At 66.1% G+C, this 57,671-nt stretch carries 45 protein-coding genes and 1 pseudogene (1 of these 46 running past the window's edge); 22 read left to right on the forward strand and 24 right to left on the reverse strand.

The window, feature by feature from the left end; translation table 11 throughout:
- Nucleotides 1–127: 127 nt before the first annotated feature.
- Both ON32_RS05140 and ON32_RS05145 read right to left on the reverse strand, forming a co-directional pair.
- Nucleotides 128–901: an enoyl-CoA hydratase/isomerase family protein gene (locus ON32_RS05140; protein WP_245550810.1), complete on the reverse strand. Its 774-nt coding sequence runs from the start codon at nucleotides 899–901 to the stop codon at nucleotides 128–130.
- Nucleotides 902–924: 23 nt separating this feature from the next.
- On the reverse strand, nucleotides 925–2,331 hold the full coding sequence (locus ON32_RS05145; RefSeq protein WP_040789096.1) for an acyl-CoA synthetase: 1,407 nt from the start codon (nucleotides 2,329–2,331) through the stop codon (nucleotides 925–927).
- Nucleotides 2,332–2,411: 80 nt separating this feature from the next.
- Between ON32_RS05145 and ON32_RS05150 the strand changes: the two genes are divergently transcribed.
- Both ON32_RS05150 and ON32_RS05155 read left to right on the forward strand, forming a co-directional pair.
- The gene (locus ON32_RS05150) at nucleotides 2,412–3,188 is read left to right on the forward strand and encodes an IclR family transcriptional regulator (protein WP_245550811.1); all 777 of its coding nucleotides are present in this window, start codon (nucleotides 2,412–2,414) and stop codon (nucleotides 3,186–3,188) included.
- A 174-nt stretch (nucleotides 3,189–3,362) separates the two neighbouring features.
- Nucleotides 3,363–4,220, forward strand: a complete 858-nt coding sequence (locus ON32_RS05155) for a MaoC/PaaZ C-terminal domain-containing protein (protein ID WP_040789098.1) — start codon at nucleotides 3,363–3,365, stop codon at nucleotides 4,218–4,220.
- Here the strand turns inward: ON32_RS05155 and ON32_RS05160 are convergent, their stop codons facing one another.
- The 3 genes from ON32_RS05160 to ON32_RS05170 are packed head-to-tail and all read right to left on the reverse strand — an operon-like array spanning nucleotide 4,221 to nucleotide 13,473.
- A complete protein-coding gene (locus tag ON32_RS05160; protein ID WP_040789100.1) occupies nucleotides 4,221–5,057 on the reverse strand; it encodes an alpha/beta fold hydrolase in 837 nt (278 codons plus the stop codon).
- A 5-nt stretch (nucleotides 5,058–5,062) separates the two neighbouring features.
- Nucleotides 5,063–12,490 carry a type I polyketide synthase gene (locus tag ON32_RS05165; protein ID WP_040789102.1) on the reverse strand — a complete coding sequence of 2,476 codons (7,428 nt, stop codon included), beginning with the start codon at nucleotides 12,488–12,490 and terminating at the stop codon, nucleotides 5,063–5,065.
- Entirely contained in the window at nucleotides 12,487–13,473 is a 987-nt protein-coding gene (locus ON32_RS05170) for a prenyltransferase/squalene oxidase repeat-containing protein (RefSeq protein ID WP_083874080.1), read from the reverse strand. The genes ON32_RS05165 and ON32_RS05170 overlap by 4 nt, the downstream gene beginning before the upstream one ends.
- Nucleotides 13,474–13,727: 254 nt before the next feature.
- On the opposite strand from ON32_RS05170, the gene ON32_RS05175 reads away from it, so the two are divergent.
- From ON32_RS05175 to ON32_RS05185, 3 genes are all read left to right on the forward strand, one after another.
- Nucleotides 13,728–15,368 (forward strand): class I adenylate-forming enzyme family protein, encoded by a 1,641-nt coding sequence (locus ON32_RS05175; protein WP_051132878.1) that lies wholly within the window; start codon nucleotides 13,728–13,730, stop codon nucleotides 15,366–15,368.
- Nucleotides 15,365–16,636, forward strand: coding sequence for a cytochrome P450 (locus tag ON32_RS05180; RefSeq protein ID WP_040789106.1), 1,272 nt, complete (start codon nucleotides 15,365–15,367; stop codon nucleotides 16,634–16,636). Before ON32_RS05175 ends, ON32_RS05180 begins: the two co-directional genes overlap by 4 nt.
- Before the next feature lie 271 nt (nucleotides 16,637–16,907).
- The gene (locus ON32_RS05185) at nucleotides 16,908–17,090 is read left to right on the forward strand and encodes a DUF6011 domain-containing protein (protein ID WP_040789108.1); all 183 of its coding nucleotides are present in this window, start codon (nucleotides 16,908–16,910) and stop codon (nucleotides 17,088–17,090) included.
- Nucleotides 17,091–17,319: 229 nt separating this feature from the next.
- Here the strand turns inward: ON32_RS05185 and ON32_RS05190 are convergent, their stop codons facing one another.
- The 5 genes from ON32_RS05190 to ON32_RS05210 form a co-directional block, all read right to left on the reverse strand.
- On the reverse strand, nucleotides 17,320–18,294 hold the full coding sequence (locus ON32_RS05190; protein ID WP_040789110.1) for a GlxA family transcriptional regulator: 975 nt from the start codon (nucleotides 18,292–18,294) through the stop codon (nucleotides 17,320–17,322).
- 558 nt (nucleotides 18,295–18,852) lie between these two features.
- Nucleotides 18,853–20,079, reverse strand: coding sequence for a cytochrome P450 (locus ON32_RS05195; RefSeq protein ID WP_083874060.1), 1,227 nt, complete (start codon nucleotides 20,077–20,079; stop codon nucleotides 18,853–18,855).
- Nucleotides 20,080–20,099: 20 nt separating this feature from the next.
- Nucleotides 20,100–21,158, reverse strand: a complete 1,059-nt coding sequence (locus ON32_RS05200; RefSeq protein WP_051132880.1) for a radical SAM protein — start codon at nucleotides 21,156–21,158, stop codon at nucleotides 20,100–20,102.
- Between the two features lie 465 nt (nucleotides 21,159–21,623).
- Nucleotides 21,624–22,886: a cytochrome P450 gene (locus ON32_RS05205; RefSeq protein ID WP_051132893.1), complete on the reverse strand. Its 1,263-nt coding sequence runs from the start codon at nucleotides 22,884–22,886 to the stop codon at nucleotides 21,624–21,626.
- A gap of 481 nt (nucleotides 22,887–23,367) precedes the next feature.
- Nucleotides 23,368–23,559: a hypothetical protein gene (locus tag ON32_RS05210; RefSeq protein ID WP_040789114.1), complete on the reverse strand. Its 192-nt coding sequence runs from the start codon at nucleotides 23,557–23,559 to the stop codon at nucleotides 23,368–23,370.
- A gap of 131 nt (nucleotides 23,560–23,690) precedes the next feature.
- On the opposite strand from ON32_RS05210, the pseudogene ON32_RS05215 reads away from it, so the two are divergent.
- Nucleotides 23,691–24,241: pseudogene (locus tag ON32_RS05215) on the forward strand (dihydrofolate reductase family protein); the annotation flags it as partial.
- 198 nt (nucleotides 24,242–24,439) lie between these two features.
- The gene (locus tag ON32_RS05220) at nucleotides 24,440–25,048 is read left to right on the forward strand and encodes a DUF8020 domain-containing protein (protein ID WP_040789116.1); all 609 of its coding nucleotides are present in this window, start codon (nucleotides 24,440–24,442) and stop codon (nucleotides 25,046–25,048) included.
- An 873-nt stretch (nucleotides 25,049–25,921) separates the two neighbouring features.
- On the opposite strand, the gene ON32_RS26845 is transcribed toward ON32_RS05220, so the two are convergent.
- From ON32_RS26845 to ON32_RS05265, 8 genes are all read right to left on the reverse strand, one after another.
- Nucleotides 25,922–26,923, reverse strand: a complete 1,002-nt coding sequence (locus tag ON32_RS26845; protein ID WP_157224079.1) for an AraC family transcriptional regulator — start codon at nucleotides 26,921–26,923, stop codon at nucleotides 25,922–25,924.
- Between the two features lie 97 nt (nucleotides 26,924–27,020).
- Complete coding sequence (locus ON32_RS05235) at nucleotides 27,021–28,121, reverse strand: LLM class flavin-dependent oxidoreductase (RefSeq protein ID WP_040789119.1); 1,101 nt, start codon at nucleotides 28,119–28,121, stop codon at nucleotides 27,021–27,023.
- Between the two features lie 32 nt (nucleotides 28,122–28,153).
- A complete protein-coding gene (locus ON32_RS05240) occupies nucleotides 28,154–28,678 on the reverse strand; it encodes a flavin reductase family protein (protein ID WP_051132882.1) in 525 nt (174 codons plus the stop codon).
- Between the two features lie 33 nt (nucleotides 28,679–28,711).
- The gene (locus ON32_RS05245) at nucleotides 28,712–30,301 is read right to left on the reverse strand and encodes an indolepyruvate oxidoreductase subunit beta family protein (protein ID WP_040789121.1); all 1,590 of its coding nucleotides are present in this window, start codon (nucleotides 30,299–30,301) and stop codon (nucleotides 28,712–28,714) included.
- Entirely contained in the window at nucleotides 30,301–32,463 is a 2,163-nt protein-coding gene (locus ON32_RS05250; protein WP_040789123.1) for a thiamine pyrophosphate-dependent enzyme, read from the reverse strand. Before ON32_RS05250 ends, ON32_RS05245 begins: the two co-directional genes overlap by 1 nt.
- Before the next feature lie 21 nt (nucleotides 32,464–32,484).
- Nucleotides 32,485–33,243, reverse strand: a complete 759-nt coding sequence (locus tag ON32_RS05255; protein ID WP_040789124.1) for a cyclase family protein — start codon at nucleotides 33,241–33,243, stop codon at nucleotides 32,485–32,487.
- Nucleotides 33,244–33,342: 99 nt separating this feature from the next.
- Nucleotides 33,343–33,780: a cupin domain-containing protein gene (locus ON32_RS05260; RefSeq protein WP_040789126.1), complete on the reverse strand. Its 438-nt coding sequence runs from the start codon at nucleotides 33,778–33,780 to the stop codon at nucleotides 33,343–33,345.
- 20 nt (nucleotides 33,781–33,800) lie between these two features.
- A complete protein-coding gene (locus ON32_RS05265) occupies nucleotides 33,801–34,652 on the reverse strand; it encodes a fumarylacetoacetate hydrolase family protein (protein WP_040789127.1) in 852 nt (283 codons plus the stop codon).
- A 259-nt stretch (nucleotides 34,653–34,911) separates the two neighbouring features.
- Here ON32_RS05265 and ON32_RS05270 point away from each other — a divergent pair, with 259 nt between their 5' ends.
- The 6 genes from ON32_RS05270 to ON32_RS05295 all read left to right on the forward strand — a co-directional run bounded on the left by ON32_RS05270 (nucleotide 34,912) and on the right by ON32_RS05295 (nucleotide 41,499).
- Nucleotides 34,912–35,319, forward strand: a complete 408-nt coding sequence (locus tag ON32_RS05270; protein WP_040789129.1) for a RidA family protein — start codon at nucleotides 34,912–34,914, stop codon at nucleotides 35,317–35,319.
- Nucleotides 35,316–35,774 (forward strand): acyl-CoA thioesterase, encoded by a 459-nt coding sequence (locus ON32_RS05275; RefSeq protein WP_040789131.1) that lies wholly within the window; start codon nucleotides 35,316–35,318, stop codon nucleotides 35,772–35,774. The genes ON32_RS05270 and ON32_RS05275 overlap by 4 nt, the downstream gene beginning before the upstream one ends.
- A 7-nt stretch (nucleotides 35,775–35,781) precedes the next feature.
- Nucleotides 35,782–38,160 carry a bifunctional salicylyl-CoA 5-hydroxylase/oxidoreductase gene (locus ON32_RS05280; protein WP_040789133.1) on the forward strand — a complete coding sequence of 793 codons (2,379 nt, stop codon included), beginning with the start codon at nucleotides 35,782–35,784 and terminating at the stop codon, nucleotides 38,158–38,160.
- A gap of 51 nt (nucleotides 38,161–38,211) precedes the next feature.
- Entirely contained in the window at nucleotides 38,212–39,126 is a 915-nt protein-coding gene (locus ON32_RS05285; RefSeq protein ID WP_245550812.1) for an acyl-CoA thioesterase, read from the forward strand.
- 67 nt (nucleotides 39,127–39,193) lie between these two features.
- Nucleotides 39,194–40,090 carry a PaaX family transcriptional regulator gene (locus ON32_RS05290; protein WP_051132883.1) on the forward strand — a complete coding sequence of 299 codons (897 nt, stop codon included), beginning with the start codon at nucleotides 39,194–39,196 and terminating at the stop codon, nucleotides 40,088–40,090.
- Between the two features lie 392 nt (nucleotides 40,091–40,482).
- On the forward strand, nucleotides 40,483–41,499 hold the full coding sequence (locus ON32_RS05295) for an alpha/beta hydrolase (RefSeq protein WP_040789135.1): 1,017 nt from the start codon (nucleotides 40,483–40,485) through the stop codon (nucleotides 41,497–41,499).
- Between the two features lie 434 nt (nucleotides 41,500–41,933).
- Here ON32_RS05295 and ON32_RS05300 read toward each other — a convergent pair whose 3' ends face one another.
- A complete protein-coding gene (locus ON32_RS05300; protein ID WP_157224080.1) occupies nucleotides 41,934–42,152 on the reverse strand; it encodes a hypothetical protein in 219 nt (72 codons plus the stop codon).
- 153 nt (nucleotides 42,153–42,305) lie between these two features.
- Between ON32_RS05300 and ON32_RS05305 the strand changes: the two genes are divergently transcribed.
- Nucleotides 42,306–42,479, forward strand: a complete 174-nt coding sequence (locus tag ON32_RS05305; protein WP_040789139.1) for a CsbD family protein — start codon at nucleotides 42,306–42,308, stop codon at nucleotides 42,477–42,479.
- A gap of 296 nt (nucleotides 42,480–42,775) precedes the next feature.
- Here the strand turns inward: ON32_RS05305 and ON32_RS28705 are convergent, their stop codons facing one another.
- Entirely contained in the window at nucleotides 42,776–43,456 is a 681-nt protein-coding gene (locus ON32_RS28705) for a hypothetical protein (RefSeq protein WP_051132884.1), read from the reverse strand.
- A 302-nt stretch (nucleotides 43,457–43,758) separates the two neighbouring features.
- On the opposite strand from ON32_RS28705, the gene ON32_RS26855 reads away from it, so the two are divergent.
- The gene (locus tag ON32_RS26855) at nucleotides 43,759–44,196 is read left to right on the forward strand and encodes a hypothetical protein (RefSeq protein ID WP_157224081.1); all 438 of its coding nucleotides are present in this window, start codon (nucleotides 43,759–43,761) and stop codon (nucleotides 44,194–44,196) included.
- Nucleotides 44,197–44,219: 23 nt separating this feature from the next.
- Here ON32_RS26855 and ON32_RS05320 read toward each other — a convergent pair whose 3' ends face one another.
- Nucleotides 44,220–44,612, reverse strand: coding sequence for an Rv0313 family protein (locus tag ON32_RS05320; protein ID WP_040789141.1), 393 nt, complete (start codon nucleotides 44,610–44,612; stop codon nucleotides 44,220–44,222).
- A gap of 173 nt (nucleotides 44,613–44,785) precedes the next feature.
- Here ON32_RS05320 and hrpB point away from each other — a divergent pair, with 173 nt between their 5' ends.
- The 3 genes from hrpB (at nucleotide 44,786) to ON32_RS05335 (ending at nucleotide 49,201) form a co-directional block, all read left to right on the forward strand.
- On the forward strand, nucleotides 44,786–47,290 hold the full coding sequence (hrpB, locus tag ON32_RS05325) for an ATP-dependent helicase HrpB (protein ID WP_217998023.1): 2,505 nt from the start codon (nucleotides 44,786–44,788) through the stop codon (nucleotides 47,288–47,290).
- A gap of 201 nt (nucleotides 47,291–47,491) precedes the next feature.
- Nucleotides 47,492–48,451, forward strand: coding sequence for a hypothetical protein (locus tag ON32_RS05330; RefSeq protein WP_040789143.1), 960 nt, complete (start codon nucleotides 47,492–47,494; stop codon nucleotides 48,449–48,451).
- Nucleotides 48,452–48,577: 126 nt separating this feature from the next.
- Nucleotides 48,578–49,201 (forward strand): hypothetical protein, encoded by a 624-nt coding sequence (locus ON32_RS05335; RefSeq protein WP_040789145.1) that lies wholly within the window; start codon nucleotides 48,578–48,580, stop codon nucleotides 49,199–49,201.
- A gap of 63 nt (nucleotides 49,202–49,264) precedes the next feature.
- On the opposite strand, the gene ON32_RS05340 is transcribed toward ON32_RS05335, so the two are convergent.
- Nucleotides 49,265–50,131: a class II glutamine amidotransferase gene (locus ON32_RS05340; RefSeq protein WP_040789147.1), complete on the reverse strand. Its 867-nt coding sequence runs from the start codon at nucleotides 50,129–50,131 to the stop codon at nucleotides 49,265–49,267.
- A 196-nt stretch (nucleotides 50,132–50,327) separates the two neighbouring features.
- Here ON32_RS05340 and ON32_RS05345 point away from each other — a divergent pair, with 196 nt between their 5' ends.
- Entirely contained in the window at nucleotides 50,328–51,812 is a 1,485-nt protein-coding gene (locus ON32_RS05345; RefSeq protein ID WP_051132886.1) for a DUF2867 domain-containing protein, read from the forward strand.
- Nucleotides 51,813–51,919: 107 nt separating this feature from the next.
- Here ON32_RS05345 and ON32_RS05350 read toward each other — a convergent pair whose 3' ends face one another.
- Nucleotides 51,920–53,080 carry a lipase family protein gene (locus ON32_RS05350; protein WP_051132895.1) on the reverse strand — a complete coding sequence of 387 codons (1,161 nt, stop codon included), beginning with the start codon at nucleotides 53,078–53,080 and terminating at the stop codon, nucleotides 51,920–51,922.
- A gap of 412 nt (nucleotides 53,081–53,492) precedes the next feature.
- Here ON32_RS05350 and ON32_RS05355 point away from each other — a divergent pair, with 412 nt between their 5' ends.
- The 3 genes from ON32_RS05355 (at nucleotide 53,493) to ON32_RS05365 (ending at nucleotide 56,704) form a co-directional block, all read left to right on the forward strand.
- The gene (locus tag ON32_RS05355; RefSeq protein ID WP_040789149.1) at nucleotides 53,493–54,416 is read left to right on the forward strand and encodes a crotonase/enoyl-CoA hydratase family protein; all 924 of its coding nucleotides are present in this window, start codon (nucleotides 53,493–53,495) and stop codon (nucleotides 54,414–54,416) included.
- Complete coding sequence (locus ON32_RS05360; protein WP_040789151.1) at nucleotides 54,413–56,020, forward strand: AMP-binding protein; 1,608 nt, start codon at nucleotides 54,413–54,415, stop codon at nucleotides 56,018–56,020. The genes ON32_RS05355 and ON32_RS05360 overlap by 4 nt, the downstream gene beginning before the upstream one ends.
- Before the next feature lie 93 nt (nucleotides 56,021–56,113).
- Nucleotides 56,114–56,704: a TetR/AcrR family transcriptional regulator gene (locus ON32_RS05365; RefSeq protein WP_051132887.1), complete on the forward strand. Its 591-nt coding sequence runs from the start codon at nucleotides 56,114–56,116 to the stop codon at nucleotides 56,702–56,704.
- Nucleotides 56,705–56,781: 77 nt separating this feature from the next.
- On the opposite strand, the gene ON32_RS05370 is transcribed toward ON32_RS05365, so the two are convergent.
- Nucleotides 56,782–57,671: the 3' portion of a cytochrome P450 family protein gene (locus ON32_RS05370; RefSeq protein ID WP_373284275.1), read on the reverse strand. The gene runs 352 nt beyond the window's last position; 890 of the gene's 1,242 nt are visible here — the last part of the coding sequence; its start codon lies beyond the right edge, outside the window — the gene reads right to left on this strand; its stop codon occupies nucleotides 56,782–56,784.

Consider the following 57,671-nt stretch of genomic DNA (forward strand, 5'->3'; position numbering starts at 1 on the left):
TACCGGAGACCTCGCTTGCCTCGGGCCATCGACACACCAACGCGGGCAATGGTTCTCAACACACGAGTGGGGGATCGCCGCATGGCGGCGATCCCCCACTACCCACCACTTCGAGACACTGCCTAGATCACCCCGGTCGAGCACCGAACCGGGGCATACGACCGGTCAGGAAGGCATCGATGCCCTCCAATGCGTCCGCGTCGAGAAGGCCATCCCGATACCTGCTCCCGGCGTCATCGATATCACCCACACCGGTATCGATCATCTCCTTGGCGGCGGCCACGGAGACCGACGATCGGGAACAGACCAGCTCGGCCAGTTCCACGGCCCGTGGGACAGGGTCGGCGGAGGCGGTGATCTCGCCGACCAGACCGATGCGCAGCGCGGTATCGGCATCGATCAGTTCCGCGGTGAAGATCAGCCGTTTGGCGGTGGCCGGACCGAGAATCCGCGTCAGGCGGGCCACCGTGGCGGATGGATACACGATCCCGAGCTTTGCCGGTGTCACACCGAAGCGGGCCGCCCGACCGGCCACCCGAAGGTCACAGGCCATCGCCAGTTGAGCACCACCACCGACGCAGTACCCCTCGATCGCCGCGATGACCGCCTTCGGAAAAGCGGCCAACCGCTCCTCGGCCGCGGTCATCCGATGCTCGAGCGCGATACCGCGCACACGAGCCGAACGCAACTCGTCGATATCCATACCGGAGCTGAAATCTCCTGCCGCGCCGTTCAATACAACAGCCCGTATCGATCGATCATTCCGCAGACGGGCCAGTACGGTGTCGAGTTCGTCGAGCATGTCGACGGTCAAGGCATTGCGCTTGGCGGGGTTCCGAATCGTCACGAACGCAACGGGCTCGGCCCTGCGCAACAGGATGGCGGGCCGATCCGCGGTCACATCCACCTCCGCGACCGGGCCCCTCACAACTCACCCGCCAGCAACGCCTTCTTCTGCACTTTGCCCATCGCGTTGCGGGGCAGCGTCTCGATGACACGAACCTCACGCGGCCGCTTGTGCACCGACAGCGAAGTCGCGACGAAATCGATCAGCGCCGCACCATCGGTCACGTCTGCGACCACATAGGCCACAATGCGCTGCCCCAGGTCGGCATCGGGCGCACCGATCACCGCCGCCTCTCGAACGCCGGGATGGGCGAGCAAGGCCTGCTCCACTTCCCCGGCCCCGATCCGGTATCCACCGGACTTGATCATGTCCACCGACTCCCGACCCACGATCCGGTGGAAACCTTCCGGGTCGATCACGGCGATATCCCCGGTCATGAACCAGCCGTCCTCGGTCATGGTAGCGGCGGTCTTGGCCCGGTCGTTCAGATAGCCGTCGAAGAGAGTCGGCCCCGCGACCTCCAATCGCCCCAGCGATTCACCGTCGTGCGGCACCTCGCTCCCCGATTCGGTCCGCAGTCGTGTGCGCACCCCCTCGATGGGCCGTCCCACCCAACCGGGCCTGCGTTCACCGTCGAACCCGGTACTGACGGTGATCATCGTTTCGCTCATACCGTAGCGCTCGACCGGTCCGGAACCGGTGAGGGCGGCGAGTCGCTCGAACACCGGCACCGGCAGTGGGGCGCTACCCGATACGAGTAATCGCGCCCCGGCTAGCGCCCGCGCGGCCGTCGGGTCCGCACTCACTCGTGACCACACCGTCGGAACTCCGAAATACAACGAGCCGCCCGCCGCCGCGTACGCCGCGGCCGTCGGTCGTACCGTGTGCACGAGCGGAGACCCGACCCGCAACGCGCCGAGCACACCCAGCACGAGCCCGTGCACATGGAACAGCGGCAAGCCATGGACCAGCACGTCCTCGGGTGACCACTGCCATGCCTGCGCCACACCGTCCAGGCCGGCGGCAATGGCTCGACGCGAAAGGATCACCCCTTTGGGGGCCCCGGTCGTTCCGGAGGTGTACACGATCAACGCCGGCGCGTCGTCCGGAGGTTCGGGCAGACCGCTCGTGCCTCGCGCCCGCAGGTCGACCGGCACCCATGGTAGTGCCGAGTCCGGCCGCGACGTGCCCAACCAGAGTTCGGCCCCGGAATCGGCGAGTATATGACGCAATTCACGGTCACCGGAGTCCGGCGGGACCGGAACCGCCGCTACGCCGGCGATCAGGCATCCCACGACGGCGACAACGGTACTCATATCCGCCCGCGCATCGATCGCCACTCGCCGGGCACCACCGATCTCGGCGGCGACCGCGCAGGCGGCGCCGATCAGTTCCGCACGCGACAGTGATCGGTCGCCGATCGTGACCACGGGGGCGGTGTCCCCGCCTGCCTCGAACAGTGCGGTCAGCAGTGGTGGCACCATTTTCCCCTTCCTGAATCGGTCCACATTATGGACCGATGTGCTACTATGTGGTCCGTTGTACAGTACAAGTCCCATATGGCGTGGCGCAAGGAAACGCCGCCCCACCCGACGGAAAGGACGTCGTGAACAGCGTGCTCACCGCACTGCGGGTTTTCGAAGCGGTTGCCGAGAGCCAGCCGGTCGGGCTCAGCGATCTGGCCCGACACCTCGATGTCCCGAAGAGCACCGTGCAGCGCTGTTTGAAAACCCTGCAGCAAGCGGGATGGGTGCGATTGAGCCGCGAAGGGGGACGATGGTCGATCACCGGACGCGCGTTCACCATCGGCAGCGCGGTTGCGGCAGGCGATCACCTCCGAGAGGTCGCTCTGCCCGAACTCAGTGCCCTACAGGCCACGGTCGGCGAGACGATCCACCTGGCCGTCCCGGACGGAAACGAGCTCGTTCTCGTCGAGCGACTCGACAGCCCACATCAATTGCGCGCGTTTCTCGCACTCGGGACCCGTTTGCCGTTGCACGCGGCCGCCACCGGAAAGGCGTACCTGGCCTGCCTTCCGGATGAACAGATCACCGCCTATCTGAACACGGCACCGATGAAGGTCACCGAACGGACCGAAACCGACCCCACCCGGTTGTGGAACGAGATCCGCCTGACTCGCCGACGCGGCTACGCCTGCACCGAACAGGAACTACACGAGGGGATTTCGGCCGTTGCCGTAGCCATTCGCGACCGAACGGGGACCGCGCGGGCCTGCTTCAGCATCTCGGGTCCCTCCGCTCGGCTCACACCCGACCTCTTCGAGGACTACGGCGCCGCGGCGCTACGTACTCGCGACGCCGTCGAACGTCTGTTGCCATAGCATCCGTCCCACGACTCGCCGCCCGGAAGAGGCACCATTTCGTCGAGGCCATACGGACGAAGAAGCGGGCACACCGACCGCCTGCACTCCGAACGATCGGTGCCCGACCACGCATATTCGGGGGTAGATTGACCCACGCACCCCAGCCCGGCCGGATCGACAGGAGAACACCATATGCCTATCCATCGGCAGATGGCGGTCGGACTCCGAATCCCCGAACAGGATTTCCACTGGAATGAATCGGATATGGTCCGATACCGCCTCGCCGTCGGCCAATCGGTGGCCCAGCGGGAGGTACTGCCGACATTCGCCATGACGGCACCCGGAGCCTTCGGCGTGGTCTCCCCGGATTTCTATCATCCCGAGCCGCCCGAGATCCGGTTTCCCGGTATTCGGCTGAACCTGGCCACTCTCCTGCAGTTGGAACAGCAACTGGAAGTGCACCACCCGCTCCCTCACACGGGGTCCGCCCGGTGTCGCGGCGAGGTCGTCGCGGTGGAGGAACACGGCGACGCGGCGGTCCTGGTGCAGCGCACCGATCTGCTTGGCACCGACGGGACCGTTCTGGTCTCCGGCACCTCTCGTGTCCACGCGCGCGGCGAGGGCAACGGCGAGGCCGGCGACCGGCCGCAACCCGATCGGACGCCCATCCCGGACCGCGCACCGGACGCCGAGGTCCTGACGCCGACGCTGCGTTATCAGGCGCTGTGGTATCAGCGCTGCGGGCGCGGGAATTCGATGCTGGGCAATGTGCACACCGATCCCGCCTTCGCTCGTGCAGCCGGGCTGCCCGACCCGATCATGCAGGGCGTGTGCACCTATGCCATGGTCTGCGCCGTCATCGTCGACACCGTCCTGGAGGGACAGGCATCCCGGGTGCGGCGATACACGGCGCGCTTTCGCGGCATCGTCTTCCCCGGCGAGACACTGCGCACCCGGATCTGGAGCGACGAGGATCGCCACGTCTTCGCGACATCGATCCCGGCCCGGGCGGACAAATGCGTCTTGACCGGTGTGCTGCGCACCCGGTGATCAGCCGGCCTCCAGGAAGCCGGCCACCACCTCCGCAACCGCTTCGACATTCTCCATGTGCAGATGGTGTCCGCCGGGAAGGGTGACCTCGCGCAATTTCGGGACGGTGTCGATCCGCGTGGGATAGTAGGACTCGACCAGCGCAGTCCGCTCGGCCCGCACCAGGAGGGTCGGGGCGGTGATATTGCGTAGGAAGGCGAGCACCTGCTCCTCCCCCATGGACGGAGTCATCCCTCGGCTGAGCCGCACATCGTGCCGCCACGAATAGCCGTCGGCGACCTCGACCAGGTCACGTTCCACCAGCGTCTCGGCCGTTTCGAGCAGGATATCGGCCAGTTGGACACGGGTTTTCACGGCATGAGTGCGGCTGCGATAGACCGGATGTCGGTCACCGCGCAGATAGGTGTCCAGATAACGGGCCAGACCCGCGACCGCGCGATCCGGTTCCGCGGACAACGGGCCGATGGCGTCGATGAGCACCAGTCGGTCGATCTTGTCCGGGTGGATACCGGCGACGAGCGAGGAGACCGCCCCGCCCAACGAGTGTCCGATCAGCCGGAAACGATCCCAGCCCTGAGTGTGCGCCAACTCCAATACACAGGCCGCGTAGTCGAGGTAGTGGCAGGTCGCCGAAGGAATAGGATCCGACCGGCCGTGGCCGGGCAGATCGACGGCGATCACATCCACCTCGGGAAGACACCGGGCGAGCGCGTCGAAGCTCGCGCAGTTGTCCAGAATCCCGTGTAGGCACAACACCGGCAGTCCGCGGCCCCCCGCGCTTCGCTTACCGTGCAGCGTGATACCCGCGCGGGGCAGCGCGAACGATATCTCTTCCATGGCTGTCACTGTTTGTCCAGCCTGTCCAACACCATATCCGCCAGTTCCAGCACACTCGGTCCCTTCATCAGTTCCATGATCGTGACCTTGGTGCCCAATTCGCGTTCCAGCCAGGCGCTGATCTCGACCGCGAGCAGCGAATCGAGGTAGTCCATCAATGGCATGTTCTTGTCCAGCGAGTCCTGTGGTATGCCGAGCACCGAGGCCAGCCGGGCCTCCAGCGCCGCGGTGACCAATTCCCCACGAGCGGATTCGCCGCGAGCCAGCAACTGCTGGCGCAGCGAACCGCCCGCGCCGACCGTCGCGGCCCCGGATGCCCGATCGGACAGGTGCTCGTACCGCGGATGTTCGTCCGCGGTGATGCCATGATGTCCGAAGAACTCCGACCAGTCCATGGGCAGCACGCCCACCTGGGGCGCCGGGGTAGCCCACAGGGTGGTCAACGCCCGATACGCGGCCGTCGAGGTGAACCCCCGCATACCGGTTGCGGCCACCAGACGACCGACCTCCTCGTGTCGCGCCACATAGCCGGCGTCGGAGATCGCGCCCCAGTTCACGGCGAGCGCCGCGCGACCCCGGGCACGCCGGGCATGAGCCAACTGATCCAGGAAGGCGTTGGCCACCGCATAGTTGGTCTGTCCCCGATTACCGATCATCGAGGTCGCGGACGAGAAGAGCACGAAGGCCTCCAACGGAAGATCCGCGGTCAGCTCGTCCAGATGCCGGGCGCCGAACGCCTTGGGCGCGAGCACCTTCCGAATTCGTTCGGGAGTCATATCGGCCAACAACGCGTCGTCGAGCACCATGGCGCAGTGCAGTACTCCGCGCAAGGGGGGCAGCTCCGCATCGATACGCTCGAGCAGTGCCGCGACCTGCGCGCGCGAAGCGATATCCACCGCCTCGACCGACACCTGCACCCCGCGTTGCCGCAGTGCGTCGACCCGGGAGGCCGTCTCCCCGTCGCGGACACCGGAACGTCCGACCAGCACCAGATGCCGCACACCGGACTCCACCAGCGCCTCGGCCATGGCCAGTCCGAAACCACCCAGACCGCCGGTGATGAGCCAGGTACCATCCGTGCTCGGCGGCTGCGGCGCCCGCTGCACCGCGATCTCCCGCTCGTTCATGGTCAGTACGACCTTGCCGATATGGCGCGCGGCGGCCAGATGCCGGAACGCCGCTTCGGTCTGCGACGGGTGGAACAGCCGGTACGGCAGCGGACGCAACTCACCGGCGGCGAACCGATCCATCAGTTCCCGGAACACCCGTCGGGTGGCCTCGGGGCGATCCACCAGCAACTGACGCAGGTCGAAGCCGAAGTAGGACAGGTTGCGCAGGAAGGGGCGCAATCCCATCTTCCGGTCCTGAAGGAGATCACGTTTGCCCAGTTCCACGAACCGTCCGTACGGAGCCAGGCAGGTAATGCTCTGCTCCACCGCCTCGCCGGTGAGGGAATTGAGCACGACATCCACCCCGCCGCCGTCGGTGACGGCGCGAATACGGTCGGCGAAATCCGCCGAGCGCGAGTCGAAGACATGCCGCACCCCCAGGGTGCGCAACAACTCTCGTTTGGCGGGGCTGCCCGCGGTCGCAAACACCTCCGCCCCCAACAATTGGGCGATCTGCACCGCGGCCAGACCGGTGCCGCCCGCGGCGGCGTGGATGAGCACCCGTTCGCCCGCGGTCAACCGGGCGAGTTCGTGCAGGGCGTACCAGGCGGTGAGGAAGACGATCGGAATCGAACCGGCTTCTTCGAAATTCAATGTGGCCGGTTTCGCCACCACATGCGCCGCGGAGACGACGAGCCGATCGGCCAGCGCCCCCTGTAGCGGGCTCACCGCCACAACCGGATCACCGACCCGGAATTCGGTGACACCGTCCCCGACCCGGGTCACGATCCCGGAGCATTCGGCGCCGAAACGGTATTCGGTCGCCGATTCCAGGGGCGGGACCTGACCGAGCGCCATCATCACATCCAGGAAGTTCAGACCGGCGGCACGCACATCTATCTCCACCTCACCGGCGGCGGGCGCGGACCGCTCCCGCGCGGCGTAGTGCAGGCCGTCCAGCGAACCCGGACCCGATGTGCTCAAGACGAAGCCGATTTCGGCCGGCAACTCCGCGGCGGGCTCGGTCTCCGGTCGCGGCGTCCACGACCGCAGTCGTCGCACGAAACGTTCACCCGCGCGGATGAGCACCTCACGCTCGTGATCGGTGGTGAGCAGTTCGGCCCATACCGCATCGAGATCCGTCGGGGACGGCCGGGTCTCGAGGTCGATCACGGTATACCGCAGCTGGGGCAGTTCGAGGGCCGCGACGGCACCGATGCCCCAGGCCGCGGCCCCGGTCGGATCGATGTCCTCGCTTCGGAAGGCGTGGGCGCCCCGGGTGACCTCGACGATCCGCGGCCATACCCCGGACTCCACCTCGCTCACCCGCCGCAGGAGATCGACAATGCGCACCGTGGTCTCGGTGAGGGCCTCCTCGAAGTCCTCCACCCGCCGGTCGCGCAGATCGACGATCGCCGTCGGCGCCGAGGCCGCCAGGTCGATATCCGTCGGATCACCGACCGTTACCGCCCGGCCACCGTGCCGTTCGATCCGCTCGGCCAGCGCCTCGGCCAATGGATCGCCCGGACCGGCGAGGACGAGCCAGCTACCCGACACCTCGACGGTGTCGGAGGGTTCGGGCAGGGATGGTTCCATCGGTGCCCGGGCCACCAGCAACGTCTGTGAGCCCCCTCCGGAGTGAACCGGGTCGACGAATGCCGCGACATCGTCGTAGTCGACGGACCGCAACAACTCCGACCAGTCCTGCGCGGACAACAGCGGAGTCCGCGGACGAACCCGCTGGTCGCGGAACGACCACCAACCATCGGTGAGGCCGAAAGTGAGGTCCAACCAGGGGTTGTCCGGCGCCGCTTCCACCAGGACGAGCGCGCCACCGGGCGCGATCACCTCTTGGAGGAACAGCAGTGTCTTCTTCGCATCGGCGGTGGCGTGTACCACATCGGAGGCCACCACCAGGTCGAATGTGCCCGCCGGAATGTCCTGGGCGATCAGATCGTGCTCCAGGTCGAGCACTCGGTAGTCGACGAATTCGAAGGCCCGGAACCGATCCCGCGCCGCGGAAAAGAATGCGGGCGATACATCGGTGAACACGTACTCGGTGCGTTCCGGGGGCAGTACCGGCAACAGGCTCGCGGTCAACCCGCCGGTACCTGCGCCGACCTCGAGCACCCGCAGCGTCCGTCGGGGATCGGCGGTCTCGGCCAGACGCCGAACCACCTGGCGAGCGACCAGATTGTAGAACCGAGCGATCGGCGAGTTCTGGTAGATGGCCTCGGTGTCGACCAGCGTGCCGTCGGCGAAGAGCAGTTCCAGCGGATCGACCCGACCGACGAGTACGTCGTACAGCCGACCACCCGTCCGGCGCAGCAGCAGCAGTTCCCAGGCACAGGCCGGATAGCGGGTGAAGAGCTCCGACCACAGCTTCTCCACGTCCGTGTCACAGGAGCGCTCGATGCGATAACGCCCGCCGGACTCGTGTACGACGCCCTCGGCGATCGGCAATCGCAGCAGCCCCTGTAGCGCCCGCTGGTATTTGGGCAGCAGCGCCGGGATTTCGGCCACCGTGAACTCTCCGTCCACCGCGAACGCGTCCAGGCATCGGGACACATAGGCCGCGCACAACCGCGTCACATCATGCCGATAGTCGTCGGCATACTCGGCGCGCCCCAGCCGCTCGGACAATTCCTGCGACATCGGAGTCAATTCACCGGCCAGTTCGCGCGGCGCCAAGGCGAGCGCGCTGCGGTCCGGCCGCGTGGACAGACCACTCGGCTGCCAGGTGAACGCGTAGAAATCGTCGTCGAGACGGTCGGCAGCCCCCTCGGTCGAGTGGTGCACGGACTTACCGGTCAACGAGGTGTACTCCGCGACCACCTCGCCCCGATCGTCGAGCAGATAGATGTCCACCAGCAGGGTGTCGTCGTTCTTGCGCGAACGGGTGTAGCACCACACCGGGAGATCGACCTGACGGTGCAGACGCACCCGCTCGATTCCGGTCGGCAGATAACTGGTGGGCAGCAGCACGTCCGGGCGATCGGCACGGGGGTGCAGGATCGCGCTCTGGAAACACGCGTCGAGTACCGCCGGATGCAGCAGATACCCGGTGAGCTTGTTGCGCAGCACCCGCGGCACGCGGACACGCGCGAGCGCCTCACCGTCTCCGACGTGAATCTTGTCGATACCGCAGAACGCCGGCCCGTAGGCGTATCCGCGGTGGGCGAACCGCCCGTAGACGTCGATGGCCGAGAAGGTCGCGGCGCAGCGGTCCCGGATCGCCGACAGATCGAATGCGGATGTCACGTCCTCGGCGTCCTCGGCGGACACGGTATGGAATCGACCGCGAGCATTGCGCAGCCAGGTGTCGCCGCGCACCGGCCGCTGGTGGAATTCGAAGGTTCCGGCCTCGGGATCGAGCTCGAGACGGCTGAGCTGCGGGTCCTCGGTCAGTACGCAGGCACGTTCGAATTCGACGAAATCCAGGGCGCACCGCTGCCCGGTCAACTCTTCCGTCGCCGCCAGCACGGCCTCCACATAGGAGGCACCGGGCACGATCACCGACCCGAACACATCGTGTTCCCGCACCCAGGTCAGTCGATGGTCGTCCCAACCGATCTCCCAGGTCGGTCGCGGGCCGTCCACCCGGCGCAGCATCGGATGTTGTTGCGCACCGGTGCGATCCCGCCGCGACACCGTGCTCTCGTTCCAGAACGACTGGCGAATCCACGGGTTCGTGGGGAGGTCGAGCACGGGCGCACCGGTGGGGTACCGCCGCTGCCAGTCGATCGGACATCCCGCGACGTAGAGTCGGGCGAAGGTGTCGCCGAAGACCGTCCAGTCGTCCTTCTTACGTATCAGCGACGGGACGACCACCGCGTCGGCGGTGATTTCGGTGACCGAGTTCGCCAGCACGGGGTGGGGACTCAGCTCGACGAAGGTGTCGTAACCGTCGGCCAGCATGGCACGGATGGCGGGTTCGAACAGCACCGGTTGGCGGAAATTGCGCCACCAGTAGTCGGTACCGAGTTCCGTCCCCTCGATCCGGGCGCCGGTGAGTGTCGAATAGAGCGGAATCCGGGTGGCCGTGTGCTCGATTTCGCCCAACGCCTCGAGCAGCTCTTCGCGCAGCGGATCCATATCCTGGCTGTGACAGGCGCAGTTCACCCGCAGCAACCGGGCGAAGATCCCACGCTCGTCCAGTTCCTCGGCCAATGCCGCCAGGACCGGGCGCCGCCCGGACAAGGTGCTGGCCCGGGGGCTGTTGATCGCCGACACCCACAACTCGTCCGGGTGACCGGCACACAATTCGCGCGCCTGCTGTTCGGATACGGCGACGAACATCATTCCGCCGGACGGGTCGGCGCCGTCCTGGATCCGCGCCCGGTGGCAGATCACCTTCAACGCTTCCGACAGCGACAGCGCCCCCGCGACATGGGCCGCAGCGATCTCCCCCATACTGTGGCCGAGCACCGCGTCCGGGAAAACGCCCCAGGACTTCCACAATTCGGCCAGCGCGACCTGCAGGGCGAACATGGTCGGCTGGAGATATTGTGTCCGGCTCACCGGCGAGGATTCCTCGTCGGCGGTGAGCGCCTCGTAGATGGACCAATCGATGTATTGCCTCGCCAGGCGATCGCATTCGAGGATCTTGTCGCGATAGATCGGCGAGGTCTCCAGCAGGGTGCGTCCCATGGCATACCACTGGGGTCCCTGACCGTTGAACAGGAAGGCGACCTTGCCGGTACGTCCCGGAGTCACCTGCCCCGTGACGAGATCGCCCGACCGCAATTTGTCCACGGCCTCCGCGGTGTCAGCGGCGACGACGGCACGGCGATGGTCGTGGTGACTACGCCGCAGCGCACTCGCCGCACCGTACTCGGCGAGATCCGCCACGGGTTGTTCCAGTGCGCGCGCATAGCCCTCGGTCAGCGCGTCGAGGGCGGCTTCGCTGCGCGCACTGAAGGTGAGCACCGTCGGAACCACACTGTTCTCCGACCGCGAGGCGGTGTCGTCGACCCGGTCATCGGATGAGGTATCCGACTCCGGGGCAATGCTTTTCGACACCGGCTCGGACAGGACGACATTGGCGTTGGTGCCGCCGAAACCGAACGAGTTGACGCTGGCGATCGCGGTCTCGTATTCCTCGGGCCACGGTCGTGCCGTCGCGGCGACCTCGATCGGCAGCGAGTCGAACTCGATATCCGGATTGCCCTGCCGATAGTGCAGACTCGCCGGCACCCGCCGATGACGGACACACAGTGCCGCCTTGATCAATCCGGCGACACCCGCCGCCGCCTCGAGATGCCCGATATTGGTTTTGATCGATCCGAGCAGCACCTTGTGATCCGGTTCCCGCTCGGTGCGCAGAACACGGCCGAGAGCGTTCGCTTCGATCGGATCACCGACCGGTGTCCCGGTGCCGTGCGCTTCCACATAACCGATTTCCGCGGGGGATACCCCCGCGGCGGCCAATGCCGCCCGGAAATTCTCCTCCTGCGATTCACCGCTGGGCACCGTGATGCCCTGGGTGCGACCGTCCTGGTTGACCGCACTACCGCGAATGACCGCATAAATCCGGTCGCCATCGGCCTCGGCGCGGGCCAGCGGTTTCAGCACCACCACACCGACGCCTTCTCCCCGGACGTATCCGTTGGCCGAGGCGTCGAAGGCGCGAGACAGACCGTCCGGCGAGAGCATGGCGGCCTGGCTCAACGCAATACCGAACTGGGGCGTCAGCATCAGATTGACGCCACCGGCCAGGGCCAGATCACTTTCCCCGCGACGCAGACTCTGCACGGCCAGGTGCACGGCGACCAGGGAGGACGAGCAGGCCGTGTCGATGGTCATACTCGGGCCGCGGAGATCGAAGGTGTAGGACAGGCGGTTGGAGACAATGCTCATGAATGTGCCCGTCGCCGAATGCGGACCGAGCCCTTCCACTTCGCTCGGCGCCGATTGCAGGGCGCCGTAGTCCTGGCTGCACGCGCCGATGAACACACCCGTCCGCGTGCCCGCCGCCGACCGCGGCACTATGCCGGCGTCCTCGAAAGCCTCCCAGCTCACTTCCAGCAGCAGTCGCTGCTGCGGGTCCATCTGTTCGGCGATACGTCCGGAAATACCGAAGAACGTCGCGTCGAATGTGTCCACCTCGTCCAGGTAACCGCCCCGACGCGCGCTGATTCGGCCCGGCTGTTGTGGTTTGGGTGAATAGAAATGGTCGACATCCCACCGGTCGGCGGGGGTGGTCGAGATGGCGTCGACACCTTGTTCGAGTAGTTCCCAAAGTTTTTCGGGTGTGGTGGCCCCACCCGGAAACCGGCATCCGATACCGATGATGGCGACTGGTTCGTCGGCCGCGTAGGTCATATCTGCTCCAGGTAATTGAACGCGGCGAGCACTTGCGCCGTGGTGAATACGTCCTGAGTCGCTCGGAACGAGCGGTAACTTTCGGTTTCCGGATACGGGTAGCGGCCGCCGAACCACGAACCGTCGGGGCGACGTCGCGCCAGCAACCAGTCGATCGCCCGACGCACCGGCGGTTCACCTGCGTCCATACCGGCGTGAGCGAGCGTCGCCAGGGCGAGCGCGGTTTGGAGCTCGGGGACGGACGGCTCGCCGTGGAAGCCGTCGACCCGGGAGAACCAGCTTCCGTCCGGGCGCTGCCGAGCGAGGACGAAATCACGTGCTTTCGCCACGGCGGCGTAGTTACCGTAGTCCGCCAGCGCGGCGACCGCCGGACGCATCAGGTAATAGTGGGTGCAGTAGTAGTACCAGTTGATGCCGAAATGGCCTTCCGCATTCTGTTTCCCGGCCAAGAAGTTCAGCGCCTCGTCGAGATGATCCGGCTCGATTTCCGCCTTGTCCAGGGCGCACAGCACAAATCCGGTAACCGATGATTCCCGCTGAAATGCCTTCGGGATGTGACTGTGCACTTCCTCCCACGGACCGTCGGGCAGCTGTCTACTTCGGAGAAATTCCGCTTTTCGACGGGCAGACTCCTCGCAACCGAGCAGCGAGAGCGCGTGTACGTATTCGCTACTGGTCTCGGTGCAGTATTCGTCGTCGGCTATTTCCAGCGCGCCCCAACTGAGCATTCCCGTCGGTTTTTCCCGACCGGAGAGAAATCCCAGCAGAGCATCGATGACTTCACCCGATTCCGAAGGCAATCGCTTCTGCCACAGCGCGATAGCCTTCAGAGCATTGACCGAATCCCACTCTTGGAACACATCCACCGATGGATCCTCTGCAATGGACCCGTCGGATTGCAGGCATCGACGGAAATAGTCGAAGGCCTGTGCAACCACAGTATCGATGGTCAGATCATGGTCTGCGAATACCCGCTCGAGCATGTTCACGCTATCGCAACCGCAGCGAACCGCAACTCCGGCCGGATTTTATCGGAAAAATTTCGCTCATAACCAACTCCGTACACGCTACCATCCATCACCGCCGGACCGGCCGGTGCGATACCGCAGGAAGCTACCACGAAGCAACCCACCCGCGAAGTTCCCAAATATGGGAGTTATGCAGCATTCGAATCCATTCATCTTCGCTGTACGCTTCCGCCGCCGGGGGTGGCATTTTCGGAGGACGGGAGTCATATATGAGCGACGAGGCCGACGTCGACTACGAGTGGGTGGATGTCACCACCCTCGGCGATCTGTTGGACCGACGAGCCCAAGCCCACCCGGATCGGGTTGCATTGGCCTTCCCGGACGCCGAACTCGACTACGCGCAACTGGCCGCCCGCGCGGACGCTCTCGCCCGCGCGCTACTGGCCGCCGGCACCTCCCGAGGCGAGACCGTCGGAATTCTGCTCCCGAACTGCCCGGACTCGATCGCGACGTTGTTCGCGGTCACCAAGATCGGCGCCGTACCCGTCCCGATCAACGGTCGATTCAAGGAATACGAACTGCAGCAGGTGATCACGCACTCCCGTATGCGCCTGCTGTTCGTCCATCCCGACACGCCGCTTCCCGACTCGGTACGCGCACAGGCCCCGGACCTACAACAGGTGGTACTGCTCACGAGCGACCGGGCACCCGAGGGCGTAACACCCGAATCCGAATTCCTCGCGGCGGCGGCCCATGTGACGGATACGCAGATCCGTGACCGCCGGCAACTGGTGCGGGTCCGCGACACCGCCATGGTCATGTACACGTCCGGGACCTCGGCAAGCCCCAAGGGCGCGATGATCAGCCACGAGGCCCTGATCCGATTCGCCGCGGGCGCCCGCACCAGACTCTCACTCACCGACCACGATCGCGTCTGGACACCACTACCGCTGTTCCATATCGGCGCGGTCGCCTTCGCCATCGCCACACTCTACGCCGGCTGCCGATACTGCCATGTCGGGTTCTACCGGCCCGATACCGCGCTGGACCATCTGGAAGCACAGCGCTGCACGGTCGCCCTGCCCGGCTTCGAAACGGTATGGCTGCCGGTATTGAACCAGCCCGACTTCGACCGACGCGACCTGTCCGCGCTCCGGCTCGTCATGGCGGTGGGCGTTCCGGAACGCCTGCGCGATATGGCCACCCGGCTACCGCAGGCGATCCAGGTGTCGTGTTTCGGCATGACCGAGGCCTCCTCGTTCCTGGCGCTGAGCAGGCAGACCGACACCCATGAGCAGCGCATGACCACCGGTGGGCACCCGCTGCCCGGGATGGAGTGCCGCGTGGTGGATCCGGAGACCGGACACGACCTGCCACCGGGCACGGAGGGCGAATTGCTGTTCCGCGGCAGCAATTGCTTCGACGGCTATCTCCACGACCCGGAGCTGACGGCCCGCGCCTTCGACGAGCAGGGATGGTTCCACACCGGTGATATCGCCGTCATGGACGCCGACGGCCGGGTCACCTTCGTGAGCCGGCTCAAGGACATGCTCAAGGTCGGCGGCGAGAACGTCTCGGCGGTCGAGGTGGAGGGGTATCTACTGCGGCACCCGGCCGTCCACATCGCGCAGGTCGTCGGCGCGCCGGACGACTACTACGTGGAGGTGCCGGCCGCCTATATCGAGTTGAAGCCGGGCGCCACCGCCACCGAGCAGGAGATCATCGACTTCTGCCTGGGCAATATCGCCACCTACCGGGTACCCCGATACGTCCGGTTCCTCGAGGAATGGCCGATGTCCGGTACGAAGATCAAGAAATACGTTCTGCGCGAGCGGATCAGGACCGAGCTCGCCGAGGCGGGCATCACTCGGGCGCCCAAGCTACGAGTGGTGCAGGGGGCCCGTCCATGAGCGGTGAACTACGCACCATAACCCGGCTGTACCGGAACGCGGCCCGTCTGAAGACGTCGGCCGCGCTCGGAGATCCGGTTGCCGCCGTCATGAACCTACCCCGCGGCGTTTCCGGGCACGCGGCCTACGAGCGGATCCGGGCAGGCGGTGAACTGGTGCGTGGTCGCAGCGGCCTGCACATGTCCGCCACCTACTCGGTCTGCAACGGGCTTCTGCGCGACAACCGGTTCAAGGTGGCGCCCACCTCGGCGGTGCGCCTGCGACTGGGACCGTTGCCCGGTCAGCGAACCGATTTTCTGGTACATCCGCTCGACGACTCGCTGGCTTCGGAGAATCCGCCGGAGCACACGCGGTTGCGCAAGATCGTCGCACCGTTGTTCGGCGCCGCGCAGATACGAGCCCGGCGAGCCTTCGTCGAAGAGCTGGTGGAGCGGCGGTTGGATCGATTGGATCGCGACGAGCCCGTCGACCTGATCGACGAGTTCGCCCTGCGCATACCGAGTCTGGTGATCGCCGAACTTCTCGGCCTCCCCCCGGAGGATCATGATCTCTTCGCACACTGGGGTATCGAATTCGGCGCGACGGTCGACGGGGCGCGCGGCATTCGGGAGCGCCGGCGCACGCACGTATTGCTCTCCGAACTCACCGACTACTTCGCCGCGGTGACCGAGCTGCGCCGCAAGGAACCCGGCGAAGACATGATCACGGCACTGACCCATGCGGTGGACGAAGGAGCGATGACCGAGGAGGGGCTGGTGTCCACCTGCCAGGCACTCCTCATCGGCGGCTTCGTGACCACGGCCAATATCATCGGCAATGCCGTTGTCGCCCTGTCGCGTTTTCCCGAGCAACGCGAGCTGTTCACGAGCGACCTCGACAAGGCACCGCAGGTGGTGGAGGAAGCGCTGCGCTGGGAGGCCCCGGCCCAATACAGCGTCCGGGTGGCGGGTGAACCGCTGGAGCTGGCCGGTCGAGAGATCGGGAAGGGTACGCCCGTGGTGGCCTTGTTGGCGGCCGCCAACCGCGATCCCGATGTCTTCACCGAACCCGAGCGGTTCGATATCGACCGGCCGAACGCGCGCGACCACCTCTCCTTCGCAGCCGGTGTGCACTACTGTCTGGGTGCCGGGCTGGCCCGGCTGGAAGGCGAGATCGCATTGCGCGGTCTCTATCGACGGTATCCCCGGCTCGAGACGGTCGGGCAGGGTGAATACTGCCCGTCCCGAGTCATCCGGGGCCCTCGCCACCTGCCGGTCCGGACTCGATAAAGGTGTCGAATACCACCTCGTGACCGCCGCGATGTCTCCGGTCGGCCGCTGATCTCCCTTCGAACCGGTGGTCCGGAACCGGCTGCCGACGGCTTCAGCGACCGCCCATCCCTGCCACCGGAACCAATCGGCATATCGGCTGCCGGGCCTCGCCGCGAATCGGTGGTGAGCGGCTGCTCACCACCGGGGTATGCGACATCGGCATGCTCTGTCGGTGCGATATGTCATCCTCCCGAGGTAACCAACCCTGCTCGGAGGGGAGAACGACAATATGGCCGAGATCGAGGACCGGCCCGCGATGAGACCGGTCGCGCGCTGTCGCCGCTGTCACGGATGGCTCCTGTCACCGCAGTCGATCGCCGAAGGGATCGGCCCGACCTGCGCGGTCCGCGAGCGCATCGAGCGGTGCGCCGCGACGGCGGCGCAACCGGCACTGTTCGATATCGCAGCCTGAGCCATGCCGCTGTCGACCGACGGCAACCATGGGGTCGTCACGTGTGGGCGCGGCCGATGTCGATGCCGAAATCTCCTTGCGCGGGCAATAGGGCCTTGCCCGCGGCGAAGACTTGCCCGCAACGAAGAGAGGAAGAAGGAGAAACCGGAGAAAGCGACGCCCTATGGCGAATCGCAGACCGGAACGAAGGGTCGACCGGCCACCACCACCGGGCTCGGACGAATCGTCCTTATCGGGCCGGGCGGCGGGCTCGGATCTCGGTCAACGACAGCCCCCGGCGACGACGGGCGAGCGCACGCAAAGAGCTCGCATTGGCATAGCCGACTTCCCGTGCGATGGCCTCCACTGTCAAATCGGTGGTCCGCAGCAGCCGACCGGCACGATCCAAACGGATATCGTCGGCGAAATCCTTGGGCGACATACCGAGCGCGGCGCGGGTGGCCCGCTGCAGGCTGCGTTCGGTGACCCCCAGCTCACGCGCTGCGGTGGAGATCAGAAACTGTTCGGAGAGGTGATCGCGCACCCAACGTTCGTAGCCTGCGACCAACGAGTTGCCCCGGGCGACCACCTCGGGGATGACATACGAGGCCTGGCTGGTCCGGTCGTCGACCGCGAGGTAACGCCGCACCTGCTCCGCCAGCTCCGGGCTGGTGCGGTACACCAGGGACAGGGCCATGTCCACATGGGACAGTGACGCGCCGGCGGTCGTCACCCCGTCACCGTGACAGACGATGCTCGTCTCGTCCAGGTCGACCTCGGGATAGCGTTTGCGGAAACTGGCCCCCAACCACCAGCTGGTGGTGGCCGGACCACCTGCAAGCACCCCCGCCTCGGCCAAGAAGAACGTTCCGGTGCAGGCCGCGGCGAGATGCGCGCCGCGCGCACGCGCACTGCGGATATGCTCCACCAGCCATGCGTTACCGGGCGCGGATACGAGTTCGACCAGCGAGCCCGGCTCCAGGACGTTCACCGCGGCCACCGCGACGGTATCGAAGGGCTCGGAAATCTCACCGAGCGGTGTGGTCGGCACCAGGTTTCCGCTTCCCGAGCGCACCGATTCCCCCAGGGACACGGTATGCACATTCCAGGCGGCAGGCGGGTGCGGCAGTTCGTCACGCAGGACATTCGCTGTACTGAAGACACCGAGTAGAGTGCCGAGGCCGAGTTCACCCACACCATCCACTACGAAAATGCCCACGTTCACGCCCGCAGGATACGGCGCGATATCACCGCGACAAAACCTCGCGGTTCGATTTGCGGCACCATGAGCTGTCGGTACGGATCGACCGAATGTCGCAAACGCATCCTTTCCGGTCGCTTCCGCCCCTCGGCTCGGGCCATGAGACCCCGTAGGGTGAGGCCACGGCGCAGTCATCCCCGAGCGACTACGCCCTGGTTCGTGTAGACATCACCGATCGAGAGCGAATGCCCGGAAATGACCCTTGCGCGACACCGCGACGCATGGTTCGGGTATCCATGTCACGCCACCGCTCCCTCGGCGTCTCACACTTCCCCCGCCGTTCATCGACGGTCTCACCGATAGCCTTCGGGGCCGGCCGGCATGTGCCCGCGGCACCATGCCGCGCGCCCCGTCCCCCGGCCATCGGATACGGAGGCATGGTTGCGGCGCTGCGGGGTGCGCCGCAACTTTACGTCCGTATCCCAACGCTTCGACCGCTGGGCCCGCGGCCGCACCCGACGCACCGCCGCCCGCCCGGGTGACGGCCGCCGGGTCGGATACGACGGAGTGTCGGGTGGCGTATCAGGCCTCGAGAACGACGGGTAGCCGCCGCAAACCGTGGAGCGCGCGGGATTGCAGGGGGACGCATTTTCCGGCGAGACGGGCGTCCGGATACCTTTCGAAGAATCGTTGGACAGCGATAACGGCTTCCGCGCGGGCCAGTGCAGCACCGATACAGAAATGGATCCCGGCGCCGAAGGTGAGATGGCGATGCGGTTCCCTGCGGTGCGGATCGAATTCGTGCGGAAGGGAGAAGATTTCCGGGTCGCGGTTCGCCGCGGCGAGCAGCAGCACGATCGGTGTTCCGGCGGCGACGGGCCGATCGGCGAGCCGAGTATCGGTCTTGGCCACCCGAACGACGTATTGGACGGGAGTGTCGTACCGCAGGGATTCCTCGATCACCGCTGTGTAGTCACCATCGGCCGGATGGAGGTGGGGGTACCGCAGCAGCATGTACAGGGCGTTGCCGAGCAGGTGGGTGGTGGTGCCGAAACCACCGACCAACAGCATGCTGCAGGTGGCGATGGCCTCGCGCAGGGTCAACCGCGCCGGACACTGCCCCGCCAACCCGGCGATGAGCCCGACGTCCTGCGGTTCGGCCTGCTCCAGACGCTCCCGAAAGTATGCCGTCATCTCGGTGACGAGCGCGCGGGACCGCTCCCGTTCCCGCGCCGTTCTGGCTCCGTCCAGCAATGAGGCCAGTACGTTTCCCCATGTAGCGAAACGCGGGGCCTCGGTATGGGGTAGACCGAGGATCTCCGAGATCATCGCCATCGGAACGGCTTCGGCATAGTTCGTGATCAGATCGGTGACGCTGCCGTGTGGCAGCTCGTTCAGGCAGTGTTCGACGGCTTTTTCGATCCGGGGAGTGAGATCGCCGAGTGCGCGCCGATGGAATGTCGGCGCGACCAGCGACCTCAGCTCGGTGTGCCGGGGTGGTTCCAATTTGAGGAAGGAGTCGTCGACCGGATGCACGAGTGTCACATCTCCGGTTTCGTTGCGCCTGCGGGCCGAGGCGCCGATCGGCGCCGGGCCGAAGTCACCGCTGGTGAGGACCTGCTGACACAGCCGATGCGAGGCGGTGAACAGCAGGCCTCGGCGGCTGATGGCCAGGGCGCCCCGAGCACGGATCTTCTCGTACTGGCGATGCCGGTCCACCCCCGGGCGGGCCCAGAGGATCCGGGCGCCCGGGTCACCGCGTAGGACATCGGAGAACAGCCGTGCTTTTTCCAGAGACATCGTTGCCATGACCGGTCGCTACTCCTGCGTTACGCGCCGACCACGGTTTCGGCGGAAACCTGCCGAGCCGTGTGGTAGCTGGACCAGTAGTACTGGCGGTAGAACTCCTCGGCCAGTGTCACCCAGGTGTTCAGCTGGTCGCGATCGCCCAGGAACCGGTGCATGTTGACGAGCAACCAGCTCCACACCGCCTGACTGTCGCGGCAGTTGTCGCAGTCACCGGTGGTGGCGCAGTACTGAACGCTGTGATCGGTGCGGTACGCGTTGAAGCGGCCGACGATCGGATGACCCTCGCGCAGGCGCTGGGCGTGGGCCGGGTGATCGTTGCTGATACTGGGACAGGTTTCGGCACCGAAAGTGCCCCAGTGCGTCTTACCGGTGACCAGAGTGCGGTAATAGTACGGATCCCCGACGACCGTGTCGGGGTAGGTCTCCCGCATCCGGGTCATCTCCTGAATCACATACTCTTCGTTACGCACTCGCGCGGTGGGGTCGGTGCCGTAATCGCTGTAGTAACCGAAGTTGATCTGGTTTCCGTTCTCCGCGATGGCCTCGACAGTGCGTTCGAGGTAGGGCATCCCGGCCTCGCTCAGGGTATAAACCCAGGTGACCCGCGGATCGTTGGTGTAGGTGCGCAACGCCCGGTCGAACAACCCGGTGATTCGCCGACCATTGGCCCCGTGACCACGTAACTCGTCGTCGACCGGTCCGCCACCCCATAGGGAGAGCGCAATGGCGATATTCTCCAGCCCCTCGTAGGGAATGGGCCGCGTCCCGTTCGTTACCACTGTGACATGGCGAATCGTCTCCGCGAACACCCGGACCCGATCCAGGACGAGAGCCGGTTCACCGCCGATCAGCAGGGTGCTGGTGATCTTCTTGTTGTCCCGCAGATCTTCGGCGAACGCACGGATCGTGTCGAGATCGCGGATTTCGGTGCTTTGCTTGTCCATATCGTGTTCGAAGAACCAGCAGCCCTTGCACCGCAGGTTGCAGGCGTCGGTAACCCAGACTTCCACCGTCCGTATCCCGCGAGCCGTTTCGTTGATGCGCAACAAACGTTCGGCCAATGCCGGATCATCTTGCACGAGTTCGAATGCTCGGGTTAGAATGCGTTCCTTACTTGGCCTGACGTCCAGGAAAATAGGCTGGGCCACGGCATCCTCCTCAGTGCGATACGGCAGGATTGCTCGCCGTCGGATGTGTTATCGGCGAGTCGACTATGTCCGCTGTCGACAGCGTTGCCGCACTAGCGGACTCGGCAGATGGTCGGTGAGTTTGCGGATACGGAGTGGTCGTACGATATTGAACTCGTTAGCGCCACAAAGAATTATAGGATGCGCTGCCGCGCAACGCATCCCGTTCTCAGCCTTCACGCCGCTTCTTCCGGGCTTATCGATGGTTATCGATATATGTTCCTGCACAAAAACATTCGCTCCGGAATTGCTACACCGTCAGGAAGTACCGTTCGTACGGTGGGACCGCAGCGATCGACGCACTCACGACAGCATGAGATCCCCCTGGCAGCCACCGGTGGCCGCATCACAGCGATGTCACCGGCCGAGAGGCGGAGCCGGAGGGAAGGTCACCGGCATAGCAACGAGGGCGCGATGGAAAGGCCCCGGCCGCCAACGTAATTGCTCGACCTCGCAGGCGAGTCGCATCTCGGGGAGTGCGTCGAGCAACTGATCGATCGCGTTCTGCGCAACCGTGTAGGCAATCGACCGGGCGGGGCAGGCATGCGGACCGGAACCCCACGCCAGATGCGCGTTGTTATCGGTGTACTCGCCCGAGTGGATCGCCGGATCGTTGTTGCAGGCCGACATGCTGATGAGTACCGGCTGATCGGCGGGAAGCCACACTCCGTCGATCATGATCGGCTGCCTCGGGTAGCTGAGGCAGTAATTGGCCATCGGCGGATCGGTGTACAGCAGCTCGTTGAGCGCATCCCGGGTCGTGGGAACCGCGCCGGGCGACGACGCACTGGTGAACCGGGGATCGGTGATCATGAACAGCAGGGTGTTGACCGTCAGATTGGTCAGCGGCTCTATCCCCGCCCCATAGAGCACGGCCAACTGATGCACCATCTCCGAGTCCTGCAACCGTGCCGGATGAGCCAGAAGACGCGAGGTGACATCACGGCCGGGTTCGACGCGCTTGAGCGCGACCAGCTCCAGGAGTGCCTCGTTGATCCGATCGTTCGCCTCGGTCGCGGCGTCACCACCTTCGAACATTGCGGCCATACCGGTTGCGATGCTCTCCCCGAGCTCCGGCGGGCACCCCAACATGGCGTTGAGCACATGGAAGGTCAGCGGAAAGGCATACTGGCCGATGAGTTCGGCTTCGCCGTCCATGCAGAAGGCATCGATCAACGGCGCGGCGACCTCTTCGACGTTCTGATGCATGGAGAACAGGTCGACCCCGTCGAGAGCGGCCGTGATCGCCTGCCGGTACCGGGCATGTTCCCGCCCGGTACTGCGCATCACATTGGGACGCCAGGCCATCATGGGCATGAGCGGGTGATCGGCCGGAACGGTCTTCTCCCACGCGCGCGCATCGGCCGGAAAGTGTTCGGGGTCATTGAAAATCCGAATGGCGGTGTGGTAGCCGATCACCAGGGTGGCCGGAATACCCGGAGCCAGATCCACCGGCACGAGTGTTCTGTGCCGACGACGCATCTCGGCGAAGACACGATGCGGATCGGCAGCATACTCCTCGGTGTAGAGAGCAACGCGAGTCGGGGCATCGGTCTGACCGGGCGCGGAATACGGACAACCGGCGGCGGGTGTTTCGGGCGACGGTATGGACTTGGTCAATGCCGAGAACTCCAATGAACAGCAACAGCGTCGGATCCAGGAAAATGTCTCAGTTAGGACATCTTCTGTGTCGGAACAGTATTGTCGTGACGAGTCGACCGCAAGGTGGGGGCGCACACTCGTGTGCGATGGATCACCAAGGCACACAAGGTCACCGGAACGTCGGATGGGATGAACTGTCCGTACGCCGTATTACCGACCATCCATCACTCTTCCGAATCATCGACGACGACAATATCGGCCACGTCACCGGTGTGCTGGTGCTTACGGGGGACGTATCGATATCGACTGTTACGCCATACGCGACCGTTTCTGGGGCCCCACGCCGAACACGGCTACCGGCGCGTGGACCACACCGGGCCGACCGATCTCGACCTGAGCCTTCCGACCTATTCCGCGCCGACCGACGACAGCGACGATATCCGCTCGGGCTACCTCCGTAAACGGAAACCTCCTGTCCGCGGTCGCGGGTGGTCATCGTTCACCCATCCACGATCCCGATCACGGCCGAATCCGGGAACTCGACCTGACGGTTGTCGACGAATACGGCACCCGACTCGACCTCACCGGACGAGTACGAAACAGATTCATCCTTCCCTTCGCCACCAGCGTCCGCCACAACGGTGTGGTCGAGTTCGATACCGCCGGCCGCACGGTCTACGGAGAAGATCAAGACATCCGGCCCATCAAGAAGTTCCAGCGTGCTCGCCGCCGCTGAGCACGCCACAGGCAGCCCCGAGCGGTCGCACCCGCCGGATCACCCGGCACCGTGCGATGAGTTTCGTGCGCGTAGAGCGCCTGGTCATGAGGAAACTGGTCTACGGGTTCGGGGTGTCCCTGGACGGCTATGTCAACGACCGCGACGGCGGTATCGACTGGACCACAACCCCGACGAGGAACTGCACCGGTTCCACAACGACCGTTACCGTGCCATCGAGATCGCACTGCACGGCCGCCGACTGTACGAGCTGATGGACGAGTACTGGCCTTACATACCCGAGGACGCATCACCCATCGAACGCGAGTTCGGGGAGCTCTGGACGACCGAACCCAAGGTCGTCTTCTCCCGCACCCTCACCGAGGTCGAGTGGAACAGCAGGCTGGTCGGTGCGAACGCGGTCGAAGAGATCCGCCGACTCGAGGCCGAAGGTGACGGTGTCATGGAGGTCGGGGGCGCGGCTTCGGCAGCCTCGCTGATACCCCACGGGCTCATCGACGAATACCAGTTGTTCGTCTCGCCCGTGCTGCTCGGAGGCGGTACACCACTGTTCCCCGCACTGGACAACCGAATCCGGCTCCGGCCGGTGGAAACGAGGCACTTCGACACGGCGGTGACGCTGCGCTATCTCGCCGACCGAGGTCCGTCCGACCACGGCACCGTCCGGCAGGCAGGATCGCACCGGTCCGCACGCGCGTGCCGTTCTCCGGTCGGTCACATGGCGTAGGGGGCGCGGCTTCGAACCACGTGTGGCGTACCCACACACCGGCGAATTCGACGCCTAGGGTCTGATTCGGTCCGCCCACCAGGGGCAGCTGAGCGGAGGGTTCGAGGAATGACGTTCGAGAGGATCACTGCCGCCGTTTTCCTGGCCGTCTCGGCCCTGGGTATCGCCGCGGCAACCGCCCATGCGGAGCCGGCCGTGGCCGAGCAACCGACCGCCGTACCCACGGGGCGCACGGTCTCCGGCGTGGATCGAGGAATCGGCTATCGCATCACCGTTTCACCGGCCGACCGGGTGGTTGTCGCCACCGTCGAGAACGGCCGATTCGTGGCGCACAACGGCGAGGCGCTGCTCGAGTCCGACACCGGAACGGCCGTGACCGAAGCGCCCCGGTGGTTCGCCATCGGCGGGCGGTCGATCGCGCTCGGGCAGCACATAGGCGCGGACGGCCGCACCCTGACACTGACGCCGACGGCAGGGGATGGGACACAGCCGAAGGACATCGGCTCCTACGAACGGCTCAGGGAACAGATCGACAAGAACATGCCCGGTGTCGTCGCCGGTGCCATTGTGGGCGGCCTCCTCGGAGCCTGTCTCTTCCTGATCTGGGGGGTCAGTATTCCGGCGGGTGCGCTGATCGGCGGAACCATCGGCGGATACCTCATGGGCGGCCCGGAGTTCCTCGACGCCGTACAGGCGTTCGTCACCGGCCAACCGTGAGCACGGGCAGGTGAGATCGCGGGCAAAGCTACGGTGGTTCGCCGCCACATGAAGTGGCACAGCCATTTCCTCCGAAAGGTGACCTCCGCACACTGGTTGTCGCGATCCCCGGTATAGCCGCAGATTGTGACGACACCACCGAATCCGATAGCGCCCGCGCAGATCATCAGTACCGCTCCGAGCAGCGCCGCAGGCTCCATTCGTGGTATTGCCTCGGCGAATCGGCCGTGAACCGCACCGGCCGGTCGCCGGGTGCGCAACCATCCGGCGACCGCTGCGATCCCACAATCATCGGCGGCGGGGCTCGGTTCGTTTGCGGCCTGTCGCAACAATTCACACGCTCGCACGGTTCCGTCGATCCGGACCATGAGCGAGGCACTCGCGATACGGTCACCCGGCCACCTGGTGTTCGCGGCGAGTAACGCCCGAGCGCAGTCACCGTCCCGTCGAGCGGCGGCGACCTTGTGGTCGACCGGGGTGGCGTCGATACGAAACAGCGCTACCGCCGGCACTATCGGAACGGTGACGGCGGCGACGATCGGTCGTTGCTTCAGTGGTGCGCCCGTCTGCTCGGAAACGAGCCGCCCGGACGCCGGCCACATACCGTGCGCGGTTACTCCGAGCCACCACAACGACTTCCACCCATATCGATCGGGCCCAGACCACGAGGACCACGACGAAAGCAGGCCGATCGCCGTGGTGGCCATGGTCAACCGTGGCCACCACGGCATCGGGGAGCCGATTCCGAGGAGCGAGGCATTGCCGAGCACGACCGCAACCGGATCCGGTGACGTCCCACTCTCCGCGCCGGCGCCATGACATGGTTCGACGCCATGGGACGATGTCACCGCTCCCGCACCGGCCGGAGAAACCCTATTCGTGCCGGATGCGCCGCAGGGTGTCCGAGGGGCTCTCGCCGAACCGTACCCGATAGGCGAGGGCGAAACGTCCGAGGTGGGTGAAACCGCAGCCGTAGGCCACCGTGGTGACGGTCGGCGCGAGGTCGGCGGTGGTATCACACAGCAGCCTGCGGGCCTGTTCGAGTCGTACGGTGCGCAACATCTCGGTGGGAGTGCTGTCGAACCGCTCCCGGAATACGAGTTGCAGCTGCCGCACGCCGACGCCCACGGCGCGGGCCACATCGGTGACGGTGACCGGTTCGGCGTAATGCTCCTCGATCCATCGACGAGCGCGGTCGGCGAGACCGGCGCAGGGACGGATGTCGCCGGCGCGCAGATCGTCGGTGTTGGTATGCGGTAGTCCCAGGAGTACGGCGGACAGCAGGGTGTCCTCGAGTTGCCGGGTCACCAGGGTGTGCAATGGGTGCCCACCGGCGCCGGCGAGGGTCCGGTAGACCAGCCGCCAACCGGAATCGACCAGTTCGACGGGCCCCACGGCGGTCCCGTCGCCGGGAGGAAAGAATCGCAGCGGTCGCGCCGGAGGACGGCCGGTGAGGGTGGTCAAATGCTCTTCGAGCCGCTGGGTGTTGGCGGCGAAGATCAGTGCTCCGCGGGTCGGATGCGGGTCCATCAAGGTGTGTCCCCGATGGGACAGAACGAAGGCGCGACGCAGGGTGCCGGACCGGTTGAGACTCGTCTCGGATACCTGCATCGGGCCCAGCGGCACGGTCAGGGCGAACCGGTTGTGGGTGGGAAACGCGTCGACGGCGACCCGGGCGCCGTATCGCACGTACGCGACATCGAGGGCACCCACTCGGGCAGTGGCGACCAGCCCGTCCGGAGCCCCGGCGCGGACCTGCACATCGTGGACGACGGTGACCTGCTGCACGGCGTCACGCAACTCGGCCATACGGCAGCTACTCATCACGGTGGTAGCGGGGAAGGTAACCGCGTCCCGAGCGATATGTCGTACCATCTGCGAACTCCTGTCGTGCTCCGGAGACGACCCTACCCACGAACCGGCCGCGGTGAGTATCCCATCGCGACCGGTTGACGTATTGGTTACACCCTGGTTACCGGGGCACGCGCACCCCACGGGCCTCGAGGCGTGGCAGCACCTCCTGGGCGAAGTACTCCAGCTCGGACACATAATCGACGAACGACAGGGTCATACCGCCGAACCCGGCCTGATAGAACTGCTCGATCCGATCGGCCACCTCGTCAGGGGTGCCGATCAGGGGGCAGCTGCCGTGGCCGGCCGCGAACCGGGCACGGAAGGTTTGCAGCATCTCCGGGGTGAACGACTTGGCGTGCATCCCCTGGAGACGCATCAGGTTGTCCACCGCGTCCCAGTCGGCGTTCTCGTCGGCGTAGTAGTGCAGGTACTCCTCGGCCTCGGCGCGAGTCGGCCGGCACACCACATGCCCCAGGGTGAACACACCCATGCTGCGGTTGTAGCGCTGCCGGGCCTGTTCACGAACCTCTCGGGCGATCCGGCCTCCGTCCTCGGGACCGCCCACGATCGTGAACGCGAAGTCGGCGTTGCGGGCGGCGTAATCGCGCCCCTGACCGGACGAACCGGCATTGAGCACCGGCAACACCCCGTCGTAGGGCTTGGGCATGCCCTCGACCTGCGTCAGTTGGTAGAACCTGCCCTTGTGGTCGAAGCGGCCCGGGGTGGTCCAGATCTTCCGGATCACATCCCACCACTCCTGGGCCAGTTCGTAGCGGTCGTCGTGATCGGTCGGCAGATCGACACCCATCGCCTCGTACTCGGGCTGGTTCCAGCCGGCGACAATATTGATTCCGGCTCGTCCCTGGCCGATGTGGTCGACGGTGGCCATCTGTTTGGCCACCACCACGGGATGGTTGAAGGCGGTGTGGATGGTGGCGAAGACGGAGATCCGACGGGTGTGCGCGAGCAGACCGGCCGCCAGAGCGGTCGGGTCGAGAACACCTTCGTGGAAGTTGGTCTCACCGCCGTATCCGATCCACCGTGCGATCGGCAGCAGGAAGTCGAGGCCCACCTCGTCGGCGAGTTCGGCCAGACGGAGGTTGTCCTCCCAGCTTCCGGACCAGCGTTCCGGGATTTTCGTCACGGCCAGCCCGGACGAGCAGTTCGCGGAGAAGAGTCCGAGTTTGAACCCTTTGCCGTCGGCGATCGATTTGACCATGGTGTGTTCCTTTCCGAGGAATAGGTGTGGTGTCAGGGGTGGATCGGGGCGGGGGTCAGCGCTCCTTCGGAAAAGGTCAGCGCGGGCGCCGAGCGACGGTCGGTGACCAGTACCCGACCGAGCAGGATGAGGTGATCACCGCCGTCGTAGCGGATGTGGGTGCGGCACTCCAGGCGTGCGATACCCGCCGTCAGTAGCGGCGCTCCGGTGATACCGGGACGCCAGTCCAGACCGTGGAATTTGTCGCCACCGCGCCGAGCGAATCGCGACACCAGGTCCGCCTCGTCCGCGCTGAGGATGTGCACGGCGAAACCCTCTGCCCGCGACCAGATGTCGAAGCTGGTGGAGCCGCGATCGACACACCAGGACACCAGCGGCGGATCCAGCGATACGGAGGTGAAACTGGTCGATACCAGCCCCGCGGGCCGTGCCCCGTGGCTGGTGGTTATCACCGCGACGCCGGTGGTCCATGCCGCCATCGCCTGTCGAAGCTCGAGAGGCCCCACAACCGGTTCGGGAGTGATGGATGCGGGTGCGGGGGTATCGGTGGATTCCATGAACAGCTCCGAATACTTATGGTCGCGAAGGGATTACCGGCCCTCGCCGAGGGCCACTCGCAGGGTCGTGCCGTCCTCGTCGGCGAGCGCGGCATCACGCAGCCGGGCCAGTCGGGCGGCGGCGTCGGGTTGGCCGACGATGGTGTCGGCGGCGCGCATCAACTTGGCGAAGCTGTCGTTGCCGTGTTCATAGGTGGCGCCGTAACCCTTGAGGACGCGCTGGCATTCGACGATCTCGCGGGCCAGCTCGGCGTCCTCGGGTGCGACGGCCAGGGCCGCGGCCATCCATTGTTCGATGGCGACCTGTTCCCGGTGGTAGCGCAGGGACCGCGGGCGCAGCGGTCGAACCCGGGCCATCACCGACAACATGGTGTATCCGGTAATCGAGCTGGTGTTGATGATCATGCCCTGGTGGGTCACCTTGTCGATCGCGCGCCGGAATCCCTTGGAGCGCCGCAGCGTCGCCCCCATCCAGGTGGGCATCGTGTCGGTGATCTCGTCCACCTGCGGGTGCAGATATTCGCGCACGTGGACGAGTTGATCCGGTTCGGCGCGCGCCTCCTCCCGGATACGGCTCATCCGGTGTTTGCGGACCTTCTGTAATGCGACCTGAATGGTGTCCTGGTAGCACATCCACAGGGCCAGATGCCGGGCCACTTCGACGGTGAGCCGGGCGTCGCCGGCCGCATCCGGGTCGACAGCGGCGAACTTCGTGACCCGATCCAGGTACAGCCGGGCATAGCCGAGGTTCTGGTACACCGCGGTACGGACCAGGCCGTGCAGGATCATCGATCGCGCCGCGACCGGCAGATCGGTCACCCGGGCGGCCAGGGGACGCAGTTTCGGTCCGACCAGCGCTCCCGGGTCGGTGGCGGCGATTTCGTTGCGGCGCTTCTCTTCTCGATCCTTGCGTTCCTCCGCCGACAACGGTTTGGCGATGAGCTGCAGATCGACCGGTTTCGAGGTGGTCGCCGGTGGTGGGGCGGCCGCGGCCATCCCCCCGGCGAACGCCTGCAACGACTGTTCGATTCCCTTGCCGAAAGCCCGGATCGGCGCCTCGAACTGTTCCCGGGTGAACGGCAGCACCCCCGAACCGGCGACCGCGCCGAACAGCGCCGCGCTGATCACACTGCGGGCCTCTTCGGCAATGGTCATGAAGTCCGCGGCGATCAACCGTTTCGCCCCGGCCCGCGCGGCGGCGAGCAGCGCGGCGCTGTCGGTGCGACCGTCACCGAGGGCCATCTTCTCGTCGATCGAGTAGACGCGATGCGTCGAGGTGATCAGGATGCTGCGGTCGGGGGTGGCGAAACCACGCTGTACCGCCCGTGCGGCCTCCATCAGCTCCGAGGCGATGACGATATCCACCTCGCCGGGGGTGGGGAACACGCTGAGCACCGGTTCGTCGCGGTCGGACCCCTCGTGGGGGACCGGCGGGAACAACTCGACGTAGTACACGGTGGCGCCGGTGCGCTGGGCGACACCGGGCACCGAGGTGGTCTGGGCATGGTGACCGGCCGCTTCGGCCACCTCCACGATCCAGTCGGCCAGGACGCCACCGCCCTCACCGCCCATGGCGAGGATCGCGATCGTTATGGGCCGCTGCCCGCTGTACCAACCGGACATCACGCCACCTCCAAAGCGGCCGCGCGGCGCTCGACACCGCGGGCGAGGGCATTGATCCACCAGCGCCGCACCCGGGCCAACACACGGTCCTTGCGGGTGGGGTTGTAGACGACATCGGTGCGATAGAACGACGGACACAGCACCGCCGCGTGCGCGTTCGCACCGCACACCCCGCACCCGACGCAGCTGTCGAGCACCGTGGCGATCGGGTCGGTGCGCATGGGATCGGGGTTGTCGGTGATGGTCAGCGACGGACAGCCGGAGATTCGGATACAGGCGTGGTCGCCGGTGCAGGTCTCCGGGTCCACGCCGAACCGCTCCCGGATGACCCGTTTACCGGCCTTCAATTCCTTCGCGCGTTTCTTCTTCTCGCGCCGCTGCCGGTTGAGTTGGCATTCGCTCTGCATCACCAGGACCTTCGGCCCCGGTTCGTCGGTGGTGAGCGCCTCGACGAACGCATCGCGCACCCGGGAGACGTCATAGGTGTTATCGATGGTCTCGGCGTATTCGACGCCGATACCGCGCACGGCCTTCTCGATCGGATGCCGGGTGGAGCGGGCGGGTAGTTCGGCGTGTGAGGAGAGCACATCCTGGCCGCCGGTCGCCGCGGCGTAGTCGTTGTCCACCACGACCAGCAACTGATCGCTCTTGTTGAACACGGCGTTGCCGACACCGCTGGACAGGCCGTTGTGCCAGAATCCGCCGTCGCCCATGATCGCGATGGTTCGGCGATCGGAATCCTTCGAATCCAGAGCCGAGGCCGCGGCGGAGCCGAGCCCGTAACCCATGGTGGTCGCACCGAGGTCGAACGGGGCGTTGATCGAGAAGAGGTGACAGCCGATATCCGCGCTGACATGGTGTTTACCGGTTTCCCGCTCGGCGAGTGCGAGCCCGCTGAAGATGGGACGTTCCGGGCAGCCGGTGCACAAACCCGGCGGGCGCGGCTGCACCAGTTGCGGTTCGACCCGAGGGGCGAACGGGCTCATCGGGTCGTCGACAGCCCGCAGAAGGGCGGGTTCGTGAGTGATCGCCTCGGGTAGGTATTCGCTCAGGAATCGGTGCAGGCCCCGGGTGGTGACCAGGGAGGTGTATTCCCCGGCCATGGTGAGCATGTCCTTGCCGTGCAGTTTGGTGGGGATATCGGCTCGGCGCAGGATGGTGTTGATGTTCTGTTCGATGAAGTCCGGCTGCCCTTCTTCGAACAGCAGCACCGCGCGCTTGTCCGCGCAGAAGTCGATGACCTCCTCGTCGATCACCGGGTAGGCCACGTTCATCACGTACATCGGCAGCGTGGTGTTACCGAAGGCGTCCGAGCAGCCGAGCAGTTCCATGGCCCGGTTCACCGTGTTGTACAGCCCGCCCTGCACGATGATCCCGATATCGGCGCGGTCGTTGCCGATGACCTCGTTGAGCCCGTGCTCGCGAATGTATTTCACCGCTGCCGGCCAGCGGTCCTCGATCTTTTCCTTCTCGTGCTGGAAACTGGCCGGCGGCAGCACGATTCGGCTCACATCGCGGGCCGGCTGCTGCGTGGCCTCGGCAACGGTCATGGCCGGAGGCCGGTTGTCCTCGGCCTCGAAGGCGCCGTGCAGATGGCATGAGCGCAATCGCAGCAGCAGGAACACCGGGGTATTGCTGGCCTCCGACAACTCGAACCCGGATTCCACCGCGTTCACGATCGCGGTGATGTTCGGCCGCGGGTCCAGCAGCCACATCTGCGATTTCATCGCGAACGCATGTGAGCGCTCCTGCATGATGCTGGAACCCTCGCCGTAGTCCTCGCCGAGGATGATCAGTGCGCCGCCGGTGACCCCACCACTGGCCAGGTTGGCGAGGGCGTCGGCGGCGACATTGGTGCCGACGGTCGATTTCCAGGTCACCGCGCCGCGTAGCGGATAGTGCACCGACGCCGCCAGCATGGCGGCGGCGGTCGCCTCGGAGGCGCTGTTCTCGAAATAGATACCCAGCTCGTCCAGAATCTCCTTGGAATCGCCCAGGACATCCATCAGATGCGAGATGGGCGCACCCTGATAGCCGCCGACATAGGCGACACCGGACTGCAGCAGCGCCTTGGTGACCGCGAGGATGCCCTCGACGTGCAAGGTGGTGCCGGCGCCCTGCCGGAGCTTGCCCACCTCGTTCGCGAACGACCGTTCAGCCATTGTTGTCCTTCCTGGATGTGCTCAGCGCTCGACGAGGGCCAACACCCGCGCCGGGCTACCGGAACCGCCGACGATCGGCAGGGGCAGCACGATCAACAGGGCGCCGGTGGCGGGTAGTCGACCGAGATTGCGCAGGCTGGTCAGACCCCATTTATTGGCGCCGAGTAGGTGGTTGTGGCAGGGGAACGGCAGCTCGAAACCGCCGGCGGCGCCCGCATCGGTGCCCACGGTCTCCACGCCGAAACCGGCCAACGAGGACTGCGCGATCCAGGCCGCGCACTCGGCCGAGACACCCGGGGTGTGTCCGTCGTTGGCGAAGGCCTCGGCGTCGTCGCCTCGAACCTCCCAGCCGGTGCGATAGAGCAGCCATCCGCCTTCCGGCAGGGGACCGTGTTCTTTCTCCCATGCCTCGAGGTGCTCGACCTCGAGCAGGAAATCCTGGTTCCGGTCGACCTCGGCGCTCATATCGATCACCGCGACCGGGGCGACCAGGGTGCGCAGCGGCGCCTGGGAGACGTCGTCACCGTCCTTACCGGTGATCCAGTGCACGGGGGCGTCGAGGTGGGTGCCGGTGTGCTCGCCGGTGTGGATGTTGTTCCAATACCAGGCCGGACCGCGGTCGTCGAAGCGGCTGATCTCCTCCAGCTGGAACGGGATGGTGTTGGCGAACGGTTCCGGTAGCTGCAGGATCGGGGTGGATGATTGCAGCGGAGTGGTGAGGTCGATGATTTCGACTTCACCGGACCGGGTCGCCTCGATAACGGCGGCGAGTACGGACATCGCGACTCCTAGGCATGCGGGTGAGTTGAGCGAGTGTTGTTCGAGGGGGCGGGGCGGCGCTATCCGCGATACGCGGCGGTTGTCCCCATTGCGAAGTGGTCAGGCGCGGCGGTAGCCCTGTAGGACGGAATCGTCCACATCGGGCAGGTTGATCACGATGTTGTCGGGGGTGCGGCAGGTCAGCCACACCAGTTCCTCGGTGGTGCTCATGTTCACCTCCACGTGGGGCATGAACGGCGGCACGAACACGAAGTCGCCTTCGCTCATATCGACGTATTCCTGGTAGTTCTCGCCGAAATAGATGCGTGCGACCCCCTTCAACACATAACCACCGGTCTCGGCCTCACCGTGGTGGTGCGGGAGGGATCGGTAGCCGGGCTCGTTGCTCACCCGGCCGTACCAGATCCGGGTGGCGGGGGTGTGCTGCGGACCGACGCCGGACACGCGCACCGCACCGCCGGACTGGGCGGTGCCGGTGTCTTCCTGCCCGGCCCGGGTGACAACGGGCACAACCCGGGTGTTCGTTTCGCTGGTCATGGTGTTCTCCTTTCCGGCCCTCATCGGGCGGTGTGGTTGTCGGGCGCAAGGACGGTGATGTGGTTGCGAAGCAGGCCGAGGCCGTCGATCTCGGTTTCCACGACATCCCCGGCCCGCAGGTATCGCGGCGGTTCGGCGGCGATACCGACGCCGCCGGGTGTTCCGGTGAGCACCACGTCACCGGGCCGCAGTGTGGTGAAACCGGAGATGTAGGACAGCAGCGCCGCGGGATCGAAGACGAGGTCCGCGGTGGAGCCGATCTGCTCCTCGACACCGTTGACCCGGCAGACGATGCGCAGGCCGTCGGCAGGATCCACCTCGTCCGGCGTGACCAGTTCGGGACCGAGCGGGGTGGTGGCGTCGAACGCCTTACCCGGTAGCCACTGGGAGGTGTGTCGTTGCCAGGTTCGTATCGAGAAATCGTTGGCGACGGTGTAGCCGGCGATACCGGCTCGCGCGGTGGCGTGATCGACCCGGTGCAGGACTGCGCCGACCACGACGGCCAGTTCGGCCTCCCAGTCCAGCAGCACCGATTCGGGGTCGCCGGGTAATGCGATATCGGCGTCCCAGGCGGTCAGCGTATCGGCGAACTTGGTGAACAGGGTGGGGTATTCGGGCTCGGGTCTGCCCATTTCGGCGATATGGGAGCGGTAGTTGTGGCCGCAGCAGATGACCTTGCGCGGGGTGGTGACAACCGGTGCGGGGCTGCCCTGCAATGCCGGTTGCCGTTCGGCGAGCCGCGGCCCTGTACGCCAGGCCGGGTGGGCGAGCAATGCACCGACATCGGGGGCGGTGGTCGCACACCACAGTCCATCGAGCCGGACTTCGGCACGGCTGTCACCGGTATCGGAAAGAACTGTTCGCAGGCGCATGGTGGCGGCACTCCCAGGATCGGGACGGGCTGTCGATATCGGAGAAACGTCATCTCGGATGACCATCGGGTCGGGTGGCCATCGTGTCGGATGAACACTGCATGAAGCATTTCACTTATGCCGTTCTGTTGACGGCGATGACGTTAACACCATACGGTGACCCTGTCATCCCCACGAGGAAATCGGCCCCCATCACACCGAGCCGACCGCGACATCCTCCGCTCCGCATCCGCTCGAACCGACCGAGAAAAGAGGAACCATGCCCGTCGACCGCATCAACCCACCCGAACTGGCCACCCCCTCGGGATACGCGCATGCCGTCCGCCATCGCGGCATAGTCCATCTGGCAGGTCAGACCGCACTGACCCCGGAAGGGAAAATCGTCGAGGGTGGGATCGTCCCCCAGTTCCGTCAGGCGCTCACCAATGTGTTGACCGCGCTCGCCGCGGCGGGCGGCCGCCCCGAGCAGCTGCTGAACGTCACGATCTACCTGCTGGACATCCCGGACTACCAGACCAACGGCAAGGAGATCGGCCGGATCTGGCGTGAATTGGCGGGCACCGAATACCCGGCCATGGCCGGAATCGGCGTCACCGCCTTGTGGCAACCGGAAGCGCTGGTCGAGATCCAGGCAGTGGCCGCACTGGATGATGAGTCGACTCAATGACGATGGTAACAATCGAACGACGTGTCGACTGGCAGGACACCGATGCGGCCGGGCACTACCACCACGGCAGCGCCATCCGCTGGGTGGAAGCGGCCGAAGCCGCTCTGTTGGAACGATTCGGACTCAGCGAGCTGTTCGGCCGAACCCCGCGAGTCCGCTACGAAGTCGACTACGTGGGCCGGTTGTGGTTCGGCGACACCGTCTCGATCGAACTCTCGGTGGGTCGCCTCGGCACCAGTTCACTCCGCTACGACTTCGCCATCACCCGGATTCCCGGGTCGGTGCGTCCCGCCGCGACATCCACCGAACCGACCCTCGCGCTCCGCGGCAGCCTGACCGCGGTTCACACCCCCGACAATTTCGCGGGCGCCCAACCCTGGCCCGCGAACGTCGTCGCCGCATTGACCGGGCAGGCACCGGCCGATGCCGCGCCGACTCCGATCCAAGACATATGAGGCTGCCATGCGTATCGCCGTGATCGGCGGAGGACCCGCGGGTCTGTACTTCTCCGCCTTGATGAAACAACTCGATCCCACCCATGAGATCACCATCTGGGAACGCAACGCCCCGGACGACACCTTCGGCTTCGGCGTGGTGTTCTCCGACGAAACACTCGGCGGCATCGAACACGCCGACGAGAAGATCTACCGGCGGATGAGCGAGCAGTTCGCCCGCTGGAGCGATATCGACATCCACTACCGGGGCCGGGTCCGCACCTCGGGCGGTCAGGGCTTCGCTGCCATGAGCCGTAAGGAATTGCTGCGCATCCTGCAGCAACGATGCCTCGAACTCGGGGTGACGATCCACTTCCACACCCTCGCACCGGATGTCGAGGAGCTCGCGGCCGGCCACGACCTCGTCCTCGCCGCCGACGGTATCAACTCCGCCGTGCGCGAACGCTACGCCGAGGTCTTCGAGCCGGACCTGGATCCCCGACACAACAAATACATCTGGCTGGGCACCGACCGGGTGTTCGAGGCGTTCGAATTCTTCATCGCGCACACCCCGTACGGGATCATGCAGGTGCACGCCTACCCGTTCAGCGCCGAGCAGAGCACCTTCATCGTCGAAATGCACGAATCGGTATGGCGCAATGCGGGATTCGACGCCTTCGCCGATCGGCGATTCGCACCCGGGGAGAACGACGAGAAATCCGTTGCGCTCCTGACGGAGATCTTCGCCGACGTGCTGGACGGACACGCCGTACAGGCCAACAACTCCAAGTGGATCAACTTCACCACCGTGCGCAACCGCACCTGGCGACACGGCAATATCGTGCTGATCGGAGATGCCGCGCACACCGCGCACTTCTCCATCGGCTCGGGCACCAAGCTCGCCATGGAGGACGCGCTCGCACTGGCCGCCTGCCTGCACGAGAACGACTCGGTGGCCACCGGCCTGGCCGCCTACGAGACCGAGCGTAGGCCGGTCGTGGAATCGGTGCAGCGGGCCGCACAGGCCAGCCTGGAATGGTTCGAATCGATCGCCCGGTACACCGATCAGCATCCGGACCAGTTCGCGTTCAACCTGCTCACCCGCAGTCGGCGCATCACCTATGACAACCTGAGACTGCGGGACGACGGTTTCGTCGACGCGCTCGACGAATGGTACCGGTCGACGCAGCAGACCCCGGTGGCGGAATCTCGGCCACCGATGTTCTACCCGTTGCGGCTCAAAGAAGTCGAGTTGCCCAATCGGATCCTGGTGTCGCCGATGGACATGTACTCGGCGGTCGACGGGGTGCCCGACGACTTCCATCTGGTGCATCTGGGCAGCAAGGCGCTCGGCGGCGCGGGACTGGTGATGACCGAGATGGTGTGCGTATCACCGGAAGCCCGCATCACCCTCGGCTGCGCCGGTCTCTATACCCCCGAACAGGAACAGGCCTGGGCCCGGGTGGTGGACTTCGTGCACACCCGTACGCAGGCGAAGATCGGTGTGCAGCTGGGACATTCGGGCCGTAAGGGATCCACCAAGGTGATGTGGGAGGGCATCGACGATCCGTTGGAGTCCGGTGGTTGGCAGACCGTGGGACCATCCGCGATCCCCTACGGCCCCACCAGTTCCGTACCGCGCGAGATCACCGCCGCCGAGATGGACGAGATCACCGCGCAGTTCGTCGCCGCCGCCGAGTCGGCCGCGCGCGCCGGATTCGATCTGCTCGAATTACATTGCGCACACGGATATCTGCTGTCGTCGTTCCTGTCCCCGCTGGCCAACCGGCGCACCGATGAGTTCGGCGGGTCGTTGACCAACCGGTTGCGCTTCCCGCTGCGGGTCCTCGACGCGATCAAGGAGGTCTGGCCCGCCCAGCGCCCCATCTCGGTGCGTATCTCGGCGACCGACTGGGCCGCCGGCGGCAACACCATCGACGATGCGGTCGAGATCGCGCGGGCATTCGCCGATCACGGCGTGGATGTGCTGCACATTTCCTCCGGTCAGGTGGTCAAACAGGAAAAGCCCGCCTACGGACGTAGTTATCAGACCCCGTTCGCGGACCGGATCCGGCAGGAGATCGGCGTGCCCTACGGCATCGCCGTGGTCGCCGTCGGCGCGATCTCCTCGTTCGACGACGCGAATTCCGTACTGCTCGCCGGGCGCGCCGATCTGGTCGCGGTCGGCCGGGCACATCTGTGGGATCCGCAGTGGACCCTGCACGCGGCGGTCGAGCAGGGCTACCGGGGAGACGGCGCCGAGTGGCCGCCCCAGTTCCGCGCCGGTAATCGCAAACCGCCGACCGGCCGCACCGACGGCCCGCCGCCCCGGCTGCAACTGATCCGCGACAGCGGCCCCACCGCGGTCGCTCGGCGGTGGCGGCCGCGACAGGCCGTCACCCACTGACCGGACCCCTCCCCCATATTCACGTTCTTACGACAGTTGAGGAATATCCATATGTCCGAAGAGATGCCCGGCGAGCTGCCCACCTCCGAGATCTTCACCGCGGCCGTCACACTCACCCCGACCGAGGCCGAGCACTTCGATCTGGCCTTCACCGCCACCACCCAGCCGTGCCCGTGGCCCAAGGCGTACGGCGGCGATCTGGTCGCGCAGGCCGCAGCCGCGGCGATGCGCTCGGTCACCGACGGCAAGACGCTGCACTCCGTGCACAGCTATTTCATGCGTCCGGCCACCATCGGTGCCGAGGTCCGCTACGAGGTGGAGGTGCTGCGGGACGGTCGCGGCTACAGCACCCGCCAGGTACGCGGTTATCAGAACGGCAAACCGCTGTACGTATGCCTGGCCGGTTTCGCCGCCGGTGAGCCCGGCGGCAGCCATACGGCCGAGCCGATCGCCCCCCTCCCCGCGCCGGAGGACCTGCCGAGTTCCGCGGAATACCTACGAGGCCGCAGCGGGGGAACGATGACCCCGGAATCCAAGGCCTACTGGTCCGGGGGCCGCAGCTTCGATATGCGGCACATCCCCGGCCCGGTCTATCTGGAGGTGGAGGGCGAGCGGGCGCCGCACCAGGCGCTGTGGATCAAGCCCTTCGACCCGCTGCGTCCGGTGGACGGACTCACCGACGAGCAGCGTGACCTGGCCGCCCTCGCCTACGTCTGCGACTACACGATCCTCGAGCCGGTGCTGCGGGTGCTCGATCTGCCCTGGGGCCGGCCGGGCCTGGTCACCGCGAGCCTCGATCACGCCATGTGGTTCCATCGTCGCGAGCCGGTGCGGGACTGGCTGCTCTACGCCCAGGAGGCCGTGGCCGCCGAGGACGGCCGTGGCGTGGGGATGGGCCGTTTCTTCACCCGCGACGGGCGGCATGTCGCCACGGTGGTGCAGGAAGGCATGATCAGACCATCGTGACGGATGTCGATATGGCGCGAGTCGGCGCCGGGGTCCGGCCGGAGCGGTCCTATCGTATGGTGCAAGCATGACGGCAGCATCACCGGCGACCGCTTCGGTTCCCACCGGCCGGGACTCCCGACTGGCGCAATGGATCATCACCATCTTCGGGCTGTGCGCCCGTGCGGAGGGAAACTGGCTGTCGACGGCCTCGGTGGTGGCGCTGATGGCGGACCTCGGCGCCGAGGGGCAGGCGGTTCGTTCCTCGATCTCCCGGTTGAAGCGCCGCGGCGTCCTGGTGAGCGAACGCTCCGGCACCACCGCCGGCTATCGCCTGTCCGACACCACCTTGGAGGTCCTCGCCGAGGGTGATGTGCGGATCTTCGCGCGTTCCCGGGCCACCGAGAACGACGGTTGGGTCATGGTGGTGTTCTCCGTCCCCGAATCCGAGCGCGACAAACGCCACGCCTTGCGCTCGGCCCTGACCCGGCTGGGTTTCGGGACGGCGGCCCCCGGGGTGTGGCTGGCCCCCGGCACGCTGGAAACGGAGGTGCGGCACACCCTCGAGCGGCTCGGTCTCGCGGAATACGTGGACCTCTTCGTCGCCCGACACACCGGCTTCGGGGATCTGCGCACCAAGGTTCGGCAATGGTGGGATCTGACGGAGTTGACCGAGCTGTACACGGACTATCTACAGCGTTACCGTCCGGTCCTGTTCCGGGCCACGGCCGAGCCGATGACACCGCGAGAAGCGTTCGCGCTGTACATCCCCATGCTCACCGAATGGCGCCGACTGCCCTACCGCGATCCGGGGCTACCGTTGTCGCTGCTGCCGCCCGCCTGGAACGGTGAGGCCGCGGGCGCCCTGTTCGACGAACTCGATGCGCTGCTGAATCCGCCGGCGCAGAAACACGCTCTGGCCGTGATCCACGGTAAACGCCGCACCGGTCGATCGGCCCGCGGCCGGGCCACACCGGACCGGTGACGAAGACCCCGGTGATACAGGGGTGGAACTTCGCCGCCGGACGAGTTCGTCGATCGGCGCTGCCGGCTCCATCTCCGGGGGCGCGTCGAGCGGCATATCGATCGCGGTCTCGACCACCACATACCCCGGCGATCGCTCCGGACGGGCGCGCCGATCAGGCTCGGCGAACGGTGCTATCTCACGAACAACTCTGCCGAATCCCATCCACATGCGGCAAGGTCGCAGACGCCGCCGGTCCCCGGCGACGGCCGGCTCGGTGTGATCATCTTTCCGTCGAGTCGGGTAGATTGCCATTCCCGACCGATGCGATGTCGGTCGCGAGTGGAGATCCGGGGTTTGACGTGAGACGCCAAAGATTCAGGGCCGCACTGCGAGTCGCTGTTACCGCAACGATGGTCGCCGCATCCGTCACGGTGTTCGGAGCCGGAAACGGCACCGCCGACAGCGGCGATCCGATCATCGCATCCAAGGAACTGCTCGCCGATCCCGTTTCCGAGAACGGTTCTCGGATCGTCGCCTACCGGGTCGACGATCGCAACCTGACCATGTTGGTCCACTCCGTGGCGATGGACGAGAACGTCACCGTTCGGGTGCAGCGCCCCCACGACGCCTCCCAACCCCGACCGGTGCTCTACTTGCTCAACGGGGCCGGCGGCGGAACCGACCGGGCCACCTGGTGGGCCAATACCGATGTCGGCGACTTCCTGGCGACCAAGGACGTCAATGTGGTGATGCCGATCGGGGGCGCATTCGCCTACTACACCGACTGGCGGCGCGATGACCCGGTGTTGGGACGCAACAAATGGCGCACCTTCTTCCTGGAGGAGCTGCCCCCACTGGTCGATGCGGCCCTGGGCACCAACGGAATCAATGCCATTGCCGCGAACTCGATGACCGCCACCGCGGTCCTACAGTTGGCCGAGGCCGCACCCGGCTTCTATCGGAGCGTCGCCGGATACAGCGGATGCGCCCAGATCGCCGACCCGATCGGAAAACAGTTCACCAAGCTGGTCGTCGAGCTCTACGGCGGCGGCGATGTGCGCAATATGTACGGTGAAGACGATGATCCGGCCTGGGCGGCCAATGATCCGGTCGTGAATGCCGAGGCGCTGCGGGGCACCAGACTGTACATATCGAGCGGCAACGGATTGCCGGGACGGTGGGACACCGTCAACGGCGACTACTCCCAGCCCGGTCCCCACGGTCTGGCCAATCAGCTCCTGGTGGGCGGCGTTATCGAGGCCGCGACCAATTGGTGCACCCACAATCTCGAGGATCGGCTCACCCAACTGCGGATCCCGGCCACCTTCGACTACGCGCCGTCGGGTACCCACTCGTGGGGCTACTGGCGTGAAGCGTTCTACCGGTCCTGGCCGGTCCTCGCAGAAGGGCTCGGGCTGCCCGCGTAGGACAGGCGTTTTCCCGGACTCACCCGGACCTATCGGTGGACTGCGCTCGTATGGTTCACCGGGAGGAACTTGTCGAGCATGGCAACGCTGTGTGTGACGGCGGTGGCACCGTAGTCGATCATCCGGGCTCGTGGTCGTCGATGGCGCAGAGCAGGTCGCAATGTCCCTCGGCGACACCGATGAGATTGCGCCGCAACAGATCCGCATCACGCAATGCGGTATCGGCACCATTACCACCGCTGGGTGAGGTGCGTGGATCGCGGCGCCGAGCAGGGTCACCGGACCGAGCGGCCGACGTCGCACGGAATGGACCACCCGAATCGACAGTGCCGTGCTGTTGTCCGCATCGGCCTGCGTGACGAGAGCACGGACGTCCGGCGCCGGTCGCGGATATGGGCAAGCATCGTACGCTGCGGGCCGACCGTCTCACCCGATCAACCCGACGGCAGCAGCATCACCCAACGCATATAGTCGACTGCATCGGGCAGGACGACCCCGCGAGCGACGGCTTCTCCGGTGATCTCGGGCCCATCGAAACACATGGGACCCGGCGTCGAGTTGGTTTCGCCGTCGACGATCTGCGTGCCGAAACCGGGCATGAGGCAGCCGAAACGGTCGGTCGGCAGAATACGGACCGATGACGAACCCGACATCGGTGTCGGTCGGGTGAGCACAGGGGCGAGCAGGCCTCGAACCTGTGAGTTGATCCTATCCGCACGGGCGGCTGTTTGGTTTCCGCACTTGTGGCTACTGCGGAAGAGGACCGGTGATATCGAATCGCCGGCCGATACGGAAAGGGAACAGCCATGAGCGCTACCGACAAGGCGAAGAACAAGGCCGAGAATCTCGCCGGTCAGGCCAAGGAGAAGTACGGCGCGGCCACCGACGACCCGGACAAGAAGCAAGAGGGCAAGGCCGACCAGGTCAAGTCCAATTTGAAGGATGCGGGCGAGAAGGTCAAAGACGCCTTCCGTGACTGAAATCCCGATCACATACTCCGATCGACCCCATCCGTCGGGCCATGGTGGGCATCCGAGAGGGCCGAAAGGCCCGTCCCCCGCCGCGGTGACCGAGAAAGCGATACGCGCTCGCCCGGTCGACGCGCGGGGATCGCCGGCGGAGAAGCCTGTTGGTATCGGGATCGCGATCCCGATCAGGCCTCTCCGCCGGCACCCCGTCAACGGTGCGGGGCTTTATCTCCACAGGCCGGTATCAGACCTCGCGAGCCGAACTCGTACGTCGAGAACAAGGGCAAATCCGACCACATCCCCGAGGTCTATCGGCCGAAGCGCCCCTTGGCAAAGTTGCGCAACCCACGAATTTTCTCGTTCACCGTGGTGACCACACCCCGCAGGCGGGAAGGATTGTCTTCGCGAAGGGCCGCCTTCTCCTCCGGCGCCTCCATCACAGAAACCGGGGATGCCTGTATCCTCTCGGTTTCACCACCGCCCCCGAGGTCACCGTCACCCTCGCCCTCACTCTCGGCTTTGCCTTCCCCCTCGGGCTCGCCCTTACCCTCGGACGTGCCCTCCTCCTTGGACTCGGCACCGATCTCGGGCTCACTGTCGCTCTGGGAGTCATCCTCGCCCTCGACCTCACTGTCGCGCTCGGACTCGTCGGTGTCGGGGAACGGCTCCGGGGCCGGTTCCGCGATCTGCTCCTGCGCATCCTTTTCCGGCCTCGAATCACCGACGATGGGGGTGCTGCCACCGCGTTCGGTTCCCGGGGCGAGATGCTCCTCGGCCTGTGTGGTTTCGACGGCAGCGGGTGCTGTTTCGGCGCCGTTCTCCAGTCCTGCCGCCTTGGCCCACTTCACCAAACTCGTCTCCGACGGCCGCCCGCTGTGGCGATCGGCGACCTGTCGACAGGCCGAGCGCAGCGAGTAACCTTGTCCTAGAAGCTTTTTCACGTCCCCGAGATATTTCTTCTTCTCGGCGTCGGAATAGGGCCCGGCCATTCGCACATCCTCCTACCAGCTAGGTGTCGCCTTTCAGTGTCGGGCATGCGGGCCGTGATGTCCGCAGCGGTGGTCGGATAACGACCATCGCCCGGCCGGCGATGGTGTTCGATCTTCTTTCCGATGCGGGCGGGTGGGTGGCGGAGTAGGGTGACGGGCGATGGCCGCCGACCGTGTTGCCGGCACCCGGATAGCGGCCGGGCGTCCCGGGCCGGGAATCCGTCCTATCGATCGACAGCCCGGTTTAAGGCAGCTCCGCATCGGGTAGACCGATCGGAAGCCCGCAGAGAGGAACAGTTGTCTTGGGAATGCGATTGCGCCTGTTGCTCCTCGGCGCATGTGCCGCTACGGCTCTGCTACCGACCACCGCACCCGCCGCCGCTCAAGCGGCAGCCGATTTCGAAGATGCCCGGGTGGAGGTGTACCCCGGATGCGCCGGAGTGGTTCGCACGGTGGCAGCGGTGAGTCCGCTGCCGAACGGTGCGCTGGGAGTCCGGGTGGTGGTGCTGTTCAAGGCCGACTACCAGGACCCGTCCTGTGCGGTGACCACGACGGTGAACTGGCGCAATCTCGATTCCGGGGCCGGCGGGGCCGAGGATGTCACGGTGTCGTCCGTTCCCGTATCCGGTGGTTTCCTCACTCCCGACCACGGTTACGGCCGAGTCCTGGCCGATACCGGGCCGGGTAGGGTGGCCATCACGGTCGGCACGAACCCGGGCGAGGTCATCGTCATCGTCTGAGCGCGGCCTAGAATTCCGGAGCCTCAGGACATATCCAACACACTCACCGGAACACCGTAGGGCAGGAACCGCACCCGCCGACGTTCATCGGTATTGTCACGATGCGCGCGCAAGGCCTCGAGTTCGCTCGGGAAAACCTGGTCGACCCGGGCCGCACCGTTGTCATCGATACTGTAGATCGCCCACACCCCACTGCCGGTCTCACCGGTGGTCCTTCCCTCGGATTCCGGCGGATGTGACCGATCCGGGGCGAGAAAACGGCCGAGCAGCGACGCCGGCGAACCGCCGCCGGTGGGGTCCATGCGATCCAGGTATGCGCCGGCTTTCCCGAGCAGGTCCCGCAGACCGGCTTCCGCCTCACGCAGTGCACGTTCGAAATCTTCCGGGTCGATACCGAAAGGCCCGTTGGTTGGCATCGCATACGCTCCTCGGGCGACGGTGGACTATCTTCTCGGTGTCCTCGCGAATCAGTGTCCTCGCGAATCGGTGTCCTCGCCACACCGACCACACCGCCCATGAATCCGGTCGCCCACACATCACAACCGGCCGGATGCTTCCCATGGCGGCCGAGACCGCAGACTGATGGGTTGTGAAACTGCCCGAGCTTCCTGATCTACCGGTCCGTGACGTTCTCGATCACCTCGTCGGGGTATTGGCCGATCGTGGGGCGGCCGTGCTGGTCGCCCCGCCGGGAACGGGGAAAACCACCATGGTTCCCTTGGCGCTGGCGGCGGGTACCACGGGGCGGGTGCTCGTGGCCGAGCCGCGACGGTTGGCGGCGCGGGCGGCTGCCGGACGAATGGCGGCACTGCTGGGCGAGCAGGTGGGAGAAACCGTCGGCTACTCGGTGCGAGGAGATCGTCGAAGCGGTCGACGGACCCGGATCGAGGTCGTCACGTCCGGGTTGTTGGTGCGCCGGTTACAGGAGGACCCCGAGTTGACGGGGGTCGATACGGTTGTACTCGACGAATGTCACGAACGGCATCTCGACGCGGATCTGCTGTTGGCGCTGCTGCTGGATGCCCGGGCCGGATTACGGCCCGATCTTCGGGTGCTCGCCACCTCGGCGACCGTGGCGGCCGACCGCCTAGCGACGCTGGTGGGCGGGGATCACGCGGCGCCGGTGGTGCGGGTGCGAGGTCGGTCCCATCCCGTGGACACGACATACTTCCCCTCGCTGCCCCGGGAACGAATCGAAGCGCAAGTCGCGCGTGCCACACGAACCGCACTCGCCGAAACCGAGGGCGATGTCCTGGTCTTTCTGCCCGGGATGGCCGAGATCGGGAAAACGACGGCACTGTTGACCGATCTGGTCGATGTGGATGTCGTCACCCTGCACGGCCGACTGTCGGCCGCGAAGCAGGACACGGCGTTGCGGCCCGGTCCCCGGCGGCGAGTGGTGCTGGCCACGGCGGTGGCGGAGTCCAGTCTGACGGTGCCGGGAGTGCGGGCCGTGGTGGATTCGGGCCTCGCCCGCGTCCCGCGTATCGATCGGGCACGGGGATTGTCCGGGCTCACCACGGTTCGCGTCTCGGCGGCGGTGGCCGAGCAACGAGCCGGACGGGCCGGACGTGAGGCGCCGGGACGAGTGTGGCGATGCTGGCCGGAGCACGAGCAGAGCACACTGCCCGCCTACCCGGAACCGGAGATTCGGACGGCGGACCTGACACGGTTGGCCTTGGAATTGGCGTGCTGGGGCACGGCCGACGGACACGGACTGTCCTGGTGGGATACGCCGCCGGCCGGCGGATTGGCCGCTGGTCGGGAGGTGCTGCGGGCATTGGGGGCCGTGCGCGACGACGGCGCGGTGACCGACCGGGGACGATGTATGGCCCGGATCGGGCTGCATCCCCGTCTGGCGCGCGCACTGCTCGACGGGGCAGCCGTTGTCGGCGTGCGAACAGCCGCGGAGGTGGTCGCCCTCCTCGACGACGACACACACCTGTCCACGGTGGATCTCGTGGCCGGTCTCCGGCGGCTGCGGCGCGAACAACCGGTGCGGTGGCGGCGCGAGGTCGAGCTGTTGGCTCGATCGGTCGAGGAATCGGCCGGTGCCGATGATCCGACCGACGACCCGGCCTATGTTGTCGCATTGGCCTATCCCGAACGGTTGGCACGCCGACGACGCCCGGATTCGGCGAGCTATCTCATGGCCGGCGGAACCGCGGCCACACTACCGCCCGGCTCCGGAACCGGCGATCCGGAGTGGCTGGCGGTCGGAGTCGCGACCCGCGATCCCGGCCGCTCCGAGGGGTACATCCGGCTGGCCGCTGCCGCCGATGAACAACTGGCCCGTCGGGCCGCGTCGAATTTGATCACCACCGTCGAGGAGGTGGATTGGATCGATGGTGATGTGGTGGCCCGACGGGTCGAACGGCTGGGGGCGATCATCTTGTCGGAAAAACCCATCCGCGACCCCGATGCAGAATCGATCGGCGCGGCGGTGCGGCGCGGACTGGCCTCGACCGGTCTGGGCCTGCTGCCCTGGAACGCGGAGGCGATCGCGCTACGCCGGCGCCTGAACTTCCTGCACCGAACCCTCGGCGCCCCCTGGCCGGCAGTCGACGACGAGTCGTTGCTCGCCGCTGCCGATACCTGGCTCGGTCCCGAACTCGCCACCGTCCGCCGCCGCGCCGATCTCCACGACATCGATACCGAACAGGCCCTGCGCCGCCTGTTGCCGTGGCCGGAGGCCGCTCGGATGGACGAATTGGCGCCGGAACGCATCACGGTCCCCTCCGGCAGCCGGGTGCGACTCGACTATTCGACCGATCCTCCGGTACTCGCGGTCAAGGTGCAGGAGGTCTTCGGCTGGACGGATACACCGCGTCTGGCCCACGGTCGCATCCCGATCGTGCTGCATCTACTCTCCCCTGCCCAACGTCCGGTCGCGGTCACCGCGGACCTCACCTCCTTCTGGCGCACCGGCTGGCCGCAGGTTCGCGCCGAGCTTCGGGGGCGCTATCCCAAACACGCCTGGCCGGAGGACCCCACCACCGTGCCCGCCCACCGGGGTACCGCCCGCAACGCGGGCCGTGTCGCTCCGGGATCGGCGCGTCGACCCGATGGGTCGGATACCCGCCCGGGTCGGTGACCGCTACGGCCTCGGGTGAGCGGTCCGCGTCGTCCGGTGCGTTCCACGCTCTTTCGGCGCGGTCCGCGGTCACACGGCCGACGAGCCGAGATCGGGCGACCGGCCGAGAACAGCGGGATAATTGCACTGCGGTTGCTCGTGCGCGCAGACTCGACGCCGGGCACTATCCGGCTCGGCTCGAACAGGAAGGCCAGGGTGAGGATGTATCGCACGCTCGTATTCGTCACAGCCCTACTGCTCGCCGTGGCGGGCTGCGGTGACGATACCGACGACCGGATCGGCGAAACCCGGTCACCGGTGGCCTCCGGCCCCCCACCGGAATTCTGGTCGGCACCCGCCGACACGCCGGAACGGCGCGCGGCCGTCGCCCAGGCCACCCGCGAAATCGACGTCTGCGCATTACTACCTCGCGACACCCTTACCGGTCTCGACCTCGGCGAAATCCGAAGCGTGACGGTCGGCCTGAACTCGTGCCGGGCCGCTCTCGGCCGCGCGGCCGCACGCGAAACCGCCACCTTGACCTGGCATACGACCTCGCTACCGACGTTGACCCCGGGCCGCGGTGTCCACAAACAATTGGGTGATGTGGACGTCCTGCTGGTCTCCGCACGCGACAACGATCCCCGTTCCTGTGGCGCGACGGCCCGCTTCCCGGCGGGTGCCGCGTTCTACCTCGATCTCTCGGTTCCGGACCGCGATTCGTGCGAGATAGCCGACCGGTTGCTTCCCGGAATGCTCGAGCGTTGGCGACAGTCACCGGCCCAGGGCACCTCACCCGATACCGTCGCCACGGCGCTACTCGGTGCCGACCCGTGCGCGGTGCGTACCCGGCTGACCGGCACCGTGGATGCCGATCGGCGCGGACTCAACCAATGCCTGTTCGACTATCGTGGCGAAACCGTCACGGTGAGCTACGAATACCGTGTGCTCGAGCAGGTGACGGCCCGGGGCACCGAGGAGAAGATCGCCGATCGCACCGTGTTCCGCTCCACCTCGCTATACGACAACAGCATCCCGATCTACTCGGCCGTCGTCGGACCCGAACTACCCCTCGACAGCACGGATCTCATTCCGCACGTACCGGTCGTCGAAGTAACCTCGGCCACCGATGACGTCGCCCGACAGGTGATGTCGGAGGTTTTGGCCCTCTTCCCACGGTGAACGGTTCGCGGCAGACCCGCCGCATGACGCGAGCCGGCCGTATATGTACTGTCCGAATTCCAGTAGCACAACACAATTCGTGAGGGCGACGCCGCATCGGTGGGTCGTCGGGGAGGTATCGGTCGTATGTACCCAGATCGGCAGTCGTATTCGGAACAGCCTCCGCAGGGGTACCCGACCCAACCACCACAGGGGAACTGGGGGCAGGGACAATTCGAGGTATCGGCGCCCGGACCGATCGAGGTCACCCACCTCTCGGATCAGGCCACCGGACGCGCCCTCAGCCGGGTGACCGCTCTGATGACCTGGCGGCTGCCCGCCCTGTGGATATTCGTGATGGTGCTACCCGTCCTGGTATTGCTTCGCGGTACCTTCCGGTTGCTGACCAGGAAGCCGGATACGACGGTCGACCCCTCCGAGATCTTCGGCGCGTTCTTCGTGGTCCTGGTCTTCGAGCTGGTGATCCTGGTACTGGTCACCGGATGGACGATGGTGCGCGGTAATCCGAATGTCCGCCGGTACTCCCAACCGGGCACCCAGATGTGGGCCCGGTACACGCACGACGCATTACACCTGCGGTTGCCCCACACCGCCGACATACATCTGCCGTACCCCCACATCAAACGGCTCTATCTGTTCCGGGACGTGGTGTACCTGCGCAAGAACGACGGAAAGAACTTCGCACTCCCCCGTACCCTCGCCCCGAAGGCCGCGCTGTCGCTCATGCGAGACGCCGGGGTGCGAATCTGAGTACGACCCGTATCGCCGTATCGGCCGGAGCGGGTGAAACCGATCCGGCCGATACGGCACGGTTCATCGGCCCCGCTGCGAAGCGGCCGCTGTTTCGTCGAGCTGCGCGAGGGTCAGCCGGTGTCGGGGCGGGTGGCGCAGAACCGTCGTCGTATGAACCCGGTTGTGCCCGTCGACGTGCAGTAGTTCCCCGGGAGCCAACAATCGCCACCCCGGGTCCTCATCGGTGCGTTCACTGGCCACTACCACCGCGGGCAGATCGGCCAGGTCGGCACTACGCGTGCGGATCCCCGCGCGGCCCGCGTGATCGAGATACCGTCCCCCGCGCGATCCACCGGCCGCGCGTTCCAATACGAACAGATCGTGGGTGTCCGGATAGCGCAGCGCCCACAGATCGGTGGCGGTGGTCAACACCAGATTCAGGGCATAGACGGGCAGCCGGTCCGCGAGCCATCGGACGGCGTCGACGATACCCGCGGTGATATCGCCGGCGTGCCGATCGATACGTTGGGTGATCAGCGCGAAGAACCGTTCGGAGTCGGTGTCGCCGTGTACGAGGTCGCCGTGGTCACCGAGTTCGGCGTCGAGTTCGTCGAGTCCGCCCAGCACGCCGTTGTGGGCGAACAGGCGGCCGCGTTGTTCGAAGGGATGGGTGTTGCGCAGTTCCCGATCACCGGTGGAGGCGTAGCGGAGGTGCGCCACGAAGGTCGCCGATTCCCGTTCCCGTGCCTCACGGGCGAACCGGGCGTCCTCGTACGCGGCAATCGGTTGCTTCTCCACCCGCGCGGACCCGTGCGCGGTGAACGTGCCCAGGCCGACGCCGTCGGGCATACGCCGACTCTGTTCCGACAGACTGTCCGGCGCGTCCAACAACCAGAATGTGGCCCGCACCCGCCGCGGCGCGGCCGATAGTCCGAACAAGCGACACATGGCACTCCTCGATCGGGCCTCGTCCCACTGTCGCGGGTCGCCGACCGACGGGACTCGGTGCGGACCCACCCCATGATTGAACACCCACCACGTGGGCAATCGACGGATATGACAGCGCGGTCCACCGGTGTCGACCCGAGGGATCGATAGCGGCCGCGGTGCGGTGCCGAGCTGATACCTGGAGACAGGAGACGGTATGCGTTGCGTCGTATTCGGAGCCACCGGTTATATCGGCGCGCGGCTGGTGCCGGAGTTGTTGCGCGCGAACCATTCGGTTCGCGTCGTCGCCCGCACCCCGGCCAAACTCGCCGATGTGCCGTGGCGGGATCGAGTCGAGATCGTGCGCGGTGATGTGACGGTCTCCGACGAGGTACGTTCGGCTCTGGCCGATCAGGACGTGGTGTACTACCTGGTGCACTCGCTGACCCGAACGGATTTCGACGAAGTGGATCGCCGGGCCGCGACAGTGGTGGCCGAGCAGGCGGCGGCGACCGGTATTCGCCGGATCGTGTACCTGGGCGGTATCGTTCCGAGCGGGCAGCGGCTGTCCCGGCACCTGGCCTCCCGCGCCGAGGTCGGTCGTATCCTGCTCGACGGTCCGGTACCGGCGATCGCATTACAGGCCGCTGTGATCATCGGGGCCGGTTCGGCCAGTTTCGAGATGCTGCGCTACCTCACCGAGCGGCTGCCGGCCATGGTCACTCCCCGCTGGGTGCACAACCGTATCCAGCCGATCGCGGTACGCGATGTGCTGTACTACCTCACCCGGGCCGCGGAATTGGCTCCCGATGTGCGCGGCGCGTTCGATATCGGTGGTCCCGAAGTGCTGACCTATGCGCAGATGATGCGGGGCTATGCGGAGGTCGCGGAGCTACCGCGGCGAGTGATCGTCCCGGTGCCGGTGTTGACCCCCTGGCTGTCGGCCCAATGGATCAATCTGGTCACCCCGGTGCCGAAATCGATCGCCGTTCCCTTGATGGAGTCACTGGTCAACGACGTGGTGTGCCGCGATCACGCCATCGGTGCGCACATTCCCGACCCGCCGGGCGGCACGCTCGACTATCGGAGCGCCCTGAAACTCGCCCTGGCGCGGTCCCGCGATCCGGAGCTCCCTTCCCGATGGCCGGATGTCGACCTGGATGGCCGCGAACCGTCCGCTCCCCAGCCCACCGATCCCGTGTGGGCGGGCGGCACGCTGTACCAGGAGCTTCACGAGCGTCGCACCGATGCCGAACCCGAGTCGCTGTGGACGGTACTCGAGTCGCTCGGTGAACACGGTCGGTACTCGTTTCCGCCGACCCGGTGGTTACGCGGATGGATGAAGTGGAACGCCCGCGACGCGGGACCGCTACACGGCAGGTCACATCCACCGCGCGCGAGCAGATGGGCAGGCCGATGGCGGGTCGAACGACTCGAGCCCCCACGGGTGCTGCTTCGCGCCGAGGCACGGCGCCCCGGACGAACATGGTTGGAACTGAAGGCGGTACGAGACGAGCAGAGAACGATATATCGGCAGCGTATGGTGTTCGAACCGCACGGGCTGGCGGGACAGCTGTACTGGAGGGCGACCGCACCGTATCGCGCACTCGTATTCGAGGGCATGGCACGCGCCGTCGTCGATACCGCCGAGGCAGATCACGGGGTATCCGGCGACCGGGAAAACCGGATAGCGCACCCGTAAAGGAAGCCGAGGAACCGCGGCGTGGCTGCCGGTCACCGGGGCGACCGGCAGCCACGCGGACCCGAGCATCGGACCATAGCGCGGCACCCGCACGAAGTGCCGAGTCGTCAGCAGGTGACGGGTGCGGGTTCGCCGCGGACCCGGCCCTCGAGCCAGTGCAGCATCGCGGGGGCACCGGCAACCGCGGCGGTCAAATGCTCCAGCGCGGGAACCTGCACCGCCTGCACTCGCGCCCCGCCCGCACACCAGCGCCGGTTGGTGTTATCGATCGCCTGGATCGGGATCAGTGGGTCGGACGGTGAATGCCATTCGAATATCGGTGTCTGCGGAATACCGCCGTAGAGCTCCACACTGTTCTCCTCCACCACGGACCAGGCCTCGGGCTGGTCGAAAACGGCTGGGCCCGAAGCCAACTCGTGCGCCCTGCCACCGGTGCCGACGGCGAGGATATCGTTGGTGCAACTATTGGCCATGGCGTCACGAAGCGCGCGACCGCGCTTGTTGAGGTTCGGACCGACCGAGACCCGATCCGGATACTCCCGTTCCAGGCCGATGGCCGCCGCCATCGCCAACCCGAAAGCCGGGTGGGGATCGTTGCCCAGCCCTCGCGCAATCGATACCAGGTTCATCGGAGCTCCGCCGATGGCCGCGCCGGCGAGTCGCAACTCGGGTGCGTAGGACGGCTGCAGCGCGGCCGCCCATGCCGTGGCCAGACCGCCCCCGGAGTAGCCGGCCAGTACCGCCGGACTGTCCGCGAGTGCGAGTTCGGGTACTCGTTTCAATGCCCGGACACCGTCCAGGGTGATCTGGCCGCCCAGACGTCCGGCGCCGAAGGCGAATTGTGGTCCGAGGTGATCCGGTAATGCCACGCTCCAACCCTGTTGCAACAACATACCCAGCATCGGCAGGGATGTCGCCAGATTCGGATCGGCATCGTAGAGCTTGTGCGATATCGCGCAGCCGGTGCCCAGCGAATTGATGAAATGCTGGTAGGACAGCAACGGTGCACCGGGGCGATGACCTGCGGGGGTGACGATCGTGGTGGTGGCCGCGATCGGCGCGCCCCGCGAGTTGGTGGAACGGAACTTGACCAGCCGAACCGTGGCACCGGGGAAGACGAGCAACGGTGGCATGACCCGCACATCGAGCACATCACCCGGTCGGTGCGCCGCCAGATCGGCCGGGGCGGCGTAGAACGGGTCCGGATCGGGGCGGGGATATATCGGCTCGGCGGTCGCCGTCGTCGCCATCAGCAACGTGCATGCCATACCACCGAGCACACCCAGAAAACGCAGAATGGGACGTGTCACGATCTTGACCTCCGGGGAGTTCGCCGCATGCGTCGGTCGATTCGCAGCTATAACAGTCCGCTCCGCCCGATAAACCATCACGCCACACCGAAGCGAGACCGTATCGAGTGAAAAACGAATTCCCGCCCGAAGTCGACGCGTGCTCACCGCTTCCTCGGGAGGGACCTCCATGCAGAAAATGGATACCGGTTCGTCGGTGTGTCCCACCCGGGATCGGCATCCCGCTCCGGAATCTCCTCCACTCGATCGGACACGGGCGCCGGCCGCCCGCATCCGCCGGACCGGCGCCGGCACATGGACAACTTTCATTGACAGTCCATACGGACTGTGAAAGTGTGCTCCACGGCACCGCCGCACGATTGGGGTACACATGACGTTCACCGGAACCACGGTCGACTACGCAGTGCGTGAGCATCGCGCCTACCTCACCTTGAACCGCCCGGACAGACTGAACGCGATCACCGCCGAGATGGCCCGCGAGATCGGCGAGGCGGTCGCCGAGGCGAATGCCGACGACTCGGTACGGGTCATCGTGGTGCAGGGCGCGGGACGGGCGTTCTGCGCGGGCTACGATCTGAAACGGTATGCCGAGGGCGGCGAGGAGCATCAGGGCCCGGTATGGGACCCGATCAAGGACTTTCGGTCGATGAAGACCAATACCGATCACTTTTTCTCACTGTGGCGCTCGGCCAAGCCGACAATCGCGAAGGTCCACGGATATGCCGTCGCCGGCGGAAGCGATATAGCCCTTTCCTGCGATCTGGTCGTCATGGCCGAGGACGCCAAGATCGGATACATGCCGGCGCGGGTGTGGGGTTGCCCGACGACCGCGATGTGGGTCTATCGCCTCGGCGCCGAACGGGCCAAACGCATGCTGCTCACCGGTGACACCATCGACGGTGTCCAAGCCAAGGAATGGGGGCTGGTCCTCGACGCGGTTCCGGCGGAGGAACTCGACGCGGCCGTCGAGAAGCTCGCAGGCCGGATGGCCGGTGTCCCGATCAACCAACTGGTCATGCAGAAGATGATGATCAACCAGGCCTACGACAACATGGGGCTGCAGAGCACCCAGAACCTCGCGATCCTCTTCGACGGCATCACCCGCCACTCGCCGGAAGGGCGCTGGTTCGTCGACTTCGCGCAGGAGTACGGTTTCGGCACCGCGGTCCAGTGGCGTGACACCGGCCGTTTCATTCCCGATGGCGGCGGCGCCATCCCGAGCGAGGACGAGATAGCCGAGATGCGGCGTGAACTCGACGAGAAAGCGGCCGCGGGAAAGGGGACGGGCCGATGAGGACCCTCACCGAATCCCGGTGGCCCATGGACACCGGGCGGCCGGTCCTCGATATCACCGTGGGCCAACTGTTGCAGCAGGCCGCCGCAGCGGCCCCCGACGAACTCGCCATCGTGTCGGTCGCCCCGGACCGCGCAGCCCGCACCTGGACGTATCGAGAACTGCTGGACGACGCCGAGCGTGCAGCCGCCTGGTTGCTCGACCTTTTCCGGCCCGGTGAGCACATCGCGGTGTGGGCGCCGAATGTCGGTGAATGGCTCGTACTCCAATACGGGGCCGCGCTCGGCGGACTCGTGCTCGTGACCGTCAATCCCGCGCTGCGCGGACCCGAACTCGAATACGCCCTCGCCACCTCGCGGTCGGCCGGGGTCTTCTTCGTCGACGGCTTCCGCGGCACCGATATGGCCGCCCTGATACGGACCGTGCTTCCCGCGGTTCCCACGGTGCGCACGGCCATTCCCTTCCAAGGGTGGCTCGACGAGGTACGTCGCACCCACAAACGGGCCGAGCTGCCGACGGTCGATCCCCGATCCGCCACCCAGATCCAGTTCACCTCCGGCACCACCGGTCGCCCGAAAGCGGCGCTGCTCGCGCACCGGGCCATGGTCACCAATGCGGCTTTCGTCCGGGAACGCTGCGGTGCACGTCCGGGAGCCACATTCGCCACCGCCCTCCCGTTGTTCCACACCGCGGGTTGCGGACTGGCCGGGATGGGATCGGTGTACCAACGGGCCACCCTCGTGCTCGCGGAAATCTTCGATCCCACAACGATGCTGACCGCGATCCAGGACTACCGGGCCGAGATCTTCGGCGGCGTGCCCACCATGTTGCACGCCCTACTCGCTCACCCCGACCTGGCCCGCTTCGATCTCGGCTCGCTGAAGGTGGTGATGTCCGGCGGGGACGCCGTCCCACCCGCGTTGATCGAGGGATGGGCGAAAGCGTGCGGCGCCGCGACCAGCGCGGTCTACGGCCAAACCGAACTCGGCCCGATCGTATGTCAGACGAGCCCGGCCGACGGCCGCGACGACAATCTGTACACCGCGGGCCGACCACTCCCCCAGGTCGAGGTGGCCGTACTCGATCCCGCCACCGGCGTGGTTCAACCTCTCGGGGTCGAGGGCGAGATATGCGCGCGCGGCTATCAACGGATGATCGGCTATCTCGATATGCCGACCGAGACCGCGCGGACCATCGATGCCGAGGGTTGGTTGCACACCGGTGATCTCGGGACGATGGACGCGCGCGGATATGTGCGGATCACCGGGCGCCTCAAGGACATGATCATCCGCGGCGGTGAGAACATCTATCCGCGGGAGATCGAGGAAGCCCTGGCCACCCATCCCGCCGTCACCGACGCGGTCGTGCTCGGTTTGCCCGATCCGAAGTGGGGCGAGAGCGTGGCCGCCGTCGTCCGGCCGGATCCGACCCGACCGCTCCCCTCGGCACAGGAACTGCACGCCTACCTGCGGGAACGCCTCGCCCCGCACAAGACCCCCAAGTCCTGGTACATCGCCGATGGCCTTCCGATCAACGCCATGGGCAAACTTCAGAAATTCCGACTACGCGATCAGATCGTCGCCGGCGAGCTCGAGCCGCTGTGAACCCCGATCACCACGCTTCGCGGGAGGTCTCTTCGTGCCCGATTCCGGCCGAATGCGCGAACAACCGTATTCCGCTGCCGGCAGGGTGCGGATGTGAGCGGGTCGACGCGTAGGGAGCAACACGCGAGAACCCACGCGGCGCTCCTCGACGCGACGATGCGCTGCCTGGTGGTCCATGGCTACACGGGCACGACGACACAGCGGATCCAGGACGAGGCGGGGGTGTCCCGGGGTGCGCTGCTGCACCACTTCGGCTCGAAGTCGGAACTGCTCGTCGCCGCGATCCATCACATCGCCGACCTGCGCCTGAAAAATCTCGGCGAGCTCGTCGCGGAACTCGACGACCACCCCGATGCGCTGGAACACATGGTGCGGGCGATCCGAGCGGCGATGGCGGGACCCGCATTTCAGGCCGCCATCGAGCTGTGGGCCGCCTCTCGCACCGACCCGCAGCTGCGTTCGGCACTGCTGCCCGCGGAGAGACGGCTGGGCGCCGCGCTCCGCGCGCTTTTCAACCGGCATGCGGGCATCCACGACCCCATCGCGGCGCGGACGGCCTTCGAGTCCCTGATGGCGTTGATCCGCGGACTGGAGCTGACTCGCATCATGCGCGACGATCAGACATCGGCCGATCGGGTCATCGACGATTGGCTCGACCATATCGCCCACTTGCGCACGCTGTGACGAACTCCCCTTCTCGATGGCAGGCGGTGCCTCGAGAACGCCCCCGCCGGGCGGGCGGAAAGCGATGCCGGAGGCCGCTACACGTGCGCCAGCGGTGGTGACGCCGGGAAAACGACGGGCAATGTGGTCAACGCGCGGTGGAATGCGCCGGTCCGCCAGGTGAGCTCGGCGGCCGGGATCCCCAACCTCATCTCGGGCAGAGCGTCGAGCAATTGATCGATGGCGTCCTGGGCAATCCGGTAGGCCAGCGAACTGGCCGGGCACATATGCGGTCCGTTGCCGAAGGCCAGATGCGCGCGGTTGCCGGCATGTTGGTTCGAGCCGATCACCGGATCGGTGTTGCAGGCGGCCAGACCGATCACCACCGGCTGGTGCGCAGGCAACCAGACATCGTCGATCAGAATCGGCTGTTTCGGGAAGGTGAAGCAGAAGTTCGCCACCGGCGGGTCGTTGAACAACACTTCGTCGAGGGCGTCGCGGGTGGACAGGCTCCCATCCAACGCGCTGTCCCCCAGCTGCTGGTCGGTGAGGATCAGCCGCAGGGCGTTGACGATCAGATTCTGCAAAGGTTCGATACCCGCCCCGTACAGGGTGGCCACCTGATGCGCCAGCTCCATATCGCTCAGTCCGATCGGGTGCCGCAGCATCTGCGTCGTCACATCCGAACCGGGTGTGGTCTGTTTGAGGTGGATCAACTCCAGCATCGCGTTCATGACCGCTTTGTTCCCACGCTCGGCTCCCACCCCCTCGAACATCGCGGCCATCCCGGACGCGGCGCGCTGCGCGAGCTCGGTCGGACATCCGAGCAACGAGTTCAACACCGCGAAAGTGAGCGGAAACGCGTACTGCCGGATCAGATCCGCGGATCCGTCCTCGCAGAACGAGTTGATCAATGGGACGGCGACCTGCGCCACGGTGTCGTGTAGATCGTATCGATCGGCCTGAGTGAGACCCGCAACGATGACCT

The sequence above is a fragment of the Nocardia paucivorans NBRC 100373 genome, assembly GCF_000308675.1.
Lineage (GTDB): Bacteria > Actinomycetota > Actinomycetes > Mycobacteriales > Mycobacteriaceae > Nocardia > Nocardia paucivorans.

Bases quoted from the DNA above. Each gene is read 5' to 3' on its own strand.
- ON32_RS05145 (WP_040789096.1), bottom strand. From the start codon at position 2,331: ATGGTGCCACCACTGCTGACCGCACTGTTCGAGGCAGGCGGGGACACC.
- ON32_RS05155 (WP_040789098.1), top strand. From the start codon at position 3,363: ATGCCTATCCATCGGCAGATGGCGGTCGGACTCCGAATCCCCGAACAG.
- ON32_RS05160 (WP_040789100.1), bottom strand. From the start codon at position 5,057: ATGGAAGAGATATCGTTCGCGCTGCCCCGCGCGGGTATCACGCTGCAC.
- ON32_RS05165 (WP_040789102.1), bottom strand. From the start codon at position 12,490: ATGACCTACGCGGCCGACGAACCAGTCGCCATCATCGGTATCGGATGC.
- ON32_RS05170 (WP_083874080.1), bottom strand. From the start codon at position 13,473: ATGCTCGAGCGGGTATTCGCAGACCATGATCTGACCATCGATACTGTG.
- ON32_RS05175 (WP_051132878.1), top strand. From the start codon at position 13,728: ATGAGCGACGAGGCCGACGTCGACTACGAGTGGGTGGATGTCACCACC.
- ON32_RS05180 (WP_040789106.1), top strand. From the start codon at position 15,365: ATGAGCGGTGAACTACGCACCATAACCCGGCTGTACCGGAACGCGGCC.
- ON32_RS05185 (WP_040789108.1), top strand. From the start codon at position 16,908: ATGGCCGAGATCGAGGACCGGCCCGCGATGAGACCGGTCGCGCGCTGT.
- ON32_RS05195 (WP_083874060.1), bottom strand. From the start codon at position 20,079: ATGGCAACGATGTCTCTGGAAAAAGCACGGCTGTTCTCCGATGTCCTA.
- ON32_RS05220 (WP_040789116.1), top strand. From the start codon at position 24,440: ATGACGTTCGAGAGGATCACTGCCGCCGTTTTCCTGGCCGTCTCGGCC.
- ON32_RS26845 (WP_157224079.1), bottom strand. From the start codon at position 26,923: ATGGTACGACATATCGCTCGGGACGCGGTTACCTTCCCCGCTACCACC.
- ON32_RS05235 (WP_040789119.1), bottom strand. From the start codon at position 28,121: ATGGTCAAATCGATCGCCGACGGCAAAGGGTTCAAACTCGGACTCTTC.
- ON32_RS05240 (WP_051132882.1), bottom strand. From the start codon at position 28,678: ATGGAATCCACCGATACCCCCGCACCCGCATCCATCACTCCCGAACCG.
- ON32_RS05245 (WP_040789121.1), bottom strand. From the start codon at position 30,301: ATGTCCGGTTGGTACAGCGGGCAGCGGCCCATAACGATCGCGATCCTC.
- ON32_RS05250 (WP_040789123.1), bottom strand. From the start codon at position 32,463: ATGGCTGAACGGTCGTTCGCGAACGAGGTGGGCAAGCTCCGGCAGGGC.
- ON32_RS05255 (WP_040789124.1), bottom strand. From the start codon at position 33,243: ATGTCCGTACTCGCCGCCGTTATCGAGGCGACCCGGTCCGGTGAAGTC.
- ON32_RS05260 (WP_040789126.1), bottom strand. From the start codon at position 33,780: ATGACCAGCGAAACGAACACCCGGGTTGTGCCCGTTGTCACCCGGGCC.
- ON32_RS05265 (WP_040789127.1), bottom strand. From the start codon at position 34,652: ATGCGCCTGCGAACAGTTCTTTCCGATACCGGTGACAGCCGTGCCGAA.
- ON32_RS05270 (WP_040789129.1), top strand. From the start codon at position 34,912: ATGCCCGTCGACCGCATCAACCCACCCGAACTGGCCACCCCCTCGGGA.
- ON32_RS05275 (WP_040789131.1), top strand. From the start codon at position 35,316: ATGACGATGGTAACAATCGAACGACGTGTCGACTGGCAGGACACCGAT.
- ON32_RS05280 (WP_040789133.1), top strand. From the start codon at position 35,782: ATGCGTATCGCCGTGATCGGCGGAGGACCCGCGGGTCTGTACTTCTCC.
- ON32_RS05285 (WP_245550812.1), top strand. From the start codon at position 38,212: ATGTCCGAAGAGATGCCCGGCGAGCTGCCCACCTCCGAGATCTTCACC.
- ON32_RS05290 (WP_051132883.1), top strand. From the start codon at position 39,194: ATGACGGCAGCATCACCGGCGACCGCTTCGGTTCCCACCGGCCGGGAC.
- ON32_RS05295 (WP_040789135.1), top strand. From the start codon at position 40,483: ATGGTCGCCGCATCCGTCACGGTGTTCGGAGCCGGAAACGGCACCGCC.
- ON32_RS05300 (WP_157224080.1), bottom strand. From the start codon at position 42,152: ATGTCGGGTTCGTCATCGGTCCGTATTCTGCCGACCGACCGTTTCGGC.
- ON32_RS05305 (WP_040789139.1), top strand. From the start codon at position 42,306: ATGAGCGCTACCGACAAGGCGAAGAACAAGGCCGAGAATCTCGCCGGT.
- ON32_RS28705 (WP_051132884.1), bottom strand. From the start codon at position 43,456: ATGGCCGGGCCCTATTCCGACGCCGAGAAGAAGAAATATCTCGGGGAC.
- ON32_RS05320 (WP_040789141.1), bottom strand. From the start codon at position 44,612: ATGCCAACCAACGGGCCTTTCGGTATCGACCCGGAAGATTTCGAACGT.
- ON32_RS05330 (WP_040789143.1), top strand. From the start codon at position 47,492: ATGTATCGCACGCTCGTATTCGTCACAGCCCTACTGCTCGCCGTGGCG.
- ON32_RS05335 (WP_040789145.1), top strand. From the start codon at position 48,578: ATGTACCCAGATCGGCAGTCGTATTCGGAACAGCCTCCGCAGGGGTAC.
- ON32_RS05340 (WP_040789147.1), bottom strand. From the start codon at position 50,131: ATGTGTCGCTTGTTCGGACTATCGGCCGCGCCGCGGCGGGTGCGGGCC.
- ON32_RS05345 (WP_051132886.1), top strand. From the start codon at position 50,328: ATGCGTTGCGTCGTATTCGGAGCCACCGGTTATATCGGCGCGCGGCTG.
- ON32_RS05350 (WP_051132895.1), bottom strand. From the start codon at position 53,080: ATGGCATGCACGTTGCTGATGGCGACGACGGCGACCGCCGAGCCGATA.
- ON32_RS05355 (WP_040789149.1), top strand. From the start codon at position 53,493: ATGACGTTCACCGGAACCACGGTCGACTACGCAGTGCGTGAGCATCGC.
- ON32_RS05360 (WP_040789151.1), top strand. From the start codon at position 54,413: ATGAGGACCCTCACCGAATCCCGGTGGCCCATGGACACCGGGCGGCCG.